General features: G+C 60.3%; 51 protein-coding genes and 4 tRNA genes (1 of these 55 running past the window's edge). 31 read left to right on the forward strand and 24 right to left on the reverse strand.

Going from position 1 to position 57671, the window contains the following annotated elements; genetic code table 11:
* The 5 genes from ABR989_RS09750 to ABR989_RS09770 form a co-directional block, all read left to right on the forward strand.
* The coding region (locus tag ABR989_RS09750; RefSeq protein ID WP_428127961.1) for a hypothetical protein at positions 1–190 on the forward strand (190 nt) is incomplete at its 5' end.
* Complete coding sequence (locus ABR989_RS09755) at positions 165–1484, forward strand: C69 family dipeptidase (RefSeq protein ID WP_428127963.1); 1320 nt, start codon at positions 165–167, stop codon at positions 1482–1484. The genes ABR989_RS09750 and ABR989_RS09755, both read left to right, overlap by 26 nt.
* Positions 1485–1565: 81 nt before the next feature.
* Positions 1566–2015, forward strand: a complete 450-nt coding sequence (locus ABR989_RS09760) for a DUF6941 family protein (protein WP_428127965.1) — start codon at positions 1566–1568, stop codon at positions 2013–2015.
* Between the two features lie 160 nt (positions 2016–2175).
* A complete protein-coding gene (locus ABR989_RS09765; RefSeq protein ID WP_428127966.1) occupies positions 2176–3363 on the forward strand; it encodes an acyl-CoA dehydrogenase family protein in 1188 nt (395 codons plus the stop codon).
* Positions 3364–3544: 181 nt separating this feature from the next.
* On the forward strand, positions 3545–4885 hold the full coding sequence (locus ABR989_RS09770; RefSeq protein ID WP_428127968.1) for an ammonium transporter: 1341 nt from the start codon (positions 3545–3547) through the stop codon (positions 4883–4885).
* Between the two features lie 141 nt (positions 4886–5026).
* On the opposite strand, the gene ABR989_RS09775 is transcribed toward ABR989_RS09770, so the two are convergent.
* From ABR989_RS09775 to ABR989_RS09815, 9 genes are all read right to left on the reverse strand, one after another.
* Positions 5027–6613: an ArnT family glycosyltransferase gene (locus ABR989_RS09775; protein WP_428127969.1), complete on the reverse strand. Its 1587-nt coding sequence runs from the start codon at positions 6611–6613 to the stop codon at positions 5027–5029.
* A gap of 531 nt (positions 6614–7144) precedes the next feature.
* A complete protein-coding gene (locus tag ABR989_RS09780; protein WP_428127970.1) occupies positions 7145–8656 on the reverse strand; it encodes a glycosyltransferase family 39 protein in 1512 nt (503 codons plus the stop codon).
* A gap of 442 nt (positions 8657–9098) precedes the next feature.
* Positions 9099–9344: a hypothetical protein gene (locus tag ABR989_RS09785; protein WP_428127972.1), complete on the reverse strand. Its 246-nt coding sequence runs from the start codon at positions 9342–9344 to the stop codon at positions 9099–9101.
* A gap of 23 nt (positions 9345–9367) precedes the next feature.
* Positions 9368–10474, reverse strand: a complete 1107-nt coding sequence (gene rodA / locus ABR989_RS09790; protein WP_428127974.1) for a rod shape-determining protein RodA — start codon at positions 10472–10474, stop codon at positions 9368–9370.
* Positions 10475–10490: 16 nt separating this feature from the next.
* Positions 10491–12377 (reverse strand): penicillin-binding protein 2, encoded by a 1887-nt coding sequence (mrdA, locus tag ABR989_RS09795; protein WP_428127975.1) that lies wholly within the window; start codon positions 12375–12377, stop codon positions 10491–10493.
* Positions 12378–12400: 23 nt separating this feature from the next.
* A complete protein-coding gene (mreD, locus tag ABR989_RS09800) occupies positions 12401–12907 on the reverse strand; it encodes a rod shape-determining protein MreD (protein ID WP_428127977.1) in 507 nt (168 codons plus the stop codon).
* A gap of 5 nt (positions 12908–12912) precedes the next feature.
* Entirely contained in the window at positions 12913–13761 is an 849-nt protein-coding gene (gene mreC, locus ABR989_RS09805) for a rod shape-determining protein MreC (protein WP_428127979.1), read from the reverse strand.
* Between the two features lie 54 nt (positions 13762–13815).
* Positions 13816–14856, reverse strand: a complete 1041-nt coding sequence (locus ABR989_RS09810) for a rod shape-determining protein (RefSeq protein WP_349259244.1) — start codon at positions 14854–14856, stop codon at positions 13816–13818.
* Positions 14857–15302: 446 nt separating this feature from the next.
* Positions 15303–16157 (reverse strand): IS1 family transposase, encoded by an 855-nt coding sequence (locus ABR989_RS09815; protein ID WP_428127981.1) that lies wholly within the window; start codon positions 16155–16157, stop codon positions 15303–15305.
* A 105-nt stretch (positions 16158–16262) separates the two neighbouring features.
* Between ABR989_RS09815 and ABR989_RS09820 the strand changes: the two genes are divergently transcribed.
* On the forward strand, positions 16263–17525 hold the full coding sequence (locus ABR989_RS09820) for a DUF8462 domain-containing protein (protein ID WP_428127983.1): 1263 nt from the start codon (positions 16263–16265) through the stop codon (positions 17523–17525).
* Here ABR989_RS09820 and ABR989_RS09825 read toward each other — a convergent pair.
* Positions 17503–17745, reverse strand: a complete 243-nt coding sequence (locus ABR989_RS09825; protein ID WP_428127985.1) for an RNA-binding protein — start codon at positions 17743–17745, stop codon at positions 17503–17505. The two genes, ABR989_RS09820 and ABR989_RS09825, sit on opposite strands and share 23 nt — an antisense overlap.
* A gap of 130 nt (positions 17746–17875) precedes the next feature.
* Between ABR989_RS09825 and ABR989_RS09830 the strand changes: the two genes are divergently transcribed.
* A complete protein-coding gene (locus ABR989_RS09830; protein ID WP_428127987.1) occupies positions 17876–19792 on the forward strand; it encodes a SurA N-terminal domain-containing protein in 1917 nt (638 codons plus the stop codon).
* A 32-nt stretch (positions 19793–19824) separates the two neighbouring features.
* A complete protein-coding gene (locus ABR989_RS09835; protein ID WP_428127989.1) occupies positions 19825–20682 on the forward strand; it encodes an alpha/beta hydrolase in 858 nt (285 codons plus the stop codon).
* Positions 20683–20702: 20 nt separating this feature from the next.
* Here ABR989_RS09835 and ABR989_RS09840 read toward each other — a convergent pair whose 3' ends face one another.
* Positions 20703–21023, reverse strand: coding sequence for a hypothetical protein (locus tag ABR989_RS09840; RefSeq protein WP_428127990.1), 321 nt, complete (start codon positions 21021–21023; stop codon positions 20703–20705).
* A 188-nt stretch (positions 21024–21211) separates the two neighbouring features.
* Between ABR989_RS09840 and trxA the strand changes: the two genes are divergently transcribed.
* Complete coding sequence (trxA, locus tag ABR989_RS09845) at positions 21212–21544, forward strand: thioredoxin (RefSeq protein WP_428127992.1); 333 nt, start codon at positions 21212–21214, stop codon at positions 21542–21544.
* Positions 21545–21568: 24 nt separating this feature from the next.
* Here trxA and ABR989_RS09850 read toward each other — a convergent pair whose 3' ends face one another.
* Positions 21569–22165 (reverse strand): CvpA family protein, encoded by a 597-nt coding sequence (locus tag ABR989_RS09850; protein WP_428127993.1) that lies wholly within the window; start codon positions 22163–22165, stop codon positions 21569–21571.
* Positions 22166–22262: 97 nt separating this feature from the next.
* Between ABR989_RS09850 and asnS the strand changes: the two genes are divergently transcribed.
* Entirely contained in the window at positions 22263–23561 is a 1299-nt protein-coding gene (asnS, locus tag ABR989_RS09855) for an asparagine--tRNA ligase (RefSeq protein WP_428127995.1), read from the forward strand.
* A gap of 113 nt (positions 23562–23674) precedes the next feature.
* Entirely contained in the window at positions 23675–26878 is a 3204-nt protein-coding gene (locus ABR989_RS09860; RefSeq protein ID WP_428127997.1) for a choice-of-anchor D domain-containing protein, read from the forward strand.
* A gap of 415 nt (positions 26879–27293) precedes the next feature.
* Here ABR989_RS09860 and ABR989_RS09865 read toward each other — a convergent pair whose 3' ends face one another.
* The 3 genes from ABR989_RS09865 to ABR989_RS09875 form a co-directional block, all read right to left on the reverse strand.
* Positions 27294–28526, reverse strand: a complete 1233-nt coding sequence (locus tag ABR989_RS09865; protein ID WP_428127999.1) for a trans-sulfuration enzyme family protein — start codon at positions 28524–28526, stop codon at positions 27294–27296.
* A gap of 145 nt (positions 28527–28671) precedes the next feature.
* Positions 28672–30516 carry an MFS transporter gene (locus ABR989_RS09870; RefSeq protein ID WP_428128001.1) on the reverse strand — a complete coding sequence of 615 codons (1845 nt, stop codon included), beginning with the start codon at positions 30514–30516 and terminating at the stop codon, positions 28672–28674.
* A gap of 189 nt (positions 30517–30705) precedes the next feature.
* Positions 30706–31881, reverse strand: coding sequence for a BaiN/RdsA family NAD(P)/FAD-dependent oxidoreductase (locus ABR989_RS09875; protein WP_428128186.1), 1176 nt, complete (start codon positions 31879–31881; stop codon positions 30706–30708).
* Positions 31882–31995: 114 nt separating this feature from the next.
* Between ABR989_RS09875 and ABR989_RS09880 the strand changes: the two genes are divergently transcribed.
* From ABR989_RS09880 to ABR989_RS09890, 3 genes are all read left to right on the forward strand, one after another.
* Positions 31996–32781 (forward strand): SDR family oxidoreductase, encoded by a 786-nt coding sequence (locus tag ABR989_RS09880; RefSeq protein WP_428128003.1) that lies wholly within the window; start codon positions 31996–31998, stop codon positions 32779–32781.
* 22 nt (positions 32782–32803) lie between these two features.
* Positions 32804–33751, forward strand: a complete 948-nt coding sequence (locus tag ABR989_RS09885) for an LLM class flavin-dependent oxidoreductase (RefSeq protein ID WP_428128005.1) — start codon at positions 32804–32806, stop codon at positions 33749–33751.
* Positions 33752–33832: 81 nt separating this feature from the next.
* Positions 33833–35722, forward strand: coding sequence for an AI-2E family transporter (locus tag ABR989_RS09890; RefSeq protein ID WP_428128007.1), 1890 nt, complete (start codon positions 33833–33835; stop codon positions 35720–35722).
* 14 nt (positions 35723–35736) lie between these two features.
* On the opposite strand, the gene ABR989_RS09895 is transcribed toward ABR989_RS09890, so the two are convergent.
* Entirely contained in the window at positions 35737–36342 is a 606-nt protein-coding gene (locus ABR989_RS09895) for a hypothetical protein (protein ID WP_428128009.1), read from the reverse strand.
* An 833-nt stretch (positions 36343–37175) separates the two neighbouring features.
* Between ABR989_RS09895 and ABR989_RS09900 the strand changes: the two genes are divergently transcribed.
* The 6 genes from ABR989_RS09900 to ABR989_RS09925 all read left to right on the forward strand — a co-directional run bounded on the left by ABR989_RS09900 (position 37176) and on the right by ABR989_RS09925 (position 40853).
* Positions 37176–37249 (forward strand) — tRNA-Pro (locus tag ABR989_RS09900).
* Positions 37250–37251: 2 nt separating this feature from the next.
* A tRNA-Arg gene (locus ABR989_RS09905) sits at positions 37252–37328 on the forward strand.
* 62 nt (positions 37329–37390) lie between these two features.
* Positions 37391–37466: transfer RNA gene (locus ABR989_RS09910), tRNA-His, on the forward strand.
* A 32-nt stretch (positions 37467–37498) separates the two neighbouring features.
* Positions 37499–37574 (forward strand) — tRNA-Lys (locus ABR989_RS09915).
* A 70-nt stretch (positions 37575–37644) separates the two neighbouring features.
* A complete protein-coding gene (locus ABR989_RS09920) occupies positions 37645–38718 on the forward strand; it encodes a hypothetical protein (protein ID WP_428128011.1) in 1074 nt (357 codons plus the stop codon).
* A 209-nt stretch (positions 38719–38927) separates the two neighbouring features.
* On the forward strand, positions 38928–40853 hold the full coding sequence (locus ABR989_RS09925; RefSeq protein ID WP_428128013.1) for a radical SAM protein: 1926 nt from the start codon (positions 38928–38930) through the stop codon (positions 40851–40853).
* A 193-nt stretch (positions 40854–41046) separates the two neighbouring features.
* Here ABR989_RS09925 and ABR989_RS09930 read toward each other — a convergent pair whose 3' ends face one another.
* The gene (locus ABR989_RS09930; RefSeq protein ID WP_428128015.1) at positions 41047–41487 is read right to left on the reverse strand and encodes a hypothetical protein; all 441 of its coding nucleotides are present in this window, start codon (positions 41485–41487) and stop codon (positions 41047–41049) included.
* Positions 41488–41572: 85 nt separating this feature from the next.
* Positions 41573–42121, reverse strand: coding sequence for an HPF/RaiA family ribosome-associated protein (locus ABR989_RS09935; RefSeq protein WP_428128017.1), 549 nt, complete (start codon positions 42119–42121; stop codon positions 41573–41575).
* Positions 42122–42227: 106 nt separating this feature from the next.
* Between ABR989_RS09935 and ABR989_RS09940 the strand changes: the two genes are divergently transcribed.
* From ABR989_RS09940 to ABR989_RS09980, 9 genes are all read left to right on the forward strand, one after another.
* The gene (locus tag ABR989_RS09940; protein ID WP_428128019.1) at positions 42228–43631 is read left to right on the forward strand and encodes a nicotinate phosphoribosyltransferase; all 1404 of its coding nucleotides are present in this window, start codon (positions 42228–42230) and stop codon (positions 43629–43631) included.
* A 140-nt stretch (positions 43632–43771) separates the two neighbouring features.
* Positions 43772–44710 (forward strand): ribose-phosphate diphosphokinase, encoded by a 939-nt coding sequence (locus tag ABR989_RS09945; protein WP_428128020.1) that lies wholly within the window; start codon positions 43772–43774, stop codon positions 44708–44710.
* 43 nt (positions 44711–44753) lie between these two features.
* Positions 44754–46190 carry an RtcB family protein gene (locus ABR989_RS09950; protein WP_428128022.1) on the forward strand — a complete coding sequence of 479 codons (1437 nt, stop codon included), beginning with the start codon at positions 44754–44756 and terminating at the stop codon, positions 46188–46190.
* Positions 46190–46639, forward strand: coding sequence for an archease (locus ABR989_RS09955; RefSeq protein ID WP_428128023.1), 450 nt, complete (start codon positions 46190–46192; stop codon positions 46637–46639). Before ABR989_RS09950 ends, ABR989_RS09955 begins: the two co-directional genes overlap by 1 nt.
* 223 nt (positions 46640–46862) lie before the next feature.
* Positions 46863–47531, forward strand: a complete 669-nt coding sequence (locus ABR989_RS09960; protein ID WP_428128025.1) for a hypothetical protein — start codon at positions 46863–46865, stop codon at positions 47529–47531.
* A gap of 7 nt (positions 47532–47538) precedes the next feature.
* Positions 47539–47985, forward strand: coding sequence for a hypothetical protein (locus tag ABR989_RS09965; protein WP_428128027.1), 447 nt, complete (start codon positions 47539–47541; stop codon positions 47983–47985).
* A complete protein-coding gene (locus ABR989_RS09970; protein ID WP_428128188.1) occupies positions 47975–48448 on the forward strand; it encodes a DUF7689 domain-containing protein in 474 nt (157 codons plus the stop codon). The genes ABR989_RS09965 and ABR989_RS09970 overlap by 11 nt, the downstream gene beginning before the upstream one ends.
* Before the next feature lie 171 nt (positions 48449–48619).
* Positions 48620–49495, forward strand: a complete 876-nt coding sequence (locus ABR989_RS09975) for an IS1595 family transposase (protein ID WP_428128190.1) — start codon at positions 48620–48622, stop codon at positions 49493–49495.
* 27 nt (positions 49496–49522) lie between these two features.
* Positions 49523–49669, forward strand: a complete 147-nt coding sequence (locus tag ABR989_RS09980) for a hypothetical protein (RefSeq protein WP_428128029.1) — start codon at positions 49523–49525, stop codon at positions 49667–49669.
* Here the strand turns inward: ABR989_RS09980 and ABR989_RS09985 are convergent.
* From ABR989_RS09985 to ABR989_RS10010, 6 genes are all read right to left on the reverse strand, one after another.
* Positions 49666–50505, reverse strand: a complete 840-nt coding sequence (locus tag ABR989_RS09985; protein WP_428128031.1) for a DUF3800 domain-containing protein — start codon at positions 50503–50505, stop codon at positions 49666–49668. The genes ABR989_RS09980 and ABR989_RS09985 overlap by 4 nt on opposite strands.
* A gap of 481 nt (positions 50506–50986) precedes the next feature.
* On the reverse strand, positions 50987–51583 hold the full coding sequence (locus tag ABR989_RS09990) for a hypothetical protein (RefSeq protein ID WP_428128032.1): 597 nt from the start codon (positions 51581–51583) through the stop codon (positions 50987–50989).
* Positions 51584–51745: 162 nt separating this feature from the next.
* Positions 51746–53464: a DNA polymerase/3'-5' exonuclease PolX gene (gene polX / locus ABR989_RS09995; protein WP_428128034.1), complete on the reverse strand. Its 1719-nt coding sequence runs from the start codon at positions 53462–53464 to the stop codon at positions 51746–51748.
* 17 nt (positions 53465–53481) lie between these two features.
* Complete coding sequence (locus ABR989_RS10000; RefSeq protein WP_428128036.1) at positions 53482–54843, reverse strand: phosphoribosyltransferase family protein; 1362 nt, start codon at positions 54841–54843, stop codon at positions 53482–53484.
* Between the two features lie 20 nt (positions 54844–54863).
* Positions 54864–55595, reverse strand: coding sequence for a BON domain-containing protein (locus tag ABR989_RS10005; protein ID WP_428128038.1), 732 nt, complete (start codon positions 55593–55595; stop codon positions 54864–54866).
* 10 nt (positions 55596–55605) lie between these two features.
* The gene (locus ABR989_RS10010; RefSeq protein WP_428128039.1) at positions 55606–56037 is read right to left on the reverse strand and encodes a DUF2267 domain-containing protein; all 432 of its coding nucleotides are present in this window, start codon (positions 56035–56037) and stop codon (positions 55606–55608) included.
* 329 nt (positions 56038–56366) lie between these two features.
* On the opposite strand from ABR989_RS10010, the gene ABR989_RS10015 reads away from it, so the two are divergent.
* Entirely contained in the window at positions 56367–56951 is a 585-nt protein-coding gene (locus tag ABR989_RS10015) for a TraR/DksA family transcriptional regulator (protein ID WP_428128040.1), read from the forward strand.
* Positions 56952–57238: 287 nt separating this feature from the next.
* On the forward strand, positions 57239–57671 hold the 5' portion of the coding sequence (locus tag ABR989_RS10020) for a class I SAM-dependent methyltransferase (RefSeq protein WP_428128042.1). The gene runs 308 nt beyond the window's last position; the window shows 433 of its 741 coding nt (coding positions 1–433); the start codon lies at positions 57239–57241; the stop codon falls past the right edge of the window.

The following is a 57671-nucleotide window of genomic DNA, read 5'->3' on the forward strand; positions in this document are numbered from 1 at the left end:
AGCATTCCGAGTAATCCCGCGCGGCCGCTTCCCGCGCAACAACCGTTACAGAGTTCTCACCTCCAGCGATACTTTTCATGACTCACTTTCCAAACGATCTGCGCTCAACCACCTGTGCAGAGGTTCCTTAGGTGAATGCACCGGCGTTCAGGGGCGTGAAGACGGTGAACCAGACCACAAAACCAGCTGAACGGGAGTTCCCTTCCTGCGACACCATCGTCGTTCTCGCGCCGCACACGCACGCCGGCGCCACCATCCTCGCCAAAAACTCCGACCGCCCGCCGCGCGAATGCCAGCCGCTGTTTCAGTCGGCGCGCCGCGTCCATCCCCAAGGCGCGACCGTCCAATCCCAGTACCTCGAAATCCCGCAAGTCCCCGAGACCGCCGCCGTGATCGGCTCGCGCCCCTTCTGGCTTTGGGGTTTCGAACACGGCCTCAACGAGTACGGGGTCGCGATCGGCAACGAAGCCGTGCTCACGCGCGAGATACTCCCTTCGACGGGCTTGCTCGGGATGGATCTCGTCCGCCTCGGCCTCGAGCGTTCAAAGACCGCGCGCGAAGCGGCCGAAATTATCGGCGCGTTGATCGAGCGCTACGGGCAGGGCGGTTCCGCCTGGTACGACGTTGATTTCCGCTACAGCGGCGGATTCATCATCGCCGATCATGCCGACGCCTACGTGCTCGAAAGTTCCGGCCGCCAATGGAGCGCGCGCCGCGTCGCCGATCGCGCGTGCATCTCGAATTGCCTCACGATCGACACGGCCAGCCTCGGCTCGCATGATGTAGAAAGCTATGCGCGCGCTCGGGGATGGTGCGACGGCGAATCATCGTTCGACTTCGCCGCCGCATATTCGAACAAGGACGCGGACGATCCGCTGACTGCCCGCGGACGGCTGGCGCGCAGCCGCGAACTGGTCTCGCGAAACGGCCGCCGCACTATCCGCGAGATGCTCGCGATAATCCGCGATCACGGCGCGCGTGGCGAAACTCCGCCCGCCGGCGACCCCGCCGCGCGCGACGATTCTCCGACGCTATGCATGCACGGCTCAGCCGCCGGCACGACGGCCAGCATGGTCGCCGAACTCCCCGCGCCCGGCGCGGACACAATCCCCGTGCTATGGGCGTCGCTCGCCGCGCCGTGCACCGCGATCGCGTTTCCGCTGTTCGTGGCCGGGACGCTCCCGCCCGTTCTGGCCGCTGGCGGTGAAAGAGCCTCGTCCGACTCGCCATGGTGGCGCTTCAAGAAGATTCAGGATCTCGTCGCGACCGCACCTGAGCGCCTGGCGCCGATCGCATGGAAGCATTTCCGGCCGCTCGAGGCTGCGATGCTCGAGCGCGGCGCCGAGGTCAGCCGCCAGGCGCGCAAGCTCGACTCCGCCGCGCGCGAGAAACTGCTCGGCAGCTTCATGGCGCAGAATATCGTCCGCGTTCTCAACGCGCAGTCCGCCGCCGAATCTGAACTCACCCGCGCCGCGTCTCATTAGTACAAGCCCCCGTTGTTTGACAGCGACGGCATTCGCGTATGCTATGCGACATACGCTACGAATGACGCGTGGAGGTACGAGATGAAGATCGAATATGCTTTGCTTGCCGATGCGGCCCAGGCGGTTGGCGGCAAAGTCTTTGTCCTGGGCGGCGGCTGGAATTTGTTCCGAGCGGCAAACTACCCGGCGCCGGTTCATCTTGCCATCGCGATGGGCCTTGGTTTCACGTCCGATGAAGTCGGCATCAAATACCCGCTGAACGTTGTAATTGCCGACGAGGCCGGAGTTCCGATAATCCCGGAAATGAAAGGCCAGGTGGAAACTGGTCAGATTGCTCCGGATTTCCCCAAAGGGGCATCAGTGAAGATACCCGTCGCAATCAACGTCAACATGTCTCTTCCCCACCCCGGTACCTATGGAATCGTCGTGACGGCCGGTTCCTCAAAGGCTCAACTATCATTTGAAGCAATCTTTGCAGGTCAGAAGGTGCAGTTCGCGCCCGAGGGTTCCGCGCCAGAGCGCGGCAACTGAGCAGCATCATGATGCGATAGCGAAACCCCACCACCCCGCGCGCGGGGCTTGCTCCGCAGTCCGCATGGGCGCTACTCAAGAGATACCAGAGTATCAGGCCTGTCTGACGTGGCCGAATACTGGACGCACCGGTCACTGAAAAAGGAGATTTTCGAGCCAAATGGATTTTACCTGGACCCCTGAACAGGACGCTTATCGGATGGAAGTGCGGCGATGGCTCGACGAGAACCGCCCGCAAGCTCTCGGCAGGAGCGACGACATCGATTTCGGCGGCGACGACGCAATCTGGGCGCGCCTCAAGGCCTGGCACAAAAAACTCTACCACGCGGGATGGGCCGGTCTGACCTGGCCCAAGGAATACGGCGGACGCGGCGCCAGCTTCATCGAGCAGGTCATCTTTCAGCAGGAACTCGCCCGCCTCAACCTGCCGATGGGATGCAACGTGCTGGGCGTGATCATGACCGGGCCGGCCCTGATGCAATGGGGGACCGACGAGCAAAAAAAGCGCTACCTGAATCCGATCCTCGCCGGCGACGAGATTTGGTGCGAGGGGATGTCGGAGCCGGGCGCGGGCTCGGACCTCGCGTCGATCCAGTGCCGCGCTGAGCTCAAGGGTGACGAGTTTATCGTCAACGGCCAGAAGGTCTGGACCACGATCGCGCATCGCTCGGACTTCGTGCAGCTATTCGTGCGCACCGATCCCGACGTGCCCAAGCACAAGGGGATGAGCGCGTTGCTGGTCGATATGAAGGCGCCCGGCGTGAGCGTCCGTCCGCTCAAGCAAATCACCGGCGACAGCGAGTTCAACGAGATCTTTTTCGAGGACGTGCGCGTGCCCAAGGAAAACCTGCTCGGCCCGCTCAACATGGGATGGCAGGTGCTGGTCTCGACCCTGATGCACGAGCGGTTCGGAATCGGCGAGACGCTCGGCGGCACCGAACAGTTGCTCCATCAACTCGTCCAGATCGCCAAGGCCGTGAATATAAATGGCCGGCCCGCCATCGAGGACAACGACATCCGCCAGCAAATCGCGCAGTTCGCGATCGAAACGACCGCCAAGAAGTACAACGGCTTGCGCAGCCTCTCCAAGCGCCTCAAGGGTCAGCAGCCCGGACCCGAAGCGTCGATTTCCAAGCTGCTCTCGACCGACTTGGGCCAGCGGATGACCAAGTTCATCACCCGGCTGCTTGGCGAGTACGCGCTGCTCGAGCGCCATACCCCGTTCGCGCCCGAGGGCGACTGGATGCGCCGGATTCTGGGGTCGGAGGGAGTGACGATCGCGGGCGGCACCTCGGCGGTGCAGAAGAACATGATCGGTGAGCGCATCTTGCTGCTTCCCAAGGGCTGAGAATCATTCGATCCAATGCTTGCGAAGAGGCGGTTCATTCATTTGAGCCGCCTCTTTTTTTGCGCTCAATTCGCATTTCAAAATGAAAAGTTGCATCTTCCGGAAAAGTCAGGCAGGTTCTCTCGCAACTGAGAGCTGCCAAAGCTGACGCAAGGCTCTCGCAAGCCTGGAGGGGTCGAAGATGATTCCGAAATCTATCCGCTCGCTCGCGCGCAACCCTATCGTTCTGAGCGTGGCATTGTGTCTGGCGTTCGCGTCGCCGGCGGCCGCGGAAATTCCCGCCGCGCCAAAAATCGAAGGCGCCGACACGGCATGGTTGCTGCTCTCGGCCGCGCTGGTTCTGATGATGACGATTCCGGGACTCGCGCTCTTTTACGGCGGGATGGTGCGGCGCAAGAACGTGCTCTCGACGCTGATGCAGAGCTTCATCCTGGTCGGGATCGTGTCGATCCAATGGGTGCTGTTCGGCTACAGCCTGGCGTTCGCGCCCGGCAGCGCCTTGGTCGGCGCGCTTTCGTGGGCAGGACTAAGCGGCGTCAGCGCCTCGCAGCCGTATGCCGCCTATTCGGCGACGGTGCCGCATCAGGCGTTCATGATTTACCAGTGCATGTTTGCCGTGATCACGCCCGCACTCATCACCGGCGCGATCGCGGAGAGAATGTCATTCAAGGGGTTCCTGGTCTTCAGCATCCTCTGGATCACTCTGATTTACGATCCGCTGGCGCACTGGGTATGGGGCGTCGACGGATGGATTCACCAAATGGGCGCGCTCGATTTTGCCGGCGGCACGGTAGTCCATATCTCGTCGGGCGTCGCCGCACTCGCCGCCGCGCTGATGGTCGGTAAGCGCCGCGGCTACCCGCACGAGCCGATGCAGCCGCATAACCTGACGCTGACCGTCACCGGCGCGGGATTGCTGTGGGTCGGATGGTTCGGGTTCAACGCGGGGAGTTCGCTGGCGGCCAACGGCCTGGCGGTGTCCGCATTTGTCGCGACCCATCTCGGCGCGTCGGCCGCAGCGCTGACCTGGGTGGCGGCGGAATGGTGGATCGGCGGCAAGCCCACTGTGCTGGGCGTGGCGAGCGGCGCGGTGGCTGGCCTGGTCGCGATAACTCCGGCGTCGGGATACGTCGGCCCCGTCCCGGCGATAATCATCGGCGCGGTCGCGGGCGTGCTCTGTTACAGCGCGTGTCGGATGAAGTCGCGGTTCGGCTACGACGATGCGCTCGACGTGGTCGGCGTGCACGCAGTCGGCGGAATATGGGGCGCGCTTGCGACCGGGCTGTTTGCCAGCGTGTTGGTCAACGCCGCCGGCGCCGACGGTCTCTTCTATGGAAATCCGCGCCAACTATTCGTACAGGCGATAGCCGTCGTCGCGAGCATGGCGTTTTCGTTCATCGGCAGCATGATTCTGCTGAAAGTGACGGACGCACTGGTCGGGCTTCGCGTGGTGAACGAGTCGGAGCAGGTCGGACTCGACCTAAGCGAGCACGAAGAGGCTGCCTACGCCTTCGAAGCGTGAGCGCACTCGCTAGCGTTGCATCGCCTGGAAAGGATTTAAACCGGGATTGCCGAAGCTTAATACTTGACGGACGTTGAACCGCAGGTCGCTTATCGACTTCATGGCATCCATGTTTCGAATTTGTCGCGGGGAGCGGGCGGGTTAGCGCGGCCTCAAACGGTAAAGCCCCACTTCGGGATAGTCCGCGATCGTTGTGTCGGTGAAGTAGCGATGGGTCTCGGCGGCCTCCTGCCTAAGCACATTCTGCCATTCGCGGTTCCGCGGCTTCATTACCAGCGCGTACACCGGGCGTCCCTTCTTATCCTCCTCCGCGAGCTTGCGCGCTTCGGCCAGGTCGAGTTCGCCACCGGGGAACAGTATCGGCGGTATCGGCCCGGACCATCCTTCGGACTTTTTGTTGTAAAGCAAGTGCAGATGGTATTCGGTTACGAATTGCACTTGTAGGTCATTGTAAAGACTGTTGAGGCCGACAAATTCTGTTTGTTCCCCGCCCGCATAAAGCTCGAGCCATTGTAGAGAAATATCGCTGACCACCACGGCGTTCGTCAGCCGGGGCCGGATCGCGAGCACATCGGCGACCAGCTCCGACTGCAGTGGCAGGGGCATCGCGAGCCGGGAAACCGCCTGGACCACAATCGCGCCGGCGACAACCAGATCCAGGACAATCACCGCAAATCCCGCCCACCCCCGCTTAAGCCTTCGATTCGCGCTGACCAGGCCCCAGCCCGCTGCGGCAAAAACGATAAACAACGCCGGCAGTATGTAGCGGAGGTCCATAACGAAATAAGGGAGGTAAATAAGCAACAGCGCGGCAAGAAAACCCAAGCCCAAATACACCGCGCGCATCGTGCTTGCGTTGCGCTTGCTGCGGATGGCGAAGAACACGCCCAACCCTGCGAAGACCGCCACTGGAAACGGGTAGAAAGCGTAGTGCGCGTGAATTAAGCTTTGGAGTTCCGTACGCAAAATAAGCTTGCCGAGGATGCCGTCGAGACCAAGCATTGCGATAGCGTAAGTGACAAGATTTCCCTGTTGATAGGCCGTACCTGAGGGCAGAAACAGGAAGCGCAGCTCAAAGGCCGTGAAAACTGAGCTGTGGTGCTCCGGCAGCCAGAACGCGTAACCGCTTGAGAGCGGCGAACCGAGGTAGTGCAGATTTACCCAGGCCTGCAATCCTGGAAACGGGAGCAATCCGATCGCGAACGCCATCACTTGCGCCAGCCGCAATCTGCGCGGTTGGACGAGCAGAGCCGCCGCGAGCATTCCAGCCAAAATGGCAACGTTGGTGACGCGGATTGTGACGGCCAAGCCGGCCAGCAGCCCGCACAGCGCGGATGCAACCAGGCTTTCTTTTCCCTCAGCATACAAAAATGCCAGTACCGCGAGGATTACGACGGCAAGCGCAGGAACGTCACTCATCACGTAGGTGGAAGACCCGAGGAAACGCGGCGATGTAGCCAGTAGCAAGCCGGCCAACACCGCGCTTGGCCTGTCGAACACCCACAGGGTCAGAATGTAAAGCCCGGCTATTGCGACCAATGCTGTCAGCGTCGTAACCAGGCATAGCCGCTCGGGCCTATGGCCCAGAAGTGGATACGCCGCGGCCAGGATGAGTGGATAACCGATCGTATAGCGGGGCGGATAAGTATTCCCCCCGAAATGGAGCACCGGGCCCAGGCCGCGATCCAGGTTTACCGCAATCGCCGCGTATTCAACGCCGTCAGGCATCGGCCACAATTCCTGGCCGGCGGCAAATCCCGTACGCACGATTAGGAGCAGCGCAAACCCGAGCAGGAGCGCGAGTATCGCCGCGTCGATTCCTTTGAAGCGAAAGACGGACGCTTCGCCGGCATCACCACCGGGCCGAGCGGATTCTGATGAAGCGGAATCCGAAGAATGTCGGGGTTTTACCCGGATCGATCCACTTCGGGAATGCACCTTGGCGCGTGTACTTCGCGACATTCACGATCCTCGGTGAATCACCTTGAATTAACCAGGATTTCCGTTTTGACTATCCGATTCCAACTCGTGGTCACCATATTCGCCGCGATCAGCTTCTGTTTGCTCTCTTCGGCGATGTGGCAGGTGTTCGCTAACATGCTACAAGCATCGATCGCGGTCAACGCAGCGACGGCGCTCTTGTTCATCCTCGCGCTCTGCGAAACGTGGTGGCAAGCGGAGCTCGACCGAGCCAGGAATATCGTGTGAGTGCGTTGAAATGGCATCCATGTTTCGAATTTGTCGCGGGTAGCGGGCGGGTTAGTGCGGCTTCAAACGGTAAAGCCCCACTTCGGGATAGTCCGCGATCATTTCGTCGGTGAAGTATCGATGGGTCTCGGCGGCCTCCTGCAAAAGCACATTCTGCCATTCACGGGTCAGCGGCTTCGCTACCAGCAAGTACACCGGGCGTCCCTTCTTATCCTCCTCTGCGAGCTTGCGCGCTTCGGCCAGGTCGAGTTCGCCACCGGGGAAAAGTATCGGCGGTATCGGCCCGGACCATCCCTCGGACTTTTTGTTCCGAAGCACGTACAGATGGTATTCGGTTACCGCTTGGTCGGGAACTTCTGCGGTATAAATATCGTTGAGGCCGACAAATTCGGTTTGTTCCCCACCCGCATAAACTTCGAGCCATTGTAGAGAAATGTCGCTGACCACCACGGCGTTCGTCAGCCGGGGCCGTATCGCCAGCACGTCGTCGACCAGCTTGGACTCCAGCGGCATCGGTACCGCAAGCCAGGAAACCGTCTGGGCCACAACGCCGCCGGCGAGTAGCACGTCTAGCACAATCACCGCAAATCCCGCCCATGCCTTCTCAAGCCTTCGATTCGCGCTGACCAGCCCGTAGCCCGCCGCGGCAAAAACAACAAACAACGCAGGCATAATGAAGCGGGGATCGACACAGAAATAAGGGAGGTAAATAAGCAATAGTGAGGCAAAAAAGCCTAAGCCGAGATACACCACGCGCATCGTGCTTGCGTTACGCTTGCGGCGAAGGGCGAAGAACACGCCCAGCCCTGCGAAGACCGCCACTGGAAACGGGTACAAAGCGTAGCGCGCGTGAACTAACGTTCGAAGCTCTGTACCCACGTAGCGCCAGTGATGTAACGTTCGGAGCTCCGAACTTACAGTAAGCTGGCCGAGGATGCCGTCGAGACCAAGCATTGCGATAGCATAAGAGACAAGATTTCCGTGCTGATAGGTCGGGTCCGACGGTACAAAGAGGTAGCTCAGCTTAAAGGGCGTGAAAAATGAGCTGTAGTACTCCGGCAGCCAGAACGCGTAACCGCTTGAGAGCGGCGAACCGAGGTAGTGCAGATTTACCCAAGCCTGCAATCCTGGAAATGCGCTGAATCCGATCGCGAACGCCATCACTCTCGCGAACTGCAATCTGCGTGGCCGGACGAGCAGCGCCGCCGCGAGCATTCCGGCCAAAATGGCGCCGTTGGTGATGCGGATTGTGACGGCCAGGCCGACCAGCAGCCCGCACAGTGCGGATGCAACCAGGCTTTCTTTTCCCTCAGCATACAAAAACGCCAGTGCAGCGAGGACTACGACGGCAAGCGCAGGAACGTCACTCATTACGCAGGTGGAAAGGCCGAGAAAATGCGGCGACGTAGCCAGCAGCAACCCGGCCAAAATCGCGCTTGGCCGGTCGAACGCCCACAGGGTCAGAATGTAAAGCCCGGCTATCGCGACCAATGCCGTCAGAGCAGTAACCAGGCAAAGCCGCTCGGGCCTATGGCCCAGAAGCGGATACGCCGCAGCGAGCATGAGTGGATAGCCAATCGTAAAGCGGCACGGATAAGTATTCCCCCCGAAATGGAGCACCGGGCCCAGGCCGCGATCCAGGTTTACCGCAATCGCCGCGTATTCAACCGCGTCGGGCATCGGCCAAAATTCCTGTCCGTTGACAAATCCCGTGTTCGCGATTAGGAGCAGCGCAAAACCGAGCAGGAGCGTGAGCAGCACCGCGTCGATCCCTTTGAAGCGAAAGACGGACGCTTCGGCCGCATTACCAACGGGCTGAGCGGGTTCTGATGCGGAAGAATGTCGCGGTTTTACCGGGGTCGATCCCCTTCGTGAATGCGCCTTGGCGCGCGTACTTCGCGACATTCAGGATCCTCCGTGAATCACCCTGAATTAAGTGCTTTTCTCGCGCGGGCGTGCGCGCCGAGCAACGTCAAAAAAATCTAGCGAAGCGTGAGCGCACTCGCTAGCGCTGCATCGCCTGGAAGATTAGCGGGCCGACCTCGGCCATCATCTCGCCCAGAATTTCATGCAGCGGCTTGCTCGGCATGGCGAGCTTTTCCGTCAGCGCTTTCATGACCGCCAAATAGCGCTGCTTCATCTCGGGGCTGATCGTTTCGAGCCTGACAGTCTCCATCGCCTCGACGAAGCGGACATGAATTTCGATGATTTCGAGGTCGGTTGGATCGGTGAACTTTTTTTTGTGAGCCACGTGCTTTACCTCATCGAAGAAACTCAGAACAGGTAGCGGCGGGTGTTGATGCTGATGAGAATGCCCATCGCCGCCATCATCGCGATCAGCGACGAACCGCCGTAACTCACCAGCGGCAACGTGATTCCCACCACCGGCAGCATCCCGGTCGCCATCCCGATGTTGACCGCCACCTGCCAGAAGACGATCGCCGTCAATCCGACCGCGAGCAACGCGCCGAAGCGGTCGCGCGCGTGTCTGGCGATCCATGCGCCGCGCGCAATCACGCTCGCGTACAATGTCAACAAAAGCAGCGCGCCTGCCAAACCGAACTCCTCGGCAAAAACCGCGAAGATAAAATCGGTGCTCTGCTCGGGCAGAAAATTCAGCCGCGCCTGCGTACCTTTCAGAAATCCCTTGCCGAATGGGCCTCCGGCGCCGATCGCGATTTCAGACTGGATGATGTGGTAGCCGGAGCCGAGCGGATCGGCCTGCGGATTGATGAAGCTGACCAGGCGCTGGCGCTGATAAGGCTTGAGATAGTGCCAGCTCAGCGGAGCCGCGAGCATCGCGGCCATCGCCAGCACCAGCATCGTGCGCAAATTCAGGCCGCTCACGAAAACCAGCGTAATGGTGATCAGCACGAGTATCAGTCCCGTGCCGAGGTCGGGTTGCTTGAGCACGAGTGCAGCGGGGATGCCGAGCAGGATGAACGGGATGATCAAATGGCGCAGGCCCCATCCGCCTTTGGGCGGATCCTCACGCAGATAGCGCACCATCACGAGCACGACGGCGAGCTTGGCCAGCTCGGACGGTTCGAGATGGAAGACGCCGAGGTTGATCCATCGGCGCGACCCGCCGGTGGCGTGGCCGGCGATCATTACGGCGATCAGAAGACCGATCACAACCACATAAAATGGGTAGGCGTAGGCCTGCAGAGATCGATAGTCGACAAAGACCGCGATGAGCATCACGACTGTCCCGGCTGCGATCCAAATCAACTGGCGAATTACCAGAGGGTCCAAGGTCCGATGCGCACCCGCGTACGACGCGCTGATGACGCTGACCAGCCCGATTCCGGCCAATGCAAGGACCAGGATGAACAGCGTCCAGTCGAAATGAAGTATGAACCTGCGATCGCCGCCCGCCATCAGGGCCGCACTCCTGTCATTGAGATGGCGAGGCGTTTTCGAGCACGCGCGCTATTTCAGGTTTGGGCGGCGGCGGATTGAGCTGGAAGTAGCGCTGGAAGACGTCGTGAATTACGGGCGCCGACGCGCTGCCGCCATGACCGCCGTGTTCGATGATGCAGGCTGCGGCGATGGTCGGATGATCCTTTGGCGCGAACGCGATGAACCATGCATGGTCTTTGAACTGGTCGGGCGTCTTGTCCTCTTCCTCGTTCTCGCCGACCGGAGCATTGCTGCCGACGACCTGAGCCGTGCCGGTTTTGCCGCATACGACGACACCGTCGAGATGGGCTTTGTGCGCGGTACCGCCGGCGCCGTTGACGACGTCGGCCATCGCGTCCTTGACGATTTCGAGGGCGTCGGGATCGATCTTGATTCGGTTCTCGATCACCGGCGGATACGACTTGGCGATGTTGCCGTCGAGTCCCTCTACGTACTTGACGAATTGCGGCCGATAGCGGATGCCGCCGTTGGCGACCTGGGCGGCGACCTGCGCCATCTGGAGCGGCGTGGTCGCGACGTAACCCTGGCCGATGGCGACTGAGAGCGTTTCCGCGGGATACCATCGCTCGTGGAAGCGCTTCTGCTTCCACGCCGATGACGGGATGGTGCCGGGATTCTCATGATCGAGATCGATGCCGCTCTTGATTCCGAGTCCGAGCTGATTGGACCATTTCGCAATCCGATCGACGCCAAGCTTTTGTCCGACGTTGTAAAAATAAACGTCGCATGAGCGCACGATCGCGTCGTGCAGCTCGATGGTGCCGTGGCCCTGATGGCGCCAGCAATGATACTCGCGTCCGCCGAACCACAACCCGCCGGGGCAATTGTAGGCAGTTTGAGGATTCAGCGTGCCTTCCTGGAGTCCCGCGATCGAATCGACGATTTTGAAGGTCGAGCCGGGTGGATAAATTCCCTGGATGACGCGATTTTGCAGTGGATGGTTCGGGTCGGTCGTCAGTTCGCGCCACGCCGACGCCTTCACGCCGCCGCCAAAGAGGTCGGGGTCGAAGGCTGGATGCGAAACCATCGCGAGCACGTCGCCGTTTCTCGGATCGAGCGCGACGAAGGCGCCATTCTTCCCGGCCATCGCCTGTTCCGCGGCCTGCTGGAGATTGAGATCGATGGTCATGACGATGCTTTCGCCGGGCGTGTCGCCAATTTCCTTGAGCACGCGGAGCCGCCGCCCGACGGCGTCAACTTCGATCTCCTGTCCGCCGGCGTCGCCGCGCAGAAAACTCTCCCACACGCGCTCGAGGCCGAATTTTCCGATCTCGTCGCCCATGTGGTAGTCGGCCCGCTGCTTGAGGTCGTTCTTGGTCACCTCGCCGACGTAGCCGAGCAGATGCGCGGCGAGCTGGCCGTACAGGTAATGCCGCGCGGGGGTGATTTGGAGACTGACTCCGGGTAGGTCGAGCTGATGCGCCTCGAGCGCCACCACCTGTTGCCATCCAAGACGCTCGGCGACGGTGACGGGCTCGTAGGGCGGGCGCCCCTCCTCGTCAGCATCGGAAATTTTGTCCGCGATGTGATCTCCGCCGGTGTAGCGCTCGAGCCTTTCGATCGTGAGTGAAAGATTGTCGGAATCCTCGGGCACGAGCTGCGCGTCGAACGACGGTTTCGTGTCGACCAGCGGACGGTGATTGCGATCGAAAACCAGACCGCGCGGCGCGGGCACGCGTTCGATGCGAATCCGGTTGCGATCGGCCAATTCGACATTTTCCTGATGATGCAGAATCTGCAGGTAGTACAGGCGCACGGAGACCAGTCCGAGAATCGCAAACATCAGGGCGGTCAACGCCGCGATTCGCGGTTCCAGCAGCGGAACGGGCCGATTGCTTTTAGGGATGTGGAACTTCGCCACTGATGCTTTCCCGAACTTACAATCTATTCGCGCATCGGCCGCACAGGCAATCCCGTCATCCGCTTGCTTGCGGCCAGCATCGAAAAGATGAACGGCGCGACTATCGCGGAGATGGCGGCCTCGAGTGTCAGTCCCGGAAGCAGCGCGCCGGTGTGGGAATGTGCGCTGAAGCCGTCGGCGAGGGCAACTGTTGCCAGCGCGGTCGCGATCACGCCGAAGAACACCACGGTCGCGCCGACCAACGCGTTGGTCACCATCAGCCGGGTCGAAATCTCGTAGCTCACGACGAAGACCATCGTCATCATGAAAGCGTTGAGGCCGGGATGCGAGCCGGCGAGTGCGTCGGTCGCGTAGCCCATCGCGAACGCCAGCATCGCGGGCAGGACGCCATGATGGCGCAGGCCGAGATCGACAACCAGTATGATGATCAGGTTCGGAATCAGTGCGCGAAAAGAAACCATGTGCGGGACCGCGGATTCAAACGCCAATCCCAGCACCAGGAACACCGCGAACAGCAGGATGAGGCGCAAATCCGTCAGCTCTTGCCCGAGTCGTCGAGGTGAGGCGGCGGCTGGGTGACGATCAGCACTTGTTCGAGTTGGCGAAAATCGACCGCTGGTTCGATTCTTACGCCGAGGAACAAGCCAGGCGCCCCGCGGTGCACGCCTATAATCGTTCCGACCAGCAGACCACGCGGGAAAATTCCATCGAGGCCCGAGGTCACGATAGTGTCGCCGATCCGGATGTCCTGCGAGCGATCGGCGTACTTCAGGATCAATCCATCGTCGACCAGCCCGGCGACGATTCCGCGCGCGCGCGAGCGTTGATCGAAACCGTCGAGCGCGGAGTTGTGGTCGTCGATCAACAGCACGCGCGAGGCGTGCGGACTGATGGCGATGATCTTGCCGACCACGCCCTGGTTGGCGAGCACGGCCATGCCGGGACGAAGTCCGTCGCTGGAACCCGAGGCGAGAATCAGGGTGCGTGAAAGGCCGGTGGCGTCGCTGCCGATCACGTTGGCGGCAACTGCGTTGGCGCCGAGCACGTCCTTGAGTTCGAGCATTTCGCCGAGGTGCCGATTTTCGACCTCGAGCTCGGCCAGGCGCGCGCGATCGCTCTTGACCCGCGCCAGCTCGTTGCGCAGACGGGCGTTTTCCTCACGCACATGAAACAGGTCGAGGTAGTCGGTGACGATCGATGAAGCGCCGTCGCTGAGACGGGTGAATGCAGCGTCGATCGGACTGACGATTTCCAGAAATGCGGACTCCGGACGCGCCGCGAGATCGCCGGGCCGGACTCCGGTCGAGATCAGATGCAGCGACACAATAAGCAGCGCGCCGCTGGTCAGCAGCACGCGGTTACGCCAGAGAAAGCCGCCTCTCACGTCAATACGGGCCGACGCGCCGGCTCAAGACTCAGGAGATATGCGGCGAGTCGATCAGTCAACGGTCACGTCGCGCAGCAGCGACAGTTCGTCCAACACCTTGCCCGCACCCATCACGACCGCGGTCAGCGGATCGTCGGCCAGCGTGACGGGCAGACCGGTCTCCTCGCGCAGCAGTACGTCGAGGTTGCGCAGCAGAGCGCCTCCGCCGGCCAGCACTATCCCCTTGTCGACGATGTCGGAGGCGAGTTCCGGCGGCGTGCGCTCGAGCGCGATGCGCACCGACTCGACGACCTGGCGCACCGGTTCCATCAGCGCCTCGCGGATCTCCTCGTCGGTGATCTCGATAATCTTGGGCACGCCGGCGACCAGGTCGCGGCCCTTGATCTCCATGGTCTGAATCTCGTTGCCGGGGTAGGCCGAACCGATGGTTATCTTGATCAGCTCGGCGGTGCGCTCGCCGATCAACAAATTGTACTTGCGCTTGATGTGCTGGATGATCGCCTCGTCCATCTTGTCGCCCGCCACGCGCACCGAACGCGAGAAGACGACGCCGGCCAGCGAGATGACGGCGACCTCGGTGGTGCCGCCGCCGATATCGACGATCATGTTGCCGGTCGGCTCGGTGATGGGAAGGCCGGCGCCAATCGCGGCCGCCATCGGCTCCTCAATCAGATAGACTTCGCGCGCGCCGGCCGACTCGGCCGATTCGCGGACGGCGCGTTTCTCGACTGCGGTGATTCCGAACGGCACGCAGATGACAATGCGCGGGCGCGGACGCACGAGCGTCTTGCCCGAGTGAATCTTCTGGATGAAGTAGCGCAGCATGTTCTCGGTGATCTCGAAGTCGGCGATCACGCCGTCCTTGAGAGGCCGGATGGCGACGATCGAGCCCGGCGTGCGGCCGAGCATCTTTTTCGCCTCGGAGCCGATAGCCAGTACGCGCCGCGAGCCGCGCGAATCTTTCTGCACCGCGACGACCGAGGGCTCGTTGCAGACGATGCCTTCGCCCTTGACGTAGATGAGCGTGTTGGCGGTGCCAAGATCGATCGCGAGATCGTTGGAGAACCAGCCGAAAATTGAATTGAGGATCACGAATTTTGCCCCTTGCCTGCCCGGTTCAGGCCTGGATGCCGACGCCAAGACCCGGCCCGAATACCACCCCAAGACGCGGCCCAAATGTTGAAGAATTCTCTGGCGGAGAGGTTTGGGTCCGTCGGACTACCGTTGTGCGACACGCTAACAGAGGACGGGCGGCGCAGGCAAGCAACCGGCCGCAATTGGTACTGTCTGAATTCGGCGCTGAGTGTCTGAATTTGGTAGTGTCTCAGTTTGAAATCGGTGGTCGAAATGCGCTCCAGATAGTAACGCAAGCGACCAAAATTACCCACGCCAGCCCTGCCAATCGAACCTTAAACGGCGTGGTTCGCTTAAAAGCATTTCGCGGACTTGGATAGAACCGACAGTAGAAACGTATCACGCTTCGAGGCGCGACCACCCACCAGAGGCCGAAAGAGGCGAAGGCGAGCATGGGTACTAGATCACTCGTTTTCACGGTTTGCTTCCCATTCGTCCACGATTCCAGCCAAATCCTCGAACGAGAATAGATGATCGACAACGCCCGATTCCATCGCGGGCGTGACCCGCAGTGTTTTGTGAATACGGACGAAGTTGTACCATGCGGCGTAGAGCGCAACCATGTGACAGTGATTCTCAAACTTCTTTGAGAACGCATTGGTCAGGCGCGTAAAGCGGCGCATGTGCATCCGCATCGTGAGATTTGCGCGTTCGACGTAGCTCGTATTGATGTGATCGCGATCGGGATTGCCGTGAACGATTCTGCTTTCCGCACTAAGGCAAACCGGCGGGGTATATCGCCGCTCGCCTTCTGGCGGCGTGCCGTACATTTTCACGAGCATCGCGTAATCAATGTCGCCACCAAACGCCGCTTCTACCGCGTCCAGATACGCACGATGGCCGTCCGTCGTTAGCTGCACTCGATTGACAAGGCGGCTCGCCACGTCGCGCATAAACGTATTCGCCGCGTCCGCGCCGCGCGATCCGATGAACCACGAGATCAGCAGTTTGCTATCCGCGTCGATGCCCGTCCAAGTCCATGTATCGCCAACACGTTCTGGCCGTTCATGCTTTTTCTGGCGCGCCCGCGCTTCCTTCATCTCGACAAACGACCAAATCTCATCGCACCGCACGCGCTTCGACTGCACGTTGCGGACGGTTCGATCATGGAAGTCAGCGCACGCCTGACCCGCCAGCACTAGCTCGCGCGTCACGGTGTTGATCGAAACATCGACCAGCCGCGATACAGAACGCATCGATGATCCTTCGCAGAGAAGGGAAAGAATCTGAACGCGCTTGGATATGGGCAATCTGTTCATGAGGACATAATATGAACTTTATGCTTGGGTGTCAAGCAGATAGTTCATTTATTAGAGCATTGATTAATATTAGAGTTTGGACTACAAGATACTAAATCTGATCAAGTGAGAAAAAAGGTGCAAGACGATACGCCAATCCCGCAGAATCCCTTTCGACCCGGAGCTGGTCAGAAACCGCTCTATCTTGCCGGTCGCAGCGATGAGCAGGACCAGTTCGCAAAGATGCTCAAGCAAAATCCAGTCACGCAAAATGCCATCGTGACCGGGCTTCGCGGCGTCGGGAAAACTGTACTTCTTGAGGAGTTCAAACCCATTGCGCAAAAGAGTGGATGGCTCTGGACCGGAAACGATTTGTCAGAGTCGGCGAGTCTAACTGAGGAACGAACGGCGCGACGATTGTTGGTTGACCTTTCGACTCTACTTGGTCCGATCATTGAGTATTCAGACAAACAACGAATCTTGCCAGGCTTCACAGCGATTCATGCACCGACAAATCGGCCCCTGAAATTTGAAGACCTTTGGTCAGCTTTCGAGCGCACGCCCGGAAACACTGATGATAAGCTCAAGGCAGTCTTCATTTCAGCTCGGCAATTACTAGAGAGTGCGCCAGTGAACGGCGTTGTATTCGCATATGATGAAGCGCAAAACCTGACTGACCACGCCTCCGCCAAGGAATATCCGCTGTCATTGCTTCTTGACGTTTTTTCTTACCTTCAGCGACAACCATCACGCTTCCCTTTCATGTTGGTACTGACGGGCTTGCCCACCCTGTTCCCAAGATTGAATCAGGCTCGCACGTACAGCGAGCGAATGTTTCATGTGATGTATCTAAGGAAACTGAGCGAAAAGCAGGCGCGCGACGCGATCATTAAGCCGATAGAATTAAGCAAGAGCACTCTACATTTCGCCGAATCCACTATCAAGAATATCGTCGAATTGTCGGGCTGTTACCCGTTTTTCATTCAGTTCATCGCGAAAGAGGTATTCGACGCTTGGATTGGCAAGATCAAAATCGGCCTAGCGCCGTCCGTACCAATCGACGAGATAATGGAAAAGCTGGACGAGGACTTTTTTGCTCCTCGATGGCTGCGGGCTACCGACCGCCAGCAGGATTTTATGAAAGTCATCGCTACCCTGCCGAAGGCGGAAGAGGAGTTCGGCACTCAAGAAATCGTCACCGCATCGCGCCAAATTCTCGTGAAGGGATTCACCCATAGTCACGCCACTCAAATGCTCAAGGCGCTCGGCGAGAAGGGTTTAGTATATCGCAGTCGATATGGTGGCTACAGTTTTGCTGTACCGTTATTGGCGCGGTTTATTAACCGGCAATCTTGGGATCAAACCTCTATACGGAATCGGACTGCTTGACCCATCGGGATCGCGCTGCTTTCTGAGCAATCTCCGTGCGACGATTTTTGCTCAATTTTTTCGCCCGCGCTTTCCCACCCTTCAACCCGCCCTTGCGGGCGTACTCTTTCCCCGGCTCAAGCGGATTGTCCTGAATCTCGCCCGTGGCGATCTGCATCACGCGGACGGCGTTGCCGATCGCGTCAGCGGGGCGCTTCTGGCCTTGCGGTCCTTTGGGCATGTACGCATTATCGCACAGTCGGATCGCGGGCGCACGGATTTTTCAAGAGGTCAGATTCTCAAACTGAGACACTACCAGCAACCGGGCGCAATTGCGCCCGCGAAAGGCAGTCAAGTATGATGACACCTCAATGTTAGAAGGAATCCGCCGTTACCAGTACTCGTGGCAAGTGCAAGTCACCTTCGCCTTCCTGGCGATTATTATGGCGTTCTGGGGTTTTGGTGGCGGTGGATTGTTCAATACCGTCCATCCCATCGCGACCGTTAATGGCCGGCAAATACTCGGCGACCAAGTCGATCGCGAAGCCACCCAACTCCGCCAGACCGTGCAACAGATGTACGGCGCCAACGCGCAGGCCGTGCTCAAGAGCATCAACATTCGCCAGGAAGCGGTGGACAGGTTGATCGAGCAACAACTGATCGGCGAGGAGGCGCGCCATCTCGGCATCAGCATCAGCGACGAGGCCCTGCAGGATAAAATCGGCAAGGAGCCCGTTTTTCAGCGCGACGGCCAGTTCGACTTCGATACTTACCAGGACGTGCTGCGCAACAACAATCTGCAGCCGAGTGAGTACGAAACCGCCGAGCGCGACCGCATGATCGCCGACACGCTGCGCAACATGATCGACGCCGGCGTGCAGGTGAGCGACGACGAGGCGCGCCACGCCTACAATCTTCGCAACGAACGGATCGGATTGCGCTACGTCGAGATACCCTCCAGCGATTTCACCGCAAAGGTCTCGCCTACCGAAAGTCAGATCGCCGACTACTACAAAAAGAACGCCGAGCAATTCCGTGAGCCCGAGCGCGTCAAGCTGACCTACGTCCACTACGAGCCGCTCGTGCTGGGTGCCAAGTACACGCCGCCCGACAAGGAAATCCAGGGCTACTACAATCGCAACGCCAAGACCCGCTTCACGCATCCCGACCAGGTTCACGCGCGGCACATCCTTATCGAGGTCCCCTCGGGCGCGACCGACAAGGAGAAGGCCGCGGCGAAGACCAAGGCGCTCGACGTGCTCAAGCAGGCGCAATCGGGGGGCGACTTCGCAAAGCTGGCGGCGAAGTATTCGGACGATCCGTCCAACAAGCTCCAAGGCGGCGACCTCGGGACGTTTGGGCGCGGCCAGATGGTCAAGCCGTTCGAAGACGCGGTGTTCGCGATGAAGCCGGGACAGATCGCGATGGTCGAGACGCGCTTCGGCTTTCATGTCGTCAAGCTCGAGGAGTTTAAGCCCGCGCATACCGACACGATTGCCGAGGCGAAGCCAGAGATAATTGACGAGCTGCGCACGCAGGCCGGAGCGAAGCTCGGGCGCGCGGCGGCGCAGGAGGATCTGACGGCTGCGCTCGCGGGCGCCAGTTTGCAGGACCTTGCGAAGAAGCGGGGGATCGACGCGGTCGAGACGCCGCTGTTCGCGCAGGGTGAACCGGCCGGCGGCGCCGAGCGGGACCGGGAACTGATGGAGGCGGCGTTCAAGCTCGAAGCGGGGCAGGTGGCGCTTGTGCCGGAGAAGGGCGCGCCATACGTGATCAAGCTGTCGGCGAGGCAACCGTCGCGAATTCCCGCGCTGAAGGAGATCGAGCCGCAGGTGCGTGAGGCGCTGATTCGCTCGACGGCCGAAGCCGAAGCGAGCCAGCAGGCGCAAAAGGTACTCGCCACGATCAAGAGCCCGGCCGATTTTGACAAAGCCGCGGCCGCCAACAAGCTCGCGATTAAAAATGTCGATCCGTTTCTGCGCGCCGACCATAAAGTCCCCGGTATCGGCGAGTTTCCCGAGGTGACCGACGCCGCCGCGGTCGTGCCGACGATTCCGGGCGTGATCGATCGCGCGATGGAGAATGGCGGCAATTCGTACCTGTTCGAAGCCGCCTCGCGCGCCGAACCTACCGACGACGAATGGAAGAGCGCGCAGAAATCGTTCATGCAGGAATACGTCGAGCAACGCCGCGCGCAGGCATGGACGCGCTTCCTCGATCAACTCAAAGAACAGGCCAAGATACAAATCGACTCCGAGCAGCTCGCATCCACCGGGTCGTCAACGTGAAGGAGCGCGCCGGGCGCGCGGCATTGCCAGGGATGAGTTCCGATTCTTCCGATTCCGACGAGACTGCGTCGCGCAACTCAGCGGGCGTCGATACGCACGAGTTTTTCCTTCCCGGCGCGGTCGCCACCGGCGCGGGCGTGAGCGCGCTGCTGATCCACGGTCTGACCGGAACTCCATACGAGATGCGCTACCTCGGCGAGCGGCTGGCGGCGCGCGGCGTGCGCGTGCGAGGCGTTAAGCTGGCAGGTCACGCCGGAACGCCCGAGGAGTTGGGGGCGGCTGGTTACGACAACTGGTACGAAAGCGTCGTCGCCGGCCTGGAGGAGCTGCGGCAGTTCGGCGAGCCGAACGTGGTGGTGGGACAGTCGGCGGGAGCTGTGCTGGCGGCGCGGCTGGCCGCCGATCAGGGCGAGGCGATCGCGGGACTCGCGATGCTTGCGCCAGCGTTTTTTCTGCCGACCTCAACGACCATCATGCTGCGCGGTATGCGCGGAGTGCTCGGCTCGATAGTTGAGAGGATCTACCTGCTCAATCCGGGCGGGTCGGATATCCACGATGCGGCTGCCCGGTCGGTGCATCCCACCTGCCGTTTGATGCCGTTGTCGGCGCCGATGAAGCTGCTCGATTTAAGCGCGGTGGTGAAGCCGATGCTGGCGCGTATCACGCAGCCCGCGCTGGTGATGCATGCCAGGCGCGATCACACGGCCCCGATGCGGAAAAATATCGACTACGTGATGAGAGGCCTTGGCAGCAGGGAGAAGCGCGCGGTTGAGCTCGACGAGAGCTACCACGTGATTACCGTGGACAGCGAGAAAGAGCGCGTCGCCGGCGAGGTGATCGAATTCGTCGAGCGGTTTCGAGTCGCGCCGCAAAAGCGCGCGGCGGGCTAGAGTCGCGGCGGCGCGCCGGGTCAGCTCTGCGCGTCGTAAAATTCTTCGAGCAGGTACTTCACATCGGGACGGCCGAGCACCTCGATGAAGCAGATCTCGTCGTCGGCGTTCAGATCGATGATGACCTGACCTTCCATCGATTGCAGCTCGACATAGTTGGCGACCTTGACTTCGACGGCGGTCGCGAAGCTGGCACAATTCTCGTCGCCACAGTCGCAGACCGACTCGATTCTCAGAGCGCGCAGCCTGGATTCCAGCGGATCGGCGCCCTGCTGCTTGAGCAGATAGACCATCTCCTCGAGCAGGTCGGGCAATACGTCGTTCATCATGGGTGCAGCCATGGCGTTTCCAAGGGTAGTGGATTCGCCACGCGGATTCCAAGTGAAAAGTGGCAGGGGTGACCGCAGGGGTGACCCCTGCACTCAGTATTAAGGCCGCGCTCCGTTGTCGCGCGCTTAGCTGGCTTGACTAGGTGCGCCACCGTATTTATGTTCAAACTGCGACCGAGCCCAGCAGGAGATAAGTCCCGATGTCCAGCGACAAAATCGTTCATGTTACCGACGCGAGCTTCGACGAGGAAGTTCTGAAATCGTCCACTCCGGTTTTGATCGATTTCTGGGCGCCGTGGTGCGGACCATGCCGCACGATTGCGCCGATACTCGAAGATCTCGCAGGCGAGTATTCCGGGCGTCTCAAAGTCGTGAAGATCAACGTTGACGACAATCCGCAGACGCCGGGGCGTTACGGCGTTCGGGGCATCCCCAACCTGCTGATCATCAAGGGCGGCCAGGTCAAGGAACAAATCATCGGCGCGGTGCCCAAGGGCAGACTGGTCCAGGCCGTGGACAGCGCAATCGCGTAAGGCAGCGAACACAAAATTCCCCGATCATTTCGTGGCGGGTGAGGGCGATGCAACCGGCGACGGCGCGGAGTTCGCGCCCTTCATCGCATTCTGGACCCAGTATTTCATCAGGTCATCGCGATTGCGCTCGTAGGCGAGTCGCGCGTCGGCGGGGATGTACCCCACCAGCATCTCGTTGTAGGCCAGCAGCATCGGCACCAGTTGCGAGTTGCGCAGGATAGCCGCGTCGGGCGGCAACACGGCAGCCAGCAGCATTACGGCCAGACCCGCAAAGACAGCCGCGATTCCCGCGCCGAGCAGGCCGCCGGCCAGGCGATCCAGCGGACTCAGGTGAGCAATCTGCATCAGTCGGATCGCCGACGAGCCGACTATCTCCACGGCCGTGAAGATCAAGGCGAAGATCGCGACGTAGCCAACTACCGCGCCGACTGCGTGCGAGGATCCGAGCTGCGTCTGGGCGAACGAACCGGCCTTGGTGTAATAGAGCGACGCGAAATAGACGGCTGCCGCCAGCGCCACCACCGACGTCACCATCCTGAGTGCGCCCCTTTGCAGTCCGTAGATTGCCCCGACCGCAAGCAGCACGATCCCCGCATAGTCGAGCCCGTTCAGCCCGTTCATCCGCCTCCTCTCCCGCTATCGAGCCTAGCTGATGAACGCAAAGCGCGCGACGCGTGCGCGCTCCTGTACTTGTGCGGCGATATGCTTAAATGGGCGCATGGCGCGAGTTTATATCGAAGAACTGTCGCATCATGCGGGAAACCGGGTCACGCTCAAGGGCTGGCTCGCGGGCAAGCGCTCGAGCGGCAAGATACATTTTCTCCAGGTGCGCGACGGCACGGGAGTATGCCAGTGCGTGGCGTCGCTCGCCGATCTCGGCGCGGACCGTTTCGCGGCGGCGGATCACATGGGGCAGGAAACCTCGCTCGAAGTGACCGGCATCGTGCGCGAAGACAAGCGCGCGCCGGGCGGATTCGAACTCACGTTGAAGTCAATCGAGATCGTGTCGCCGGCGACCGACTATCCGATCACGCCCAAGGATCACGGCGTTGCGTTTTTGCTCGACAACCGCCATCTGTGGATCCGCTCCTCGCGCCAGCACGCCATTTTGCGCGTGCGCAGCGAAGTGGAATCGGCGTGCCGCGATTTTTTCCACGAGCGCGGCTTCGTGTTGTTCGACGCGCCGATTCTGACCCCGACTTCATGCGAAGGGACCACCAACCTGTTCGAGCTCGACTACTTCGGCGAGCGCAAGGCGTACCTGACCCAGAGCGGACAGCTCTACGCGGAAGCGGGCGCGCTCGCGTTCGGCAAAGTGTACTGCTTCGGCCCGACGTTTCGCGCCGAGAAATCCAAAACGCGGCGGCATCTGACGGAATTCTGGATGGTCGAGCCCGAAGTCGCGTACTGCGACCTCGACGGCGACATGGAGTTGGCCGAGCAGTTCGTGTCCTACATCGTCGGCCGCGTGGTCGAACGCCGTGGCGCCGAGCTGAAGACGCTCGAGCGCGACACGACCAAGTTGCAGTCTGCGGCGCAGCTTCCGTATCCGCGCATCAGCTACGACGAAGCGATCGAGCGGCTGAAGAAGAAAGGCGTCGCGGTCAACTGGGGCGACGACTTCGGCGGCGACGAGGAAACCGCGCTGTCCGAGGAATTCGATCGCCCCGTAATGGTGCATCGCTATCCCACCGCGTGCAAGGCGTTCTACATGAAGCAAGACCCCGCGCGTCCCGGCGTCGCGCTATGCGTCGATATGCTCGCGCCCGAGGGCCATGGCGAGATCATAGGCGGCGGGCAGCGCGAGGATGACTACGAAACGCTGCGCACCAAGATCACGTCGCACGGGCTGCCGCTTGCGCCCTTCGAATGGTACCTCGATCTCCGCCGCTACGGCTCGGTGCCGCACGCGGGCTTCGGGATGGGCATCGAGCGCATGACGGGATGGCTGTGCGGGATTCATCACATCCGCGAGACGGTGCCGTTCCCGCGCCTGATGGAGCGGCTTGAACCGTAGTGTACCTCCCTCGGACCATCCGTCATCCTGCTGAGCTACGCGAAGGATCTCGCGCGTAAGCGCGCCGGCCTCTCCCATTGCCGTCGCCATGTGGATATACATATTGCAGAAATATGGCTCGGACTGTGACATTGCGGCTGGCGCGATCGCTGCTCCCGATTTTGATGCCGCTCCTTTGCTGCCTCGCGCTGCCCGCCGTCGCGCATTCGCAGGCGGACCAGTCCGTGTACACCGACGCCCTCGTCAACGGCTGGCAGGACTGGAGTTGGGCGACGGTGAATTTCAGCAACAGGCAGCCGGTCCAGTCCGGCGCCGACTCGATCAGCGTCAGCGCGGGCCCGTACCAGGCGCTCTACCTGCATCACGACGCCTTCGATTCCAGCCTATACACCAATTTGGTTTTCTGGATCGACGGCGGCTCGACCGGCGGCCAGTTGCTGCAAGTCCAGGCGACGCTCAACGGCACGGCGCAGACTATCGTGACTCTGCCTCCCCTTGCGGCGGACATCTGGCATCAAGTCACCATTGCGCTGTCTTCGCTGGGTGTGCAAAACCAACCGAACCTTGACGGATTTTGGATCCAGGACCGCAGCGGCACGACGCAGCCGACATTTTTCGTGGACACAATCTCATTCACGGCGCAACCGCCGCCCAGCGTGGTGAATGTTACGGTGAGCGCGACGGAAGCGGTGCGAGTCGTCGATGCGCGGCATTTCGGAGTCAACACGGCGGTGTGGGACTCGATCCTGGATACGAGCGCGACGACCGATCTGCTGACCGGGATGGGCGCCGGGGCGCTGCGATTCCCCGGCGGTTCGCTCTCCGACGATTACCACTGGGCCACCAACACTACAGACAGCAACACATCGCCATGGGCAACGTCGTTCGACATGTTTGCCCAGGTTGCCACCACTATCGGCGCGCAGGCCTTCGTCACCGCCAACTATGGATCGGGCACGCCGGCAGAGGCGGCCTCATGGGTGCGGGAATCCAATGTCACCAATCACTACGGGTTTAAGTATTGGGAAATAGGTAATGAGTGCTATGGCTCATGGGAGACTGACAATAACACTGTCCCACACGATCCCTACACCTATGCGCAGCGTTTCCAGCAATACTACACCCAGATGAAGGCGGTGGACCCGACTATCAAAATCGGCGCCGTGGCGGTTCCTGGCGAGGACAGTTACGCGAACAACACCAATCATCCGGTGGTCAATCCGTGCACCGGAGTAACGCACAATGGCTGGACGCCCGTGATGCTCGCGACGATGCGCAGCCTGGGCGTAACCCCGGATTTCCTGATCTACCATCGCTATGCGCAATCGCCGGGTGATGAGAGCGATCAAGGACTGCTGCTTTCCAATAGTACATGGAGCACCGACGCTGCCGATCTTCGCCAGCAGCTCAACGATTACCTTGGCGCCGCCGTGGCTCCTGGCGTTGAACTGGACAACACCGAGAACAACTCCGTCTCTTCCAATCCCGGCAAGCAGACGACCAGCCTGGTGAATGGGCTGTTCCTGGCCGACAGCATTTGCGCCGCGATGAACACCGAGTTCAACTCAGTTACCTGGTGGGACCTGCGCAACGGCCAGGAAACCGGCAATAACAATGCCTCGACTCTCTATGGATGGCGCCAATACGGCGACTATGGCGTCGTGGACAGCGCGGACCCGCCCGGCCCGGCGGACACCTATCCAACATTTTATGTCGAAAGGCTGCTGCAACACTTCGCACGTGGCGGCGACCAGTTAGTCAGCTCTGCGAGCGACTATCCGCTGCTTAGTGTGTGTGCGGCGCAGCGGACTAGCGGAGGGTTGACACTGCTTGTCGTGAACAAGAGCGCGAGCAACGCACTCAACGCGAATATCACTATCAGCGGCGCGACGCCGGGTAGCACGGGCACCCTGTATTCCTACGGCATCCCGCAAGACAACGCGGCAAAGATGGGCGTCGGCTCAGCCGATATCGCGACCAGTCCCGTGACGGGGCTGTCGACAGCATTTTCGCACAGCTTTCCCGCCTACTCGGCCAACGTGATCGCATTTGGCGGCAGCGGAGCACCTTCGCCGACGCCCACCGCGACTGCGACGGCAACGCCGACCAAGACTGCGACGCCGACCGCGACGGCTACAGCCACTGCGACCGCGACGGCCACCGCAACGAAGACGGCGACGCCGACCGCGACGCCGACCCCCAACGGCAGCGCCGCGCCGGCAACGCTTTCGTTCGGCTCCGAAGTTGCCGGGCAGACCTCGGCAACCAAGACCGTCACGGTGACGAGCAAGAGCAAGGCGCCGCTGAGCATCACCAACGTATTTGTGACAAGCACTGACGGCTCGGCAAGCGCTGAGTTCAACGTTACCGGCGGGTCGTGCGGCTCAACGGGTTACCCTTACACTGTGGGGCCGTCCCCGGACACTTGCACAATCACCGTCAGCTTCACGCCGAGCGCGATAAGCTTGGCCACCAACGACCGCACCGGGCGGCTTACGATCGCGGATGATGCCCCGGCGGGCACGCAGACCATCAACATGCAGGGGACCGGCGCCGTCGACGTGACTACTTCACCCGCAAGCGTGACGATCAATAACGAGCAGTTCGGCAAAACGGTCACGAAGTACGCGACGATAACCAACAAGCAGTCGTCGTCGATCACGCTGACCCCGGGCATCTCGCAAACCGCGACCGGCTTTACTTTCCCGGCTAGCGGCGGTACCTGCGGCGGCACGATGCTGGCGGGCAGTACGTGCACGATTGCCTATACCTACTCGCCGAGCGCTTTGAACAACGAGTCCGGCACTTTGACGATCCGTGCCAACCCCGACTTGGCGGCGTCTCCGTACCACACCGTTACGCTCTCGGCCACGACGGTGCCCGACACAGTGGCCGCCACCGCCGCGGTGGGCAATGCGTGGACCGTGACCGGGGTGCATAAAGTGGCGGTGTCGCCGGCGACGGCGAATGTGCTGAAGGTGACCGACTTGGCATCTCCGACGTTCGGAATCGGGGCCTTGGGCGTCAGCATTGGCAGCGCGGCAAATGCCGGGGCCTACGGCGGGACCATGCCCGGCGACTTCAGCGTCAGCGGCGCGACGGGGAAGTGTCCGGCCGGCGCAGCGGCGAACGTGGCCTGCTACACGGTGAAATTCACGCCGAGCCAGGGTAGCCCGAGCGCGCCGGTGACGGAGAGCGCCTGTATCGACATAACCGTTGCGAGCGATCCGGGGAGCTACGCCAACGCTTGCGCCGGCGGGACGAACGCGCCGGGCGTCCACACCGTCAAGCTGACGGGGAACTCGATCGGACCGTAGCCGGCTGAGACCGCGCAGCCATCGCACAGAACAACGCCCTGTCCGGCCGTCGTGGCCGGGCAGGGCGTTCTGTTTTCACGGCGCCCCCCCCCTCACTCATCCCAACTCGCGCTGCGCGTGCTCATTCGCGGACGATCCCCTCAAGCGCGCTTCCGGCTGGCCAGCGTTGCTTTCGCGTACCTGCGCGACGATGCCGCGCCCGTGTTCGCTGGCGTTGAGGGCTGGGAGTTAGTTTGCGCGATGGGTTCTCCCCGCCGCCGCCGCCTTCTCGCGCGCCATAATCGCCGAATCGCGCCGCAGTTGTCCCTCACCCTACCCTCTCCCGCTAAATCTGCACCCTCACCCGCGCCGGTGGCGCGGCCTCTCCCGCGACAAAGCGGCCGAGGCGGAGAACGTAAGATGCGGGGGCGCCGGATCAAGCCAGCGCGCGGGTGAATTCGTCAAGCAGGTCGCGCCAATGCTCGGTACCGACCGAGATGCGGACCAGCGCGTCGTTGATTCCGGCGGCCGACAATTCCTCGGGCGACAGCTCGCTGTGGGTGGTCGTCATCGGATGGCATACGAGAGTTTCGACACCGCCCAGGCTGACGGCGTTCTTGGCGATTTTCAAACGGCGCAGGAATTCGAAGGCGCCGGTCTTGCCGCCTTCAACCTCCAATGTCATCAGCGAACCCGGGTAGTCGGTTTGCGCGTCGCGAATCTTTATCTGGGCGGCGTCGGTGAACAGCGACGGATAGATGACGCGTTTGACGCGTGGATGTTTGGCCAACTGCTCGGCGATTCGCTGTGCGTTCTTGCTTTGCCGGTTCATCCGCAGCGCGACGGTCGAAAGCCGCGAATCGAGAATCCAGCATTCGTCAGCCTGCAGGATGTTGCCCAGCAGCGCGCGGACTCCGGTCAGGGTCAGGATCAATTCAGGGTCCGTCGCCAGCACCGCGCCGGCCAGCAAGTCACTGAATCCGCCGAGGAACTTTGTCGCCGAGTAAATCGCGAGGTCTGCGCCGTGAATCAACGGATGCTGAAAGGTCGGACCAAGCAGAGTGTTGTCGATGGCCAGCAAGGGGCGCTTGGGCTTTCGGCGGACTGCGGCGGCCGCTTGCGCGATATCGGTCATCACGAGGGTGGGATTGGCGGGAGTCTCGACCAGAACGAGGCTTAGATTGTCCGCCTGTTCAATCGCCTCCGTCAGCGCCCTGGTGTTGCCGGCCGGCAATCCGCGCGCGTCGAAACCGAGCGGTTCGATTATCTGGTGGATCAAGTGTTGGCTTCCGCCGTACAGAGGCTGCGTGTAGATGAGCGAACCGCCTCGTTCCAGGAACGCGAGCATCACGGTAAAGATCGCGGCCATGCCGGAATTGAAGACGGCCGCGGAGTTGGCGCCGCGCTCGAGAGGTACGAGTTGTTGCTCGAGGATTTCGGCGTTGGGATGGTTCAGGCGCGCATAGATCAGGTCGGGACGATCGTCGCCGAGCGGATGGATTTTTCCAAGCACAATTCCAAACGCACGCTCAGCCGCCTCCGGACTTGGAAAGACGAACGTTGAACTGCGATACACCGGCGGTCTGGCCGAGCCGACCGACAACTTTGGGTCGAAGCCCCTGGTCAGCACGGCGGTCTCCGGCCGCACGCGGTAAGAAATCTTGCGCATAGGTTTTTACTCCGGACGAATCCCCGCGTCAGCGATTCTTGCCGCAGTCGGCACGGGGATTGACGGCATCGAGAAGTCCTCCGGTCTTCAGCGCTCGCGCGGCGGCGGGCACGGACCCGCGCGTCCCGCATTATTTCTTATCAAACTAGCTGCGGCCCGCGACACCGGATGCGACCACGGGCGTAGGAGTGCCCTCTCGGAGAGCTTCGACGACTTGGCCGAGATGGGCGCGGACGGCGTCGGCCGGCACCTCGCCTGCCGCAAGCCGGCGCGCGGGTCCAAGGCGCATCAGGTGAAAAACGAATATTGCCAACGCCAGCCCCGCGGCCACCACCATCAGCGAAATTGTTGCGCCGGGATCGGTGCGGAGCGAGCTTACGCGATGCAGCACATAGATGACTGAAAGCACCGAGACTCCAATCGACACCGCAGCTACGGTGAGCACGTCGCGCACCGGCTGCGAAGCGCCCCTGGCGAGATAGCGCTTCAACTCGCCGATGGAAAAGTAGTCGAGGAACCAGCCGACATCCTCGTCGTGGCCGGCTTTCGGCGCCGGCACCATCAGGCCAGTCATCGGATCGAGTGCTGCTTTGCCGCGTTCGTGACGCTCGATGCCTTCGAGGATCGTGCTGTGGATCGCTTCCGTGATCGGAAACCTGCGCGCGATCAGGAATGAAAGCATGGAGCAAACCGCCGGGCCCAGCGCGAAGATCGCCCTGATCGCGAAGACGACCCGAGGCGTCTGTATGGCGTTGGGTATGTAGCCGAGTGAGGCAAGAACCGCGATGGGAATGGCAGCGCTCGGAATCGCGACGAATTTGGGGAGCATCGACCAGAACGCGGTGTACTGCGCCTCGCGCCGCTTGCCGGTGTAGAGCTCGTCGTAGTCGATTACGTCGGCCTGCATCGAGGGCGTCAGAAACAAGCCGGCGCCGAGTCCGATGCCGGCCCAGCAAATCAGCACCAGCAGCCACCAGGTGTCGCCGGGCCCGAGCAGGAACATCGCACCGCCGCCGGTGATGCCCAGAAAAAAGCTGGCAAGATATGTGTTGAGCTTTCCGACTCTGCGCGCAATCGCAACCCACATCGGCAGCGACACAAATGCGAATGCAAAATAACCCAGCAGCAGCATCGAGAGCCAGAAAGTCGGATTGCGCGGCCGGATCACGTAGGCGTTGAAGAACGGCATCATCGTGGCCGGAATCGCGCCGCTGATACTCGCCACGACGTAGCTGCCGAGCAGAATCGCGAACGGACGGTTGCGCAGTGCGCGCCTGATGCCCGGCACGAGCGGATTCGATTCGCGGGCGGCGAAATCGGGGCGCTCCTTCACCGTCAGCACCAGCAAGCCGTAGAGCACACCGAGCATGACGCCGAAGAAGATTCCGAGCCGGAAGAACACCTGCCGCTCGGTCATGTGGAACGCTTGCATCATGACGCCGGGCGCCGCTGCAGCCACGATCGTTCCGAGGATCGCGAAAGACTCGCGCCACGCGAACAGGCTCGAGCGCTCGTGATAATTCTGCGTGAGTTCCGGGCCGAGCGCGTAATGCGGCAGAACACAGATGGTGTGAAATACGAAGTAGAGGATGAACGTCACGCCGAACCAAATCGCCGCGCGGCCGCCGGTGAACGACTCCGGCGGATTCAGCAGGGCGAAAAAAGCCACCCCGCAAAGAGGAGCGCCGAGCAGCATGTAGGGCCTGCGCCGGCCAAGGCGCGTGTGCGTGTGATCGGAGATCCAGCCCATCAGAGGATCGCTCAGAGCGTCGAGCGAACGTGCGATCGCGATTGCCATCGCCAGGAATCCCAGCGGCACCAGCACCACGTCGGCATAGAACTTCGGCATGTGGATGAAGATCGGGATGATCATAGCGGCGCCCGCGAAACTGGGGGCGGCGTAGAGAAGCTTGATCCTGAGAGGCAATGGCTCGGAGCTGTGCGCGGCAGTGGCAGCTCCACCGCCGATTTTCGCTCCCGCTGAATCCATCAAAACCTCCGGACTTATCCGCGCGATTCGGAAAGTGATGTTAGATTACTTGCCTACTCAAGGGGAATGACGAAAATCCTCGATTGACCGGAGTCGTTCCTCGGGTAACGCGCGCCCGGCGGCCCTTGATGAACCGGCCCGAGGCGCGCAACGCACTCTCGCCGAAAATGATCGGCATCACCGCTGAAGTCAGACTGCATTGCCCGCGCACCATCCGCTCGACCACGCCCACTGGAAATTGTAGCCGCCGAGCCATCCCGTTACGTCCACCGCTTCGCCGATCGCGTATAGGCCGGGCACGGCGCGAGCCTCCATGGTCTTGGAAGACAGCGCGGCGGTGCCGATTCCGCCGACTGTCACCTCGGCTTTGGGCCATCCCTCGGAACCTGTTGGCTTGAGTTGCCATCGTCTTAGCCGATCGGCCAGTTCGGAAAGGCTGCGGTCTTGCAGATTCGCGATCGGGAGGTTGGACGCCGCGGCGCCGGCAAGAGCATGCGCCAGACGAGTCGGAATCACCTCGGCCAGTACGGTTTTTAGTTCGGCCTTGGGCCGCGTGCGCTTTCGGTCCGCGAGGAAGCTTTCGATATCTAATGAAGGCGCAAGGTTGAGCGACAGCGTATCGCCTTCCCGCCAGTACGACGAAATCTGCAAAATCGCAGGACCTGACAAACCGCGATGCGTGAATAAAATGTTTTCGCGAAAACTGGCGCGGCCGCATGAGGCCACTGCGTCCACCGAAACGCCGGCAAGAGTTTGGCAAAATTCGACCGTATCGCCCGCGACTTTCAATGGCACCAGGCCGGGCCGCGGCTCGATGACCGCAAGACCGAAGCGCCGCGCCATCTCGTAAGCGAAGCCGGTCGCGCCCATTTTTGGAATTGAGAGGCCGCCGGTCGCGAGCACCAAAGCCTGCGTGATAAAGCTGCCTTTGTTGGTCTCGATGCGAAAGCGATCGGCGCGGGTTATTTCGGTGACGCTGTGTCCGGTGCGCAAATCGACGCCGACGGCCGCGCACTCCGCCAGCAGCATCGCGAGCACCGCGCGTGCCGATCCGTCGCAAAACAGTTGGCCGAGAGTCTTCTCGTGATAGGGAATGCGATGGCGTTCGACGAGTGCGATAAAATCGTGCTGCGTGTAACGGCTGAGCGCGGACTTGCAGAAATGCGGGTTGGCGGAAAGAAAGCGCTCCGGCGCCATTTCCAGATTGGTGAAATTGCAGCGGCCGCCGCCCGAGATAAGAATCTTCGCGCCTGGCTGATCGTTATGTTCCAGCAGCAGCACACGCCGGCCGCGCTCCCCGGCCGTCATCGCGCACATCAGCCCGGCCGCTCCGGCTCCCACGATCACAACATCAAACGATTCCATCGCCGCGGTCATTAGGCGCGTCGCGACGCGGCCGCGCAAGGCCGGCATGATGCCAAACCGCATGAGATTCGCTACAACGATTCACATAACGATCGAAGCCCGGTGAAGTGAAAAATGGATCTTCAACTCAAGGGAAAAACGGCGCTGATTCTTGGCGGCAGCAAGGGACTGGGACGCGGCGTAGCCGACGCGCTCGCGGCTGAGGGCGTTGCGGTGGCGCTGGTAGCGCGCGGCCAGGAAGGGCTGGATCGCGCGGTCTCCGAAATCGCGTCGCGCGGCGCCAAGGCGATCGGATTTGCGGCGGACCTCGCGAATTGGCCGAGCATCGAGGACGCTGCCAACGCGGCGCGCAAACAGCTCGGCGCGATCGACATCCTGCTCAACAATTCCGGCGGCCCGCCGCCGTCCGGCGTGGTCGGCGTGCCCGCCAAAGTCTGGGAGGAGCAGTTCCAGGCGATGGTGCTGGCGCTGTTTCGAATAACGGATTTGTTGATTGGGGACATGCGCGCGCGAAAGTGGGGCCGAATCCTGAACGTGGCCTCGATGAGCGTGGTCGAGCCGATCGCTACGATCGGAGTGTCGAATGCGCTGCGCAGCGCGATCGTCGGCTGGGCCAAGACGCTGGCGACGGAGACGGCGCGCGACGGAATTACCGTCAACACTCTTCTGCCGGGCGCGATCGCGACCGATCGTACGGTACAGCTCAGCCGCGCGGCTGCGGAACGCCAGAAAATTTCCGTCGAGGAAGCAATCAAGCGCAACGCGCAGTCGATTCCGGTCGGACGGCTCGGCACGCCCGCAGAATTCGGGGCAGTCGCGGCGTTCCTGGCGAGCCCGCTGGCGGCCTACGTGACGGGTTCGTTGATTCGGGTCGACGGCGGCGCGATCCGATCGGTTTGAGGATGCGCATAGGGGTGCGGACATGAGCGATGTGCTCCCGCTGAATTCCAAAGTCAGGTTTGGCGCGCTAGCGACGGCGGCCGATCGCGAGCACGCGCGCAGGACCGTCAGCTCCCTGTCGGAGTGGGGTTACGAAAGTATCTGGGCGGGAGATCACGTTGCGTTCATGGGAGCGATCGACGATCCGCTGACCCAGTTAACATACTTGTCCGCGCTGAACCCGAGCCTGATTTTTGGCACCAGCATTTACCTGCTGCCGCTGCGTCATCCCACGACGGTTGCAAAGATGGTCGCGACGGTGGACCGCCTGATGGGCGCGGGACATTTCATTTTCGGCGTCGGAGTCGGCGGTGAATTTCCGCGCGAGTACGAGGCGTGCGGCGTCCCGCTCAAGCAACGCGGCGGGCGCGCGAACGAGGGAATCGAAATAATCAAGCGGCTGTGGACTGGAGAACCGGTCGAGTACCACGGCAAGTATTTCAGCTTCGGGAAAATTACGATGCTGCCGAAACCTCGCACTCCCGGCGGACCTCCCGTATGGGTGGGGGGACGAGCCGAAGCCGCGCTGAGACGTGCGGCGCGGCTGGGCGACGGATGGATGCCATACGTGGTGACGCCCAAGCGGGTCGGCGAGGGACTCGAGTTCATCGCGCGCGAGGCGGAAAAGGCCGGGCGCAAGTTCGAGCGTTTCGGCACGGCGCTGCATTTGTTCGTGACGCTGGGGCCGAGCTACGAAGATGCGCTCGACGTAGCGGCGGAGCATCTGAGCAAGCGCTACGCGATGGATTTCCGCGAGCCCGCCAAGCGATACGCCGCCGTAGGGAAGCCCGCCGATGTCGCCGCGCGAATCGATGAGTTCATCAAGGCGGGAATTCGCGATGTCAACGTGGACATCGCTTCCTCTGCGGCCGCGCGCGACGCGCAGCACGAGCAGTTCGCCAGGGAAGTGATCCCTATCCTGCGGCGCTGAAGGATCGTCGAGCGCCCGGATGACTCACTGAAATGTCGTCTGTGCGTTCAACGTATCCAACCGGCTCGGTTGCGGCGTAGAATGGGCGTCAGCGTAGAGCAGCGGCTGAAGCTCGGCAATGTCGGGGTGATGTTAGTGGCGGAAACCGAAAAGCAGACAGAGCAACCCTACGGCGAAAGTGAGGATCGCTTCGCGCTGCTATCGGTTGCCGGACCGGTTTGCGCACTGATCATCGCTACCGGCGCTTTGTATCTGGGCAGACCGGTCCTGCTTCCGCTGGCGATTGCACTCATTCTGAGCGTGGTCTTCAGTCCCGTCGCAACCCGCCTCGAGCGCTACTTCGGGCGCCTGATAAGCGCCGCATTAGTAGTACTAGTGGTGATCGGCGCAATTTCGGCGATTGGGTATTTTCTGACTATTGAACTGACTAATGTCGCCGACCAGGTCGCTGGATACTCGGAGAACATCGGAAACAAATTGGCGGCGCTTGAAAAAAACACGCCCCCATGGCTCCAGCATATCAAGGATGCGGTTTCCGACGTTCAGCGTCGCATGGCAAGCACCAATCCTGCCCCCCGCCAGCCGCGTGAAGTGATGGCGGTCTCGGTTCCCGGCTCTCTTCTCAGCGACAGCCTGAGGCCGGTTGTTCCGATCGTCGATGGCATGCTCAAGACGCTGCTCATCATCATGCTGCTGTTTTTTCTGCTTTACAGCCGAAAGGATTTGCGTGATCGATTTGTCCGCCTCGCGGCACGAGGAAGAATTCCGATCGCAGCGCAGGCAATAGAAACGGCGGGTTACACCGTCGGCCGCTACCTGCTGCTTTTTTCGACGATCAATCTTGCCTACGGCATCGCCGCCGGAACCGTGGCTTGGTTTCTCGGGCTGCCGAGCGCCCCGCTGTGGGGGGTGGTCGCATTCCTGTTGCGGTTCATTCCATATGTCGGCGCGATCAGCTCGGCGCTTCTGCCGGCGCTCGTCGCCTTTGCGTTGTTTCCCGGATGGAGCAAAGCGCTCGAGATACTTGGCGCCTTTGTGATTATCGACCAGGTTGCGGCGCAGGTTGCGGAACCATTCATCATCGGCCACGGAATTGACGTCTCTCCGGTGGCGTTGCTGACATCCGCGATGTACTGGTATTGGCTGTGGGGAATACCCGGGCTGCTGCTTTCGACGCCCTTGACCGCTTGTCTTAAGGTCGCGGGCGACTTTATCCCTCCGCTGGGGTTTCTCTCGATTCTGCTCGGGGCGGACCGGGTTCTCGACGACTACCACGACTTCTACCGCTTGCTGCTTGAACTCAACCCGTCAGGAGCCAGAGATGTTGCTGTCCGCTATTGCGATGAGAATGGCCTGGAGCGAACCTTTGACGAGGTGATTGCGCCGGCGCTGGTGCTGATGGGTGAGGAGCGCGCGGAAGGCCATATTAGTGACGAGAACCAGCGGCTCATCATCGATACAACGCATCAACTGATTGCTGAACTTGGAAACAGGTTCGTCAAATCGCGCATTTCTCCGAGCGTGCGAGTAATGGGCGTGTTGGCGCCCGGCGAGCTGCACTTTCTGGGGTTGTTGATGTTGCTCGAACTGCTGCGCAAAGAGGGTGCGGTCGCAACCTTTGCGGGCGAGAATAAATCACCGGACGAGATTTCCGATCTGGTCAAACGGTTCACGCCGGACTTCGTCTTCATCTCATGCATGTCGGCCGAATGTTTGCCGGCCGCGGTGGGACTGGTGGCGGCATTACGATCCATTTCGTCTCGCCTGACGATCATTGCAGGCGGGCCGCCAGCGTTACACCAGTCCACCGAGCTCATAAATGCCGGATGTTCCCAGATCTGCGCCAACCCCAACGAAGCCCGCCGCGCGGTCCGGCGCTTCATTCTCCAACGCGCGAAGTCCCGGATTCCCGGCGGAGCGCGCTTGCCACGAGGCTATGCACGCGAGAACAGCTGGCTCTCCCGCAATTGACAAAGCAGAATGATCTAGAAGCCTGGAGGAGGGACGCCTGCGGCAATCCGCTCGGACGGAGGCGGAAAGCATGGCAGCGTGCTGGTCACCACGTAATGGTAATAGTTCCCGTTCCATGAAAACGTTCCAACCGGCTTGCCAAAATTCGAAGTCATCGCGGCAAACCGATCGCCGGCGGCCACTGAGATGAATTGCGAGGGCGCATACGCCAGAAAGTTGCTCGCCGTCTCGGGGACCACTGCGCCCAGCGGCGGCGAGAAATTCATCTGAAGAAAATTAACCGCCGGCCGCCAACCATTGGCCGTCGTTTCATTGTCCGCTATCGGTATCCATTGCCGCTCGTCGAGCGAATCGCTAAGCCGCAGCTCACGATACTCGGGCGCGCCGGCAGCACTCCTTCGCAACTCGATCACGCCCGGAACTTCGACTTCGAGCCGGTCACAACTGTCAGCGCTATCCATTACACGTTCACGCGCTTCTTCTTCCATCTTTGCGCGATCGGTCCCCGGATGCGTAGTCGCGCTCACGCTCGAGGCAATACCCGCCGTCAGCCCAACGGCATCGGCGCCGACATCCTCCGCAACGTTGGCGGCGATGGGCGCGAGTTGAGCCGCTGCCATCCAGCATCCGCTGATCCCAACGGCGACCGCGGTCGCGAGTATCGCGACGAGCGATGCGCAGAATTGTCGCCTCAGGCGATCGATATAACCCCCGGCCGGAGCGTCAGCGCACCAATGAACGTCTCGAGCTGGTAAGCCGCCGTCCGGTCCCGGTTAGCCTAGCAGAAATTGGAAAACATAAATGCCGGGGGGAAACTCGCCGTAAGATCGATCTGGTAAATACCGAGTCGCCGGTAATTACGCGAATCGCGCGCCTGCTATGATCCGGTTTTCGAGAAAAAGAACGGCCGGGCTACGAGTGGGGACCGTGGTGGGGAGCCTACGGTTCAAGTAGCCCGGCCTTTGCTTGGGGACAGGCGCTGTTCGTCTCGGGGGAGGAGATTGTCAGCGCAACAGAAGGTAGAGCAAATATCGTGCCTCGAAAAAACCGAGCAAATTCAAGGCATCGTCGCGAGTTTTTTTCTCTTTTTGCGACTCGGAACATCCGAAAATCTCGAATTTGATCACTTTTCCTACCAAAATCGCGAGTTTTGCAAATTGCACTCTCACCACTTAGCGCGACCCAAATTCGCATCTCGCGTACGTATCCGGCGGATTGCAGCAAGATGCCTGCGTCGAGAGCAGCGCTGATCATGCGTCGATGCAGTCGATGCAGATGATACGCCGCGCCCGACAGAATTCGCTCGACAAGTCCGCGCTCGGAATTCAAGATGCCGCCATCCACAGGATCGTGTGCCGCGCGCGCTGATCCACGAATAGATTGGCGAACAAAACCGATATGCGAACGATCATCGGTTGAGAGCGGATGGTTGGTGTGTTACTTCCTAAGAGTTCGGGGCGTAGCGCAGCTTGGTAGCGCACCTGCCTTGGGAGCAGGGGGTCGGCCGTTCAAATCGGCTCGCCCCGATCGCGCCAGTAGCTCAGGTGGAAAGAGCAACGGCCTTCTAAGCCGTGGGTCAGGGGTTCGAATCCCTTCTGGCGCGCCACGGAGGCGAATTTTGAGAGCGGCGGCACGATGCGCCGGACGGATTGAAACAGACCGAGGGTGGTGAGTGTAGCTCAGTTGGCAGAGCATCGGATTGTGGCTCCGGCGGTCGAGGGTTCAAATCCCTTCACTCACCCCAAACATCCTGCTAGGTAAGCGTGCTTCGACGGTGGGCCGTTAGCTCAGTTGGTAGAGCAGCTGACTCTTAATCAGCGGGTCTGGAGTTCGAGTCTCCAACGGCCCACCAAAAAACCCCGGAGCGCGCTGAATGGCTGTGTCGCCCAAGGTCGGGGCGATTCTGGAGGCGGAATAATCTAATGAAAACAGCTACGAGTTTTTACTCTTGCATAGTAGCCGCTTTGCTCATTGTGCTCGCGAGCGCGGGCATCGCTGCGGCGGAGCCGGGAACCGACACCTGCGCCGGACTAAACGCGACCATTGGTGGTACCTGCACGCCACTGACCAACACCAGCAGCGGCAGTTACGCAAATACCGCCACCGGATCGAGCACCCTCGTTCAGAACACCACTGGCTACGAAAATACCGCCACCGGGGTTGGCGCCCTCAGCGCCAACACCGCGGGCGGGGCTAATACCGCAGCCGGGGTGTCCGCCCTCTACACCAACACCACAGGCTACGAAAATACCGCCACCGGGGTGTTCGCCCTCTACTGGAACACCACGGGCCGCGAAAATACCGCCACCGGAGCGGCAGCCCTCGTCGGCAACGGCACGGGCGACTATAATACTGCCACCGGGGTGAACGCCCTCCAGAGCAACGTCTCGGGCGACTATAATACCGCCACCGGGTTGAGCGCCCTCGTTCAGAACACCACGGGCGACTATAATACCGCCACCGGGGAGAACGCCCTCTACTGGAACACCACGGGCACCGAAAATACTGCCGCTGGAGTTGCCGCTCTCTACAGCAACACCACGGGCATCGGCAACATCGGCATTGGCTATAACGCAGGCACCAATCTCATCACCGGAAGCAACAATATAGATATCGGCAACGAAGGCGTCGTGGCCGAGTCCGACACCATTCGGATCGGCGTGCAGGGCACACAGACCGACACCCACGTCGCCGGCATCTACAAAGAAAAGGTCGGAACCAAGCACTGCACCGTATTGGTTGACAGCACCGGCAAGCTCGGGTGCGGAGTGTCCAAATCGGCGGACACCTCGATGCTGCTCAACGAGCTTCAGAAGCAGGCCGCGCAGATGGCGGATATGAAAGCCTCGATGCGTCGGCAGGCCGCCGAGCTGAAGGCCAGCCGCGAACGGGAGCTGGCGATGCGGACCGCGTTCGAGGAGCGCCTTTCCAGGCTCGAACAAGTGACGGCATCGAAGGACGGCAGCCGCAATCTGGCGGCGGCCTTCAACCGGTAGAGGAAGAAATGAAGACGACAGGTGCTGGAAAGGCGACGGTCCGGGTTTTGGGATTCTCGGGAGAGGCAGATATGTCCCCTTCCGGGGTCGCTGGAAACATCTGAACCAAAGACCGGGCTGGAAACATTGCACAGGCAGACCGTCTAGTCTAAACGGCCGCTGTTCGGGATCCAAAATGGAAATCCCGATTAACCACGTAACGATTCATCGTGACACATCAAGTCCTGCTCACGTCCGTCTGCCGTCCACTGGGGGTCCGCCACGGCGATTCCCCGAGTGTAGGGTACGAGTTGCTCCACGAACAGGTGACCCGCGCCCAAGGCCTGTTCAGCCCCCGTTCTCACCATACCCAGTTCTCGCTGGACTACATCGCCGAGAACCTCGAGGCCCCGACCGCGGTGCTCCAGTATCCCTCCCGCAGGGAACTCGTCCGCGAGCTCAGGCGCGGGTACGACGTGGTGGGCGTATGTTTCGTCCTGGCCACCTACCACCGCATGAAGGAAGTTGTGGCGCTGGTCCGGAAATATTCGCCGCAGTCGAAGATCGTGCTGGGCGGGTACGGGACAGTGGCGCCCGATGAGATGCTGCGCCCCTACGGCGACCATATCTGCCGCGAGGAGGGAGTAGGCTTCATGCGCCGCCTCCTGGGCGAACCCGAGATCGGGATGCCGTACCGCCACCCTCTGATCATCAACCGCCTGCAGGTGTTCTCGAAGCAGATTTCGCGGACAGGGATCGTGTTTGGCGGCCTGGGATGTCCGAACGGGTGCGATTTCTGCTGCACCTCTCATTTCTTCAAGCGAAAGCACATCCGCCTGCTTCCTACAGGGGCCGACATCTACCAGGTGGTTGAACGCTATCTCGAGGTCGATCCCAAGCTCTCCATCATGATCATGGACGAGGATTTTCTGCTTAACCGTCGCCGGGCGATGGAGTTTCGGGAATGTGTTCTCCGGGCCGGCAAGCCTCTCTCCATTTTCGTCTTCGCCAGCGTCCGGGCCTTGAGCCAGTACACCGTGACCGAGATTCTCGAGATGGGGATCGACGGGATGTGGATCGGATACGAGGGAACGCGATCAGGCTATCCAAAACAGTCGGGCCGGCCGGTCGAAGAGATCTTCCGCGAGTACCGCGAGCACGGAATCACCATCCTGGCCTCTATGATCGTGGGCTTCCCCTACCAGACGCCCGAGATCATTGAAGAGGAACTCTCGGGCCTACTCGCGTTGCGACCGGTGCTCACACAGTTCTTAATTTACGGTCCTTGTCCCGGCACTCCCTTCTACGACGAAGTCATCCGGGAGGGGAAACTTCTTCCAGAGGTGGCCGAGGATCCCGAACTATTCTATCGCCGGGGGACCGGATTCCATGCGATGGTCAGCCATCCATCGATGACGTCCGACCAGATCGAGGCTGCCCAAAAGCGTTGCTTCGAGGAAGATTTCCGCAACTTGGGACCGGTCCTGTACCGTTCAGTGGACCGATGGCTCGAGGGATACCTCAAGCTCCGGGAGTCCCCGAGCCCATTTCTGCGCGCCAAGGCGGAGCGGATCGCAGCCGACCTCAGGAAAGCTTACCCCGTGTTCCTGGCGGGCAGGCTGTTCGGGCCGACAGCGCAGGTGCGGCGTTGGATTGGCAGGCTCCAAAATCAGCTCCACGCAGAGCTGGGGAGTCCCACCTGGACGGAGCGTATCCTGTCGGTTGCGGCAGTAGGCTTGGCTTCCTGGACGGGACTTACGCTCAGATTGGGCCTCTTCCAGCACCCGCCGCTCGTGAGGAATACCTTCAGGATGTCGGAGGCCGGTTGCGGGCGGGCTTGGGAGCGCTTATGCAGTGAGGATCCCGCGGGGCTCTCGATCCAGGTGGAACGGCGGCCCGCCTCGACGGTGTGGGTGCTGCTGGAGGGACGGCTCACGGCATCCGCAGCCGGACGGTTCGTTGCGGATCTGCGCGCGGCCTTGGCGCGCCGGAAGGATCGAGTGGTTTTGGACCTGGCCGGCCTGGCGGGCCAGGAGGATGGCGCGGTGGGCGAGCTGGCAGCGGGGCTACGCGGCCATCGTGACCGCATCCGCATCATTCTCCCCCGCATCGGAGAGTTCGCGGTGCTGGCGGCAATCTTTCGCCTCTACCAGTAATTTCGCCGAGACTCACTCTTAATCAGCGGGTCTGGAGTTCGAGCCTCCAACGGTCCACCACCTCAAGGCACACGGGCAGAATGAGAATCTGAATCCGGCCGGTTTCCGGATGCGCCGCGCGATTCCTTCGGCGACGATAGCGCGCGAGAACGCGGCGTTGGTTTTTGCCGCCTATCGCGCCGGTTGGTTGAGGTTATTGCGGCAATATCTGCCATGCGTCTTTATGTGGCTCAGCCAGCTTAAACGCAAAGCCCTTCATCGGATAATTTGGCTTGCGGTGTAACCGAATCAACTCGGCAGGCGTGCGATGCAGCCGGATCAATTCGGATTGGACATGCCGGTTCGCTTCGGCCTGCGTAAGAATGAAAAATTGGTTCGGCTCACCGACGGGAACATACGCAAGTATATAGAAGAGGTCGGCCCGCTCGGGCTTTGGTTTTACGACCCATGGATTTTTGCGGTAGAGGCCTTTCACATCGACGAGGAACATTTTTTTGGACTTCGGACTGACGACCATCAGGTCGGCAAGCGGCGTTGAATTTCCTTGCGTGAAAGCCACCTCATGACCGCGCTTGGCTAATTCGCTGGCGACCGCAAATAGGGCCGCCCAATGCGTTTGGTGCTGCTGGTTCACTCGTTTTTCTCTCTTTGGCGCCTGTTGCGCCGGTTGGCTGCTCGCCCTGCGCGCGGACCAGGTTAGCTCAGCTCAAGCCGGCCCGCTACCGGTGGTGCTTGCCTCCGATGATCGCGACGGTGCTCGCCTGCGGACCTTTATCACCCTCCTCCTCGGCAAAGCGCACCGCGGTTCCGGGCGTCAGCTCGTCGAAATGCTCGTCGAGGACGCTGTGACGATGGAAATATATCTCGCGGTTGTCCGGCGTTTCGAGGAAGCCGTAGCCCTCTGTCGGGAAAATGCGGGCAACGCGGCCAACCGATGGTAGCTCGTGTGCCTTGACGTCGCGCCTTAGTTCGCGAAGATGATCCTCCAGGCGACGCCGGGCGGCATCGAATGCATCTCTGATCGCGATCGCCAGATCATCGGCCGACTGGTGGTTGACGGAGATCTCCGCACGGGGCGTGCGGAGATCGATCCGAACGTTGAACGGGCCTCCTTTGCGGTGGTGACGAACCGGACCTTCGACTACGACGTGGCATCCGGTGAGCCGCGGGAAGTAGATCTGTAGGTCGTCGGCGCGTTCGCGGATCTGCGCCTCCATGGCCGGGGTCAATGGAAAATCACGTGAGGTAATTTGAACGGGGCGCTGCATTTGAATTCACCTTCTTTGGGCGTCGAGTTTTGAGACACAGTCCGCTGAAGTTGCATCGTAGATCATTAAAGATTGACTCTCTTGGGATATCTGATGGAGGACCGATATGCCAATCGACCTGAGATTCGATTCAAACGAGATTCCTCTGCTCACCGATCTCTACGAGCTTACCATGGCGGCAAGCTATTTTGCTCTGGGATTCAATCGACCGGCATGCTTCGGCATGAGCGTCCGCCGCCTGCCTCCACGCCGCGGCTTCCTTGTGGCAGCAGGCCTGGAACGCCTGCTGGAAGCGCTTGAACAGTTTCGGTTCGAACCGGCCATACTCGATTACCTGGCGTCAATGCAGCTGTTCAAATCGGACTTCCTCGATTTCCTCGGCAAACTGCGATTTACGGGCGAGGTCCATGCCATGGCTGAAGGCACGGTCTTTTTTGCCGGGGAACCAATCATCGAAGTGCGCGCTCCGCTAATCGAGGCGCAACTGATCGAGACGCTGGTCATCAACCAGATCGGAATGGCGTCGCTTATCGCGAGCAAGGCGGCGCGCAGCGTGATCGCGGCGCGGGGCAAGCGGCTGGTTGATTTCGGACTCAGACGCAGCCAAGGCGAGGCCGCAGGCCTCATAGCGGCGCGTTCGAGCTACCTTGCGGGTTTCGACGGCACTTCCAATGTTCTTGCCGGCCGGCGTTACGGTATCCCGCTCTACGGCACCATGGCTCACAGCTACATCATGGCGCATGACCGGGAGCGCCAGGCCTTCGAGCACTTCGTGCGGGATTTCCCAAAGCTCAGCACGCTTCTGGTCGATACCTACGATACCGTCCGGGGCGTCCAGAACGCCGTCATTGTCGCGGATCAGATGCGCCGGCAAGGCTTTGAGCTGCAGGGTGTACGGCTCGACAGCGGCGATCTCGCCGACTTGAGTCTCAAGGCGCGGGCCATCCTTGATCGTAACGGTCTGAAGAATACTTCGATCTTCGCGAGCGGGAATCTCAACGAATACAAGATTCACGATCTGATCGCGGCAAACGCGCCTATCGACGCTTTCGGCGTCGGCACCGAGATGGTTGTGAGCGGCGACGCCCCATCGCTCGACCTCGCCTACAAGCTGAACGAATACGACGGCATCCCTCGAATCAAGACTTCCCAGGGCAAGCTCACCCTGCCGGGGAAAAAGCAGGTGTTCCGCGCAATCGACGCTGACGGCCGCTTTTACGCCGACCTGATAGGTCTGGCCGACGAGACCGCGCCGCTCGTCGCGCGCCAATTCAGTCCAATTCCGTCCGAAGTCGCGACACTCCTGTCTCTGCAATTCAGCGGTGGTCGCCGACTCATGCCGCGTCCCAAGCTCGCCGAGTCGCGCGAGCGATTCCTCAGCACGCTTGAGCGTCTTGACCAGCGTTACAAGGACCTCGAGCAGCCCGAGGCGTATCCGGCGCGGTATACGTTTGCCCTCAGTACGATGCTGGATGAACAGAAACAACGCGCAGCGAAGTGCCAGGAATAATCGAGCGGAGATGAAACTTCATGCCAGTCACAACGCCGGGAACTTCACGTCGAGTGCTGAAGTTTGACATAGGTGACGGCGCTGGATACAGCAACGATGCTGATAGCAAATGAACAATTTAGATCTGCGGATGGACTGACATGAATCTCGTTGTTGTAGCCGGCTCTGGAAACCCGTCGCTTGCCGACTCTATTGCCGAAAGGCTCGGAACCCGGGTCTGCCGCTCTGTTCTGAACCGTTTTCCGGACACCGAGTTGCACGCAGAGATGGAAGAAAGCGTGCGCGGCTGTGACGTCTACGTGGTTCAGCCGACCGGTCCTCCCGTGGACCGTCACTTGATGGAATTGCTCTTCCTCGCCGACGCTTGCCGGCGGGCAGGTGCATCCCGGCTTACTGCCGTAGTTCCGTACTTCGGATATGCGCGTCAGGATCGCCGGGCAAACGGGCGGGAAGCGGTTGGCGCACGGATTGCCGCGGACCTGCTGGTAGTTGCCGGCTTCGAGCGAATTGTCGCCCTCGATCTTCATACCGTTTCCCTCGAGGGCTTCTTCAGCGTCCCGCTTGAGCACCTGAGCGCGGTATCGCTCTTTGCAAATGCCATCGAGGAATTGGTCACTGACAAGAGTGTGATCGTCGCGCCGGACCTGGGGGCCGTCAAACTCGCCGAACGCTACGGGGAACTGCTAAGCCTGCCCATCGCAATTGTCCACAAAATCCGCCTCAGCGGCGAAGAAGTAAGAGTGCGTGGCATCGTTGGCGAGGTCGGCGGACGTGCGCCGATCATCGTGGATGACATGATATCGACCGGCGGCACCGTAGAGGCTGCCGCGGCAGCCATGATCGCCGCCGGTTGCATTCCCGAGATCATGGTAGTTGCCAGCCATGCATTGCTCGTAGGCCCCGCGATCCGCCGGCTTTCAGCTTTGCCGCTGAAACGAATCGTGGTGACCGACAGCCTGCCGACTCCGGAGCACGGTTCGCTGACTCTGCAGGTGGTAAGCTTGGCCCCTATGCTCGCCGAGACAGTGACTCGCCTGAACGTTGGCGAGTCCATGACCGAACTCCTGAGCCACCGATGATCGCGAACAAATCATGAACGGATGATTTGTCTGAGGCGCAAGCATGGATCTGATCAAGCTCAGCGATTACCTGTGGGAGATTCCGAAAACCGGCGCAATGCGGGTACCCGGACGAGTCTATGCCAGCGCGAGGATGATCGAGGGAATGCGCGAAGACCCGGCCCTCACGCAGGTTGCCAACGTTGCCTGTCTGCCGGGGATCGTCGGCTACTCCCTCGCGATGCCCGACATCCATTGGGGCTACGGCTTCCCCATTGGCGGCGTGGCGGCTGTCGATGCCCGTGAAGGCGTCATATCTCCCGGAGGGGTCGGCTACGACATCAATTGTGGCGTGCGCCTGGCGCGCACGCGCCTCCATTTCAACTTCGTCGAACCGCGAATAGACCGGCTGGCCGACGCGCTCTTCGCCAGGATTCCGGCCGGAGTCGGCTCTTGGGGCGCGATTCCGGGACTGTCGATCGAACAACTCAAGGAAGTGGCCGGCCAAGGTGCGAATTGGGCGCTGCGCAACGGATACGCTACCGAGCGCGACCTCGAACATACCGAAGAAGGCGGGATGCTCGCGGGCGCCGACCCCGACCGCATAAGCGAGCGCGCTTACCAGCGCGGTGCAAAGCAACTGGGCACGCTCGGTTCCGGCAATCACTTTCTCGAAGTCAGCCGGATCGACGAGATCTATGACTCGAAGCTTGCCGACGCCTTGGGACTCGAACTCGGTCAGGTCACGGTGCTGATCCATTCGGGCTCGCGCGGCCTCGGCCACCAAACCTGCGATGACTACCTCAAACTTATCGTTGGCGCGATGGCCCGTTACGGAATCAACCTGCCCGATCGCCAGCTCGCCGCCGTTCCAATCAGCGCGCCGGAAGGGCAAGCCTATCTCGGCGCCATGGCCGCCGCCGCGAACTTTGCCTGGTGCAATCGGCAGGTAATGATGCACCTCGCAGAGCAGGCTTTCCTGGATGCGCTCTCGATCGCGCCGATAGAACTGGGCTTCGAGCTGGTGTACGACGTATGCCACAATATCGCCAAATTCGAAGAGCACAGTGTGGACGGCCGGACGCGGCTCGTATGCGTGCATCGCAAGGGCGCCACCCGCGCCTTCGGCCCCGGCCATCCCGCGTTGCCTCAGGCGCTGCGTCCTATCGGACAGCCCGTGCTGGTGCCTGGAGATATGGGCCGCTATTCGTTCGTCCTGGTGGGCCTTGAAACCGCGATGCGCGAGACCTTCGGCTCATCGTGCCACGGCGCTGGGCGGTTGATGAGCCGAATGAAAGCAAAGAAAGAAGCCGGCGGGCGCGACTTGCACGCCGAATTAAAGGCGCTGGGCGTTACTGTCCGAGCCCACAGCCGCGCCGGCATAGCCGAGGAGATGCCGCACGCCTACAAGGACGTCGCCGAGGTGGTAGCGGTCATGGAAGCCGCACGCGTAACCCGGCGGGTCGCCAGACTCAAGCCGTTTGCCGTCATCAAGGGCTGATGCCGACGAAACCGACTGCGCCGCAGGCCGAAGACGCCGCCCTGTTTCGCGAGTTCGAGCATACCGGCGACCTCGGCATCGAGTTGGATGCTCCCACTCGCGGCGAGTTGTTCCGCCGCGCCGCCGTTGCCCTGGCTATGCTGTTGGTCGAGACGGCAAGCGTCGCGGAGATCGAGGATCGGGAGATCGCGGTTGAGGCGCAAGCCGATCTCGATCTTATGCATGACCTGCTCACGGAGCTGCTTGCTCTTTTCACGGTGGAGGGCTTCATCTGGCGCGACGCTTCAGTCACGGAGGCCGGCCGATCGCTGCGCGTGACGCTTCGAGGCGAGCCTTTCGACCCGGCCCGCCACGCGTTTCGCGGTGAAATCAAAGCTGTCACCTACCATCAACTGATGGTTGAAAACTCACCCGACGGATGGCGTTCACGCATAATTTTCGATGTCTGAACCGCGCCGGATCGTCTTGCCCGCCTACCGGACATTAGGCCCCCTCACTTTGGTCGGAGCGTTTCCGCACGTTTTGTAATGTGCGCCACTTGCACACACTCAAACGTTAGTTTAAAGTCGTCTCAGGAAAACGTGTGGCACTTGACAAGATGGTTCTAATTGTGCCTCATTTTGACCGCTTAATTGGAAACCTCACCATGACGTCTCCTCAAGGGTGCTCGATTTGCCTCTAAAAATTCCGAAAGAACATCTCGAAGCTCTTGAGGTGCTCATCTCAATCTCCGATAAGGAGATGAATGGGCTTCTATCTGCGCTTTCCGGTTTGCCTTTGTCGCTCGATTTCGATGCGCTCGTCAAAGAAATTTCGCCAAAAGCGGAATCGTTTCCGTTTGCTAAGCGCGAGGCGCTAGGCGCGTTGTTGGTCTCGCTTAACGCTTCGCGTGCGCATGGCGATATGCCGGTTCCGAAGTTTGTGAACGAAGTTCTTCGCTCTATAGAACGGGCTACTCCGCCAATTGACCTTAGTGGCGACAAGCGCTCCCGTGCGAAGGATCGCATTGCGAAGCTACTTGCCCTTGAACCGCTCAGTGCTGCGACAAAAGCGATTCATCTCCAACACGACTTTGAACGTCTCCTTACTCATAGTCGCATTCTTACCGACGCACGACCGGTCTATGGACAAGATCCGGGCGGCAAACCTCTCGCTATGATTATAACTCACACACTCAAATTAACCTACTCGAAAGGCGACGAGTCAACGACCGATCTCTACCTAGCACTGGATAGCCAAGACATCGCTGACCTTAAACAAGTGCTCAATCGAGCGGAAACGAAAGCGAAAAGCCTCGCCAAAACGTTCGTGACAGCGGACATTCCCGTTCTGCGTTCCTGAAAATCATATGGCGCAACCAGCACCAATTTGGAATGAACCAGAAGGTCCACATTCTAAGGAATGGCGTCGAGATTTGCCTCTCAAGGGCAAAGCGTGGGGTCGGTACAAAGAGCCTACAAAACTCCTCGAACGTATCATAGGGCAACTACAGGTTGATCAGTCGGACAGACTCAAGATTGACTTTCAAAAGTTTACAAGTCTGTGGAAGTCTGCACAAAGCTCGGCTTCAGCACCAGAAGATATTGCGGGCGATTGGCCTTATCGAGCGATAATCGCGCTAGGGCCCGAAGTAGTCCCGCTGATCCTGCGTGAATTGGAAAGAGAGCCAGATGACTGGTTTTGGGCTCTTGCAATCCTGACCGGTGAAAACCCCGTACCTGAAAATGACCGCGGCAAGATGCTAGAAATGACAAAGGCATGGCTCAAGTGGGGGCGCGAGAACAATAAACTCTAGCGTACACAAGTTTCAAGAAGAGGACTTTCCTAATCTCAACAAGGAATTCGAGAAGACAAGCGATGACACGATTTCCTACAACTGCATCGCTTGGACCGTCGGGGACACTACAAAACGCTGGTGGCCTGACCCATTCGGCCAACTCCACTGGCCAGCCAAGATTCAACGCATAGCGAAAGTCGAAAATTTCGTAGAGATGTATGCAAAGGAATGCGGCTATATCGAGTGTGATGATGGCTCGCTGGAACCAGGCTTCGAGAAAGTGGCTATCTATGCGAGAGGACAGATGCAGGCAGTCAAACACGCGGCGTGGCAATTGGATGATGGAACATGGAGCAGCAAGCTCGGACCCCTCGAAGACATAAACCACAAAACTCCTGACAACCTTACTTCAAAACAATATGGCGAACCTGTGAAATTTCTTAAGCGAGAGCGCAAAAGCGCAAAGACGCCTATTCCCTGAAATGAAGCCGAACAATAGTGCCCTAATTAGGGCAATAACCTAGTTGACTCACCCGCGCTTTCCTGCTATATTTGAGTTATGGAACAGGAACAAACCCAATGGCCAAGCAGCCTGATCGAGGCTGTTCGCTTCTTTTCTGACCGTGATCGTGCGCTGAATTTTCTGGTTGCGATGCGCTGGCCGGATGGCGTCGCTTGCCCGACTTGCAAGAGCAAAGACGTAAGTTTTCTTTCCACCCGGCGCTTGTGGAAATGCAAGAACAATCATGCCAAGCGGCAGTTCTCGATCAAGGTCGGTTCGATCTTTGAGGATAGTCCGCTGCCGCTCGACAAGTGGCTTGTCGCCATGTGGCTTATCGTCAACTGTAAGAATGGGATTAGTTCCTACGAAGTGGGGCGTGACCTTCGCGTCACCCAACAAACCGCTTGGTTTATGATGCATCGGATTCGCAAGGCGATGCAGCGTGGCAGCTTTGAAAAATTCGGCGGTAGCGGCCCGGTTGAAGCCGATGAGACTTTCATCGGCGGACTCGCCCGCAACATGCACAGGGATAAGCGGGCCATAAAGATTCACGGCACTGGCGGCGCGGGCAAGGAACTGGTAGTCGGCTTGCTTGACCGCGAAACCGGAAAGGTCCGCGTCAGTCATGTCAAGAATCGCAAGCGCCATACCCTGCATGAACAGGTCAAAAGCTACGTCGCAAGCGGCGCGGAATTGTTCACCGATGAACTGGCGTCGTACACCGGACTCGGAAAGGATTACGTCCACAAGTTCGTGAACCATGCCGAAACTTACGTGAAGGGCAACGTCCACACCAACGGAATCGAGAATTTTTGGTCGCTGCTCAAGCGCGGCATCAAAGGCACTTACGTCAGTGTCGAGCCGTTCCATCTGTTCCGTTACTTGGATGAGCAGGCGTTTCGATATAACGAGCGCAAGCATGAAAATGGCGATGCTGGCCGGTTCGCCGAAGCCGCAGGCTCGATATTCGGACGGCGGCTGACCTACAACGAATTGACCGGGAAGGATGCAATTCCTACGACGTGACTCCAAGCCGCGCCAAGGTAGAGGACTATGCCGAAGAAAAAAATGAAGTTCCCGGAAGTGCCGGGCGACACGCCGCGCGAGCGATTTATGAATCTTGTGCGTCATGTCTTTTCTATCCCCAAGCCAACTGCGCGTCAGCGACGAAAAATTAAAGCGCGGTCTCTCTGGCATTAGTTGGGAATCAAATCCTCACGCCCAGCATCGCGCAGCATTCGTTCGCGATCTTCAAAGCCTTTGATTATATCCCCAGAATCATTTACCCAGCGTCGAAGATGTTCCTTCTCAGAGTAGAAACGATGGTCTTGACTTCGACGGAAGAGGGCGAGCGCCGACTTCCGAATATCTCGTTTACGGACGCCGCCGACAATAGTGCGGTTATCTATCTCTTTGTAGGACTCGTAAGCATAGAAATCAGCCGCCTGTAATTGGCACGCACTCTCTTTTGGCGAAAAGGTCCAACTCGCAACCCGAAATTTTTGTTGGACGATTGGAGATGGCCGCGCTCCCGGTGGCGGATTTACTAGAAGGTCGAACATCCGGTCAACTTGATGGCGGCCCTTCGCACCAGCCTCAAAAACCCAGTGAATAGGTTCCCTATATCCATGATCATCGGCCCATTTTGAAACATGGATCGTGCAGCAGTTGGCAGCCCAGCCATAGGGACCGCCGAATGCACGTTTCGCGACATCGGGTATCACCTCCTCGAAATCCGCTGGAACCACAGCTTGCGAGATGCCCGCGCCAATCTCGGTGTATTTTTTTATTATCTTGTGCGCGCGTCGAATAACCCTAACCTGCCGGTCGCGTTTCCATCCTGTAAATTCCCCCTCGAAATTTTCCAAATCTACCCGGTGCAATATTTTGATGCCTTCACGTTTAAGGATATGGGTATTCCAAATTTCCCCAAATTCTTTCCATTTTTTTACGATACCGATATACCCTCCAACCACTACAGCCGGAGAGCCACCATGCGTACCACTTTCATCAAAGTACACAGTAAAAATTGGCATTACTCGATCACCCGAGACCCCAAGGCTCTGACAAATATGCCTGAAGGCATCATACCGCGAGGTCATAACACGCCTCGCTTGGGTGAGTCAACTGTGTTATTGCCCTAATTAGGACACTACCAAACGCGCCCCGAGCATTTACACGGTTGTGAAACTATCGTCAGTCCTGAACTCCGGAAGCGACCAGATAGAGCGAACCATCGGGCAGCCGATACACGTGAGTATAGGGAGACCATCCTTCTATCCTTTTGATCAATTGGGGCTCTCCCTCGATCGCCTCCAGGACTTCCTCCCAATCTTCAACTTCAGCCTCCCCAATTCTGTGGTAGCTGAGATCTCGCTCATACACCTGGAGACATTGGATCATCGATTGCACCTCGCTTGATCATCGCCGTGGCCGCAATCCGCCCGCCACCCGCGCCGCATAATCTTTAGAAGAACGCGTTCTTTTTGCCAACCGGTCGGCGCTTCAGCAGCGCAATCAGAATGACCACCGCAGGTTTTCCGCCCCGTTCACCTTGAATCGCGCGTACTTCGGCGGTATCCGGCCGCCCTTGGTCCACTGCGCGGGAAGTGAGACTTCTTCGAGCACCGCGATATCGACCTTGCTGCCGTCCTCACGCGTGAAGGTCCGCGTGCCGGAGTACTGCACTATCGTCGGGAGAATCATGCCGGGCCCTTTGTAGCGAGTCTTGGTGGTGACGAGCACGGCGTCGGGTTTCTGAAGTTTGTTTCCGGCCCGAATCAGCAACTCCTTGTCGGACAGTTTGCGATCGATCCACGACTCGCTGATTACGTAGTAGTCCCCCTTCTTCGGCTGAAATTCAGGCGGCACCAGTTGTCCCGTTCCAAACCAGAAGCGAAGTTTGACGGAGCGATCCGCGCTCCAATCCGGCGCCCTCACGTCGGCGATCTGACTGTCATCGCCGAGGATGAAACTATGCCCGCGAAATGCGGACTCCACCAGCTGCGCGCTGGCGTAATTCGGTTTTGTTACTGGTTGAGCCTGGGCTGATGCGGCCGCAAAGCCGACCAACAGTGGCAGGATTGCGAGCCAAAGATGTTTTCCATGAAGCATGATTTCCACTCCCAAGACGATTTATCGTTCCACTTTGGTGGAGCATCGTACCAGCGTTTTATCCGATCTCTTCTTTGGTCGAACAGGCTTTGATGTATCTTGTCAATCCAAAAAATCCGTCGCGTTCAGAGTCAGCGACGACAGCCCTACAGCCGGCGTCGGCTACACGGAAACCAGCGCGCGGCGCTGCCGGAAAGATTTGCACGGACGCGTGTTGAGCACGTCCCCCGCTTCGATCCATCCGCGCCGCGCCTGATTTACGCCGTACTCCAGCAGGTCTATCTCGCGTGGCGAGTGCGCGTCGCTCGAGATGACGAGTTTGACGCCGGCCCGCTTGGCGGCCATGCACATGGTGTCCGTGAGATCGAGGCGTTCGGGCTGCGAGTCGATCTCCATCGCGCACCCTTCTTCGCGCGCCACGCGCAGGATCTCGCCCAAGTCGAAGCTGCTCGGCTCGCGATGGCCGATCAGGCGCCCGGTCGGATGCCCGATCGCATCGACGTTGCGATTGCGAATCGCCTTGATCAAACGGCGCGTCATGTCGCGCGGATTCTGATCGAGCTTGTAGTGCACCGATGCGACAACCCAGTCGAGTTCGGCGAGCGCGTTATCGGGCAGGTCGAGACTGCCGTCGTCGAGGATATCGACCTCGATGCCGCGCAGTATCGTGACGCCTTTGAGCTGCTTTCCGAGATTTTTAATCTCGCGCGCCTGCTCGCGGAGTCTTTTCGGATCGAGGCCGTGCGCCATCGCCAGACGCCGCGAATGGTCGGTGACCGCGAAATATTTAAGCCCGCTCTCGCGCTCCTTGCGCGCCATCTCCTCAATTGAACTGCGCCCGTCGGTGTATGTCGAATGGGTATGCAGATCGCCTCGCAGGTCGGCTCTGTCGATCAACGCAGGCAGCGTGCCGGAAGACGCCGCTTCGATCTCGCCGCGATCTTCCCGCATCTCGGGCGCGATCCATGGCAGCTTGAGCGCGCGATAAACCTGCTCCTCGGTCCTGCCGGCGACGATCGATTTGCCCCGGAACAGCCCGTACTCGTTGAGCAGAAGCCCCCGCTCTTGCGCGATGCGCCGCAGATGAATGTTGTGAGCTTTGGAGCCGGTGAAATATGTGAGCGCCGCGCCGAAGCTCGCGCGCGGCACCACCCGCAAGTCGACCTGCAGCCCGTCCTTGAGCACCACGGTGGTCTTGGTCTCGCCGCTGCCGGCCACGCGCGCCACGGCGGGAAAGCTCAGGAACTGCTTCGTCACCGGTTCGGGATGCGCGGCCGCCGCGACCACGTCGAGGTCGCCGATCGTCTCGCGCCTGCGGCGAAAACTGCCGGCTACCTCCAGTTCCTCAATCGCGCGGCATTTGCGCAGATGCTCAACCAGCGCCGCGGCGACGATCGCAGCCTCCGAGTACAGAATCCGTTTGCCCGAACCCGGCTCCTTGCGCGCGATGGCTTCGAGGATCTTCTCCGCCATCTTCGGGCCGAAGCCTTTGATGCTGTGCAGCTTGCCGGACTTCGCGTAACGTTCGAGGTCTTCCTTGCCGCGAATGTGCAGCAGGTCCATCAACAGCTTGATGCGCTTGGGACCCAGGCCCGGAATTTCCCGGAGCTCCAGCAGTTCGCGCGGAAACTTGTTCGCCAGCTCGCGACGGATTGGCAAGTCGCCGGTTTTGGTCAAAGTGGCGATCTTGCCGGCGAGGTCAGCGCCGATCCCGGGAATCTCGTCTATTTGCTCAAGCGTAAGCTCGGCGACCGCAACCGGCTGGTCATGGATCGCGCGCGCCGCGTTGCGATAGGCGCGCACGCGAAAGAAGTTCTCGCCGGAGAGCTCGAGCATGTCGGCGATCGCGTCGAGAACTTTCGCAATTTCATCGTTCTGCATGCGTCGAATGCGGGCGTTTAGCGCTGCGCCTGGGCGGATGGCCGCTCTGGCCGTGCGAGTTCCAGCAGGCGGATAACTTCGGCATCCGCCAACTGATGAAAATCACTGTAGAATTCGCCGATTCCGAAGAACGTCGGCGGCGTACTCAAGCATACGATTTCGTCCGCTTCGTCGCGGAGCGACGCGATGGTATCGGCGGGTCCGACCGGAACTGCGAGCACAACTTTCTTGGGCGCCTGTTGCCGGATTCCGCGCAGCGCGGCGCGTATCGATCCGCCGGTCGCGATTCCATCATCGACGACGATCACGGTGCGATTCTTGAGTTCGATGCGCGCACGTCCGGCGCGGTACAGGAGATTTCTCCGATCGATTTCCTTCAGTTGGTCGTGAATCTCGCGTTCAAGATAGGCGCGCGAAACTCGCAGCGCGCTCATCACTTCGCGATTGAGAATCGTCTCAGGATGATCGCCGTCCACCACCGCTCCGACGCCCAACTCCGGCTGCCCGGGCGCACCGAGCTTGCGAACGATTATTACGTCGAGCGGTGCGTTGAGCGCGCGCGCGACCTCGAAGGCGACCGGCACGCCGCCGCGCGGCACAGCCAAAACTACCGGCTGCTGATCTTTGTATTTCAGCAGGCGCGCGGCGAGTTTGCGGCCCGCGTCGACACGGTCAGCGAACACGATGTCCTCATCGTCGTCGGGACAATCGGCTGACGCCGCTTTCTCCGCCGCGTCCGCTGTCAGATATTTCGCAAACCAATCGCGCGCCAACCTCACAACTTCCTCGAGAGTTCCCGGCTCTTCGAACAGATGAGTCGCGCCTGGAACGATCGTCATCGCCTTCTCGCATCTGAGTCTTTCGAACGCCTCCTGGTTCATTTCGATAACCGGGCTATCGTCGCCGCCAACGATGAGAAGAGTGGGGGCCTTCACCCGATGAAGGCATTTCATCGCCAGGTCCGGGCGGCCTCCTCGCGAAACGACCGCCCTGATCGAGGGATCGCGTGCTGCGGCGGCCAGCGCGGCGGCGGCGCCGGTGCTCGCGCCGAAATATCCGATCGGATATTTCGCGAATTTCGCTTGCGAGCGGAGCCATCTGGTCGCATCGACGAGGCGATGGCCGAGAAAATCGATATCGAAAACATTCTCGCGATCGGCGGCCTCATCCTCGGTGAGAAGATCGAAGAGCAGGGTGCCGATGCCCGCTTTCTGCAGCGCCTTCGCGACATAAGTATTGCGCGGGCTCAGCCTGCTGCTGCCGCTTCCATGCGCGAAGAGCACGATACCTTTAGCGCCTTGGGGTACGGTCAGCGTGCCTTCGAGCAGGATCGAATCAGAGGGAATCCTTGCCTGCTCATCTGGATGTTGTCGCTCCATGGTTGTCTTCCTGTATGCGGCTACTCTTGAGCGGCGCGCAGATGGTTGATGACGCCATCGACGCCGAAGACGTACCAGGCGTCCGCTTCGGCCATCTCCGCCTGCCGGCGGTTGGGCGCCACGCCCTCGAGAGTCACCACCGAGTTGCGCGTGCTGACCTTGATCGAGTCGGCGCTGACCAGGCGATCCATTTCCAAAGCCATCGCGACCGTGGCGGTGATCTCGTCGTCGTTGTCGTCCTCGGAGGGCTTAACCTCGATCCCGTTTACGACGTCGCGAGTGCCCGGGACCCACCATGCGAGCAGTCCCGCGACACGCTTGTGCGACAGGCTTTCGACCTGGCCATTGAGCGTCACGACTCCGTCGGCGACTGCGATCTCGATATAGTTGCCTCGGTCGGCGGCAGCCTCGACGGCGGCTCTCGCGCGGCGCTCTTCGGCAGTTTGAATCCTGCAGCCAATGAAATCTCCTTCCTGCAGCATCGCAGCGCGCAGGTGATCCCGAATCGCGCCATCACCCATCGGTTGCGCCGGAGCGACGCGGAGCCTGTCGACGATTCCTCTCGAGCCACGAATCGAAGCCGCCAGTTCCAGCGCGATCTTCTTGGCGGCAAGACTTTCGGTTTCGCCCTGAAGGACAACGCTTCCGTCGGGTTCGCATTCGACAACAATCGGGTGCCGACGAAGGTCGACGCGCGGATCGCGTTGCAGAGCCGCATGAACCTCGCGCACGATTTCCGCTGATTCAGGCATTGAAACGCGCCTAGACCCCGGATGGATTGACCGTCTGATGCTGGCGCTGCGCCTCGACCCACAGCTTCTTCAGGTCCTTGGGAAGCTGGCTCATCACGTCCCACGCCTCGCCTTCCTGGCCTGTCGGGCTGCTGAGCAGCCTCTGCAATCCCGCGAAAACGGCCGATACCGCACGTTCCGCTTCCGCATCATCGCTGAGTCCGGCCATCCGGCGCACTTCCCATATGAACTGATCCCCGCTGACGCGATGGACCTTGCGATCGGGGTGCTCCAGAGACATCATCTTGAGGCGCTTGGGGAGTTGCGCGTTGACATGCAACGCTTCATTCGGCGTGATCCGATCGCGCAGTTCCTGGAAGACCGCGAAAGTCAGCCCCTCCGCGCGACGCAGGTCACATCCGATGCGCCCCATCACATCTTTGAAGAATGCCTGATCTTGCATGATGAATATCTCCCTTGAGTGCTCTTGTAATTCAGTAGAGCACGACACGTTTCCTCTACGCATTCTACCACCCGTGTCCGATTCGGGGGTGACCGCAGGATCGCTTTTGGGGCAACTGCCGCAGCAGGTGTTCCGTACGTGACGTTAAGGAGCGATCATTCGGAACCCTCGCTTGGATAATGGAGTAAAATAACGAATCGAGTCAGGCGGATGGTCCATTCAACGATTCCAATCACACACTTTAGTCAAGGGAAGTGCGAGAAGAAAAACAGCGGCACGCTCCGGCGCTTCCGGAGTGAGAGAAAGCCGGCATCGGAGAGAGTGGCAAGATGAGTGACGAATTAAAGACCGACCGGACCGACGGCCGCGAGATGCTTCGAGAATTGCTGACCCGGCTCCGAAACGAAGCCCAGCAGAGAATAAGACACCTCCGAAGAGATCAGGAGCAAGAGCAGGAGTTAGAGCCCGAGGACGAGATGGAGTCGGCGCGCACGACCGCAGAGGTCGAAACTCACGCCGGACTGATCGCGCGCGCGGAAGAGAAACTCAGGTACCTCGATGAGGCGTTCGCACGGCTTGACGCAGGCAAGTACGGCCGATGCCTCAAATGCGGCGGCGCAATTCCGATCGAGCGTCTGATGGCGATCCCCTTCGCATCGTACTGCGTCGACTGCCAGCAAGGGCTCCATCGCGCCAGAGGCGGCTGGGGTGAAGGAACCACCATTGCGCCGTTCGATCAACAATGGACCCTGCCCGAGGAAATGGAGGCCCCGACCGAACGCGAATATCAGGCCACCGATCCCGAGGAACAGTTGACAATCTATTCTCGTGAACCGCTCGCATCTGAGAAGCCCGGGAACCAAACGACGCCCCAGTCGCCGCAGAATAAACGGACGCCTCGGCGCAAGAGATAAGCACTTTATCCGGGCTACTAGCCCGAACGAATATGACCGCAACCCGTTTCCCCTCAGCCGTTCCTCGCCCTTGCACGCGCGCGGGGTCCATATGTGAGACAACAAAGCTGTTGCATCGCGGCGATGATTAACTATAGTTAAATACATGCCGGCTACGAACCAGAGCTGGGCTCCCGACGCGTACGCGCGCAACGCACGTTCGGTTGCGTTTTGCCGCCGACAAGCCGCGTGACTGATAGTCCGGGCGTTTGAGTTCCCCCGCGTCCGGCGGCAGTATCCCGTTCGCGATGAGTATCTTCCGCGAGTTGACCGAGGGCCTGCCGCGACAGGCCCCCGGCTCCCCCGAGACAACGCTGCGCGCGCTCGGCCTGGTCCGCGGGCTGCCGGCGCGTCCGCGAATTCTGGACGTCGGATGCGGTCCCGGCGCGCAGACTATAGAGCTTGCACGCGCCACCGGCGGCCGGATTGTGGCGGTCGATGTCCGCCAGCGATTCCTCGATGAACTGACCGAACGCGCCCGCGCGGCTGGAGTTATCCCGCAGGTGACGACGATCAACACTTCGATGTTCGATATGGATTTCGCCGACGCGTCGTTCGATCTGATCTGGTCGGAGGGCGCCATCTATATCGCGGGATTCGCCGCCGGCCTTGGCGCGTGGCGGCGGTTCCTCAAGCCCGGCGGATGGATCGCCGTCTCCGAACTGACGTGGTTGGCGCCCG

Origin of the sequence: Binatus soli (SeqCode) (assembly GCF_050015535.1) — a bacterium.
Classification (GTDB): Bacteria; Desulfobacterota; Binatia; order Binatales; family Binataceae; genus Binatus; species Binatus soli.

What these genes read in the sequence shown, in the direction of transcription:
- ABR989_RS09985 (WP_428128031.1), bottom strand. Translation starts at nt 50,505, where the DNA reads ATGCCAATTTTTACTGTGTACTTTGATGAAAGTGGTACGCATGGTGGC.
- ABR989_RS09975 (WP_428128190.1), top strand. Translation starts at nt 48,620, where the DNA reads ATGCGCTGGCCGGATGGCGTCGCTTGCCCGACTTGCAAGAGCAAAGAC.
- ABR989_RS09770 (WP_428127968.1), top strand. Translation starts at nt 3,545, where the DNA reads ATGATTCCGAAATCTATCCGCTCGCTCGCGCGCAACCCTATCGTTCTG.
- ABR989_RS09840 (WP_428127990.1), bottom strand. Translation starts at nt 21,023, where the DNA reads ATGGCTGCACCCATGATGAACGACGTATTGCCCGACCTGCTCGAGGAG.
- rodA (WP_428127974.1), bottom strand. Translation starts at nt 10,474, where the DNA reads ATGGCGGGCGGCGATCGCAGGTTCATACTTCATTTCGACTGGACGCTG.
- ABR989_RS10000 (WP_428128036.1), bottom strand. Translation starts at nt 54,843, where the DNA reads ATGGAGCGACAACATCCAGATGAGCAGGCAAGGATTCCCTCTGATTCG.
- ABR989_RS09885 (WP_428128005.1), top strand. Translation starts at nt 32,804, where the DNA reads ATGAGCGATGTGCTCCCGCTGAATTCCAAAGTCAGGTTTGGCGCGCTA.
- ABR989_RS09965 (WP_428128027.1), top strand. Translation starts at nt 47,539, where the DNA reads ATGGCGCAACCAGCACCAATTTGGAATGAACCAGAAGGTCCACATTCT.
- ABR989_RS09760 (WP_428127965.1), top strand. Translation starts at nt 1,566, where the DNA reads ATGAAGATCGAATATGCTTTGCTTGCCGATGCGGCCCAGGCGGTTGGC.
- ABR989_RS10005 (WP_428128038.1), bottom strand. Translation starts at nt 55,595, where the DNA reads ATGCCTGAATCAGCGGAAATCGTGCGCGAGGTTCATGCGGCTCTGCAA.
- ABR989_RS09825 (WP_428127985.1), bottom strand. Translation starts at nt 17,745, where the DNA reads ATGCCCAAAGGACCGCAAGGCCAGAAGCGCCCCGCTGACGCGATCGGC.
- ABR989_RS09880 (WP_428128003.1), top strand. Translation starts at nt 31,996, where the DNA reads ATGGATCTTCAACTCAAGGGAAAAACGGCGCTGATTCTTGGCGGCAGC.
- trxA (WP_428127992.1), top strand. Translation starts at nt 21,212, where the DNA reads ATGTCCAGCGACAAAATCGTTCATGTTACCGACGCGAGCTTCGACGAG.
- asnS (WP_428127995.1), top strand. Translation starts at nt 22,263, where the DNA reads ATGGCGCGAGTTTATATCGAAGAACTGTCGCATCATGCGGGAAACCGG.
- ABR989_RS09815 (WP_428127981.1), bottom strand. Translation starts at nt 16,157, where the DNA reads ATGAACAGATTGCCCATATCCAAGCGCGTTCAGATTCTTTCCCTTCTC.
- ABR989_RS09780 (WP_428127970.1), bottom strand. Translation starts at nt 8,656, where the DNA reads ATGCTCGCTGCGGCGTATCCGCTTCTGGGCCATAGGCCCGAGCGGCTT.
- ABR989_RS09865 (WP_428127999.1), bottom strand. Translation starts at nt 28,526, where the DNA reads ATGCGCAAGATTTCTTACCGCGTGCGGCCGGAGACCGCCGTGCTGACC.
- ABR989_RS09835 (WP_428127989.1), top strand. Translation starts at nt 19,825, where the DNA reads ATGAGTTCCGATTCTTCCGATTCCGACGAGACTGCGTCGCGCAACTCA.
- ABR989_RS09870 (WP_428128001.1), bottom strand. Translation starts at nt 30,516, where the DNA reads ATGGATTCAGCGGGAGCGAAAATCGGCGGTGGAGCTGCCACTGCCGCG.
- ABR989_RS10015 (WP_428128040.1), top strand. Translation starts at nt 56,367, where the DNA reads ATGAGTGACGAATTAAAGACCGACCGGACCGACGGCCGCGAGATGCTT.
- ABR989_RS09980 (WP_428128029.1), top strand. Translation starts at nt 49,523, where the DNA reads ATGCCGAAGAAAAAAATGAAGTTCCCGGAAGTGCCGGGCGACACGCCG.
- ABR989_RS09775 (WP_428127969.1), bottom strand. Translation starts at nt 6,613, where the DNA reads ATGCCTGACGGCGTTGAATACGCGGCGATTGCGGTAAACCTGGATCGC.
- ABR989_RS09765 (WP_428127966.1), top strand. Translation starts at nt 2,176, where the DNA reads ATGGATTTTACCTGGACCCCTGAACAGGACGCTTATCGGATGGAAGTG.
- ABR989_RS09895 (WP_428128009.1), bottom strand. Translation starts at nt 36,342, where the DNA reads ATGGCAGCGGCTCAACTCGCGCCCATCGCCGCCAACGTTGCGGAGGAT.
- ABR989_RS09940 (WP_428128019.1), top strand. Translation starts at nt 42,228, where the DNA reads ATGCCAATCGACCTGAGATTCGATTCAAACGAGATTCCTCTGCTCACC.
- ABR989_RS09850 (WP_428127993.1), bottom strand. Translation starts at nt 22,165, where the DNA reads ATGAACGGGCTGAACGGGCTCGACTATGCGGGGATCGTGCTGCTTGCG.
- ABR989_RS09860 (WP_428127997.1), top strand. Translation starts at nt 23,675, where the DNA reads ATGGCTCGGACTGTGACATTGCGGCTGGCGCGATCGCTGCTCCCGATT.
- ABR989_RS09955 (WP_428128023.1), top strand. Translation starts at nt 46,190, where the DNA reads ATGCCGACGAAACCGACTGCGCCGCAGGCCGAAGACGCCGCCCTGTTT.
- ABR989_RS09990 (WP_428128032.1), bottom strand. Translation starts at nt 51,583, where the DNA reads ATGCTTCATGGAAAACATCTTTGGCTCGCAATCCTGCCACTGTTGGTC.
- ABR989_RS09830 (WP_428127987.1), top strand. Translation starts at nt 17,876, where the DNA reads ATGTTAGAAGGAATCCGCCGTTACCAGTACTCGTGGCAAGTGCAAGTC.
- ABR989_RS09890 (WP_428128007.1), top strand. Translation starts at nt 33,833, where the DNA reads ATGGGCGTCAGCGTAGAGCAGCGGCTGAAGCTCGGCAATGTCGGGGTG.
- polX (WP_428128034.1), bottom strand. Translation starts at nt 53,464, where the DNA reads ATGCAGAACGATGAAATTGCGAAAGTTCTCGACGCGATCGCCGACATG.
- ABR989_RS09945 (WP_428128020.1), top strand. Translation starts at nt 43,772, where the DNA reads ATGAATCTCGTTGTTGTAGCCGGCTCTGGAAACCCGTCGCTTGCCGAC.
- ABR989_RS09935 (WP_428128017.1), bottom strand. Translation starts at nt 42,121, where the DNA reads ATGCAGCGCCCCGTTCAAATTACCTCACGTGATTTTCCATTGACCCCG.
- ABR989_RS09950 (WP_428128022.1), top strand. Translation starts at nt 44,754, where the DNA reads ATGGATCTGATCAAGCTCAGCGATTACCTGTGGGAGATTCCGAAAACC.
- ABR989_RS09875 (WP_428128186.1), bottom strand. Translation starts at nt 31,881, where the DNA reads ATGGAATCGTTTGATGTTGTGATCGTGGGAGCCGGAGCGGCCGGGCTG.
- ABR989_RS09920 (WP_428128011.1), top strand. Translation starts at nt 37,645, where the DNA reads ATGAAAACAGCTACGAGTTTTTACTCTTGCATAGTAGCCGCTTTGCTC.
- ABR989_RS10010 (WP_428128039.1), bottom strand. Translation starts at nt 56,037, where the DNA reads ATGCAAGATCAGGCATTCTTCAAAGATGTGATGGGGCGCATCGGATGT.